Annotated in this window: 47 protein-coding genes, 1 tRNA gene and 2 pseudogenes; 27 read left to right on the forward strand and 23 right to left on the reverse strand. The window is 68.2% G+C overall.

Annotated elements, in window-relative coordinates; all coding sequences use genetic code 11:
• Positions 1-131: 131 nt before the first annotated feature.
• Positions 132-251, reverse strand: a pseudogene (locus BLT64_RS26525) (IS110 family transposase); the annotation flags it as partial.
• A gap of 147 nt (positions 252-398) precedes the next feature.
• On the opposite strand from BLT64_RS26525, the gene BLT64_RS19855 reads away from it, so the two are divergent.
• From BLT64_RS19855 to BLT64_RS19870, 4 genes are read left to right on the forward strand one after another with little or no spacing between them, the layout of a single operon-like run.
• Entirely contained in the window at positions 399-1,040 is a 642-nt protein-coding gene (locus BLT64_RS19855; protein ID WP_011747914.1) for a prephenate dehydratase, read from the forward strand.
• A 39-nt stretch (positions 1,041-1,079) separates the two neighbouring features.
• On the forward strand, positions 1,080-1,496 hold the full coding sequence (locus BLT64_RS19860; RefSeq protein WP_041529866.1) for an acyl-CoA thioesterase: 417 nt from the start codon (positions 1,080-1,082) through the stop codon (positions 1,494-1,496).
• 22 nt (positions 1,497-1,518) lie between these two features.
• Positions 1,519-2,700: an acyl-CoA dehydrogenase family protein gene (locus tag BLT64_RS19865; RefSeq protein WP_011747912.1), complete on the forward strand. Its 1,182-nt coding sequence runs from the start codon at positions 1,519-1,521 to the stop codon at positions 2,698-2,700.
• Entirely contained in the window at positions 2,700-3,236 is a 537-nt protein-coding gene (locus tag BLT64_RS19870) for a gamma-glutamylcyclotransferase (RefSeq protein ID WP_011747911.1), read from the forward strand. Before BLT64_RS19865 ends, BLT64_RS19870 begins: the two co-directional genes overlap by 1 nt.
• Here the strand turns inward: BLT64_RS19870 and BLT64_RS19875 are convergent, their stop codons facing one another.
• Genes BLT64_RS19875 through BLT64_RS27760 form a run of 5 tightly spaced genes read right to left on the reverse strand, consistent with a single transcriptional unit; the run spans position 3,237 to position 9,483 of the window.
• On the reverse strand, positions 3,237-4,619 hold the full coding sequence (locus tag BLT64_RS19875; protein ID WP_011747910.1) for an ABC transporter ATP-binding protein: 1,383 nt from the start codon (positions 4,617-4,619) through the stop codon (positions 3,237-3,239).
• On the reverse strand, positions 4,616-5,389 hold the full coding sequence (locus BLT64_RS19880; RefSeq protein WP_011747909.1) for an ABC transporter permease subunit: 774 nt from the start codon (positions 5,387-5,389) through the stop codon (positions 4,616-4,618). The genes BLT64_RS19875 and BLT64_RS19880 overlap by 4 nt, the downstream gene beginning before the upstream one ends.
• On the reverse strand, positions 5,389-6,387 hold the full coding sequence (locus tag BLT64_RS19885) for an ABC transporter permease (protein WP_175474418.1): 999 nt from the start codon (positions 6,385-6,387) through the stop codon (positions 5,389-5,391). Before BLT64_RS19885 ends, BLT64_RS19880 begins: the two co-directional genes overlap by 1 nt.
• The gene (locus BLT64_RS19890; RefSeq protein WP_011747907.1) at positions 6,384-7,934 is read right to left on the reverse strand and encodes an ABC transporter substrate-binding protein; all 1,551 of its coding nucleotides are present in this window, start codon (positions 7,932-7,934) and stop codon (positions 6,384-6,386) included. The genes BLT64_RS19885 and BLT64_RS19890 overlap by 4 nt, the downstream gene beginning before the upstream one ends.
• Position 7,935: 1 nt before the next feature.
• Positions 7,936-9,483, reverse strand: a complete 1,548-nt coding sequence (locus BLT64_RS27760; protein WP_011747906.1) for a MaoC/PaaZ C-terminal domain-containing protein — start codon at positions 9,481-9,483, stop codon at positions 7,936-7,938.
• Positions 9,484-9,724: 241 nt separating this feature from the next.
• On the opposite strand from BLT64_RS27760, the gene BLT64_RS19900 reads away from it, so the two are divergent.
• The 8 genes from BLT64_RS19900 to BLT64_RS19935 all read left to right on the forward strand — a co-directional run bounded on the left by BLT64_RS19900 (position 9,725) and on the right by BLT64_RS19935 (position 19,739).
• Complete coding sequence (locus tag BLT64_RS19900; protein WP_041529865.1) at positions 9,725-10,501, forward strand: class I SAM-dependent methyltransferase; 777 nt, start codon at positions 9,725-9,727, stop codon at positions 10,499-10,501.
• 12 nt (positions 10,502-10,513) lie between these two features.
• The gene (locus BLT64_RS19905) at positions 10,514-11,107 is read left to right on the forward strand and encodes a flavoprotein (RefSeq protein WP_011747904.1); all 594 of its coding nucleotides are present in this window, start codon (positions 10,514-10,516) and stop codon (positions 11,105-11,107) included.
• Between the two features lie 28 nt (positions 11,108-11,135).
• Entirely contained in the window at positions 11,136-13,217 is a 2,082-nt protein-coding gene (locus BLT64_RS19910) for an alpha-ketoacid dehydrogenase subunit alpha/beta (RefSeq protein ID WP_011747903.1), read from the forward strand.
• A complete protein-coding gene (locus BLT64_RS19915) occupies positions 13,218-14,351 on the forward strand; it encodes a dihydrolipoamide acetyltransferase family protein (RefSeq protein ID WP_011747902.1) in 1,134 nt (377 codons plus the stop codon). It begins immediately after the preceding gene.
• Between the two features lie 161 nt (positions 14,352-14,512).
• Entirely contained in the window at positions 14,513-16,471 is a 1,959-nt protein-coding gene (locus tag BLT64_RS19920; RefSeq protein ID WP_011747901.1) for a TonB-dependent receptor domain-containing protein, read from the forward strand.
• A 77-nt stretch (positions 16,472-16,548) separates the two neighbouring features.
• Positions 16,549-18,015: an MFS transporter gene (locus tag BLT64_RS19925; RefSeq protein ID WP_011747900.1), complete on the forward strand. Its 1,467-nt coding sequence runs from the start codon at positions 16,549-16,551 to the stop codon at positions 18,013-18,015.
• A 111-nt stretch (positions 18,016-18,126) separates the two neighbouring features.
• Positions 18,127-19,059, forward strand: coding sequence for a LysR family transcriptional regulator (locus BLT64_RS19930; protein WP_011747899.1), 933 nt, complete (start codon positions 18,127-18,129; stop codon positions 19,057-19,059).
• Positions 19,059-19,739, forward strand: a complete 681-nt coding sequence (locus tag BLT64_RS19935; protein WP_011747898.1) for a glutathione S-transferase family protein — start codon at positions 19,059-19,061, stop codon at positions 19,737-19,739. Before BLT64_RS19930 ends, BLT64_RS19935 begins: the two co-directional genes overlap by 1 nt.
• A gap of 227 nt (positions 19,740-19,966) precedes the next feature.
• Here BLT64_RS19935 and aztD read toward each other — a convergent pair whose 3' ends face one another.
• From aztD to aztA, 4 genes are all read right to left on the reverse strand, one after another.
• The gene (gene aztD / locus BLT64_RS19940; RefSeq protein ID WP_011747897.1) at positions 19,967-21,193 is read right to left on the reverse strand and encodes a zinc metallochaperone AztD; all 1,227 of its coding nucleotides are present in this window, start codon (positions 21,191-21,193) and stop codon (positions 19,967-19,969) included.
• A gap of 71 nt (positions 21,194-21,264) precedes the next feature.
• On the reverse strand, positions 21,265-22,194 hold the full coding sequence (gene aztC / locus BLT64_RS19945; protein ID WP_011747896.1) for a zinc ABC transporter substrate-binding protein AztC: 930 nt from the start codon (positions 22,192-22,194) through the stop codon (positions 21,265-21,267).
• A 19-nt stretch (positions 22,195-22,213) separates the two neighbouring features.
• Complete coding sequence (gene aztB, locus BLT64_RS19950; protein WP_011747895.1) at positions 22,214-23,080, reverse strand: zinc ABC transporter permease AztB; 867 nt, start codon at positions 23,078-23,080, stop codon at positions 22,214-22,216.
• A complete protein-coding gene (aztA, locus tag BLT64_RS19955; protein WP_011747894.1) occupies positions 23,080-23,871 on the reverse strand; it encodes a zinc ABC transporter ATP-binding protein AztA in 792 nt (263 codons plus the stop codon). The genes aztB and aztA overlap by 1 nt, the downstream gene beginning before the upstream one ends.
• 188 nt (positions 23,872-24,059) lie before the next feature.
• Between aztA and BLT64_RS27665 the strand changes: the two genes are divergently transcribed.
• Positions 24,060-25,301, forward strand: a complete 1,242-nt coding sequence (locus BLT64_RS27665; protein WP_041529864.1) for a DUF1007 family protein — start codon at positions 24,060-24,062, stop codon at positions 25,299-25,301.
• A 68-nt stretch (positions 25,302-25,369) separates the two neighbouring features.
• Positions 25,370-26,911, forward strand: a complete 1,542-nt coding sequence (locus tag BLT64_RS19965; RefSeq protein ID WP_011747626.1) for a Ppx/GppA family phosphatase — start codon at positions 25,370-25,372, stop codon at positions 26,909-26,911.
• A 210-nt stretch (positions 26,912-27,121) separates the two neighbouring features.
• Here BLT64_RS19965 and BLT64_RS19970 read toward each other — a convergent pair whose 3' ends face one another.
• Positions 27,122-28,171: a dipeptidase gene (locus BLT64_RS19970; RefSeq protein ID WP_011747627.1), complete on the reverse strand. Its 1,050-nt coding sequence runs from the start codon at positions 28,169-28,171 to the stop codon at positions 27,122-27,124.
• Between the two features lie 184 nt (positions 28,172-28,355).
• Here BLT64_RS19970 and BLT64_RS19975 point away from each other — a divergent pair, with 184 nt between their 5' ends.
• The 3 genes from BLT64_RS19975 (at position 28,356) to BLT64_RS19985 (ending at position 29,804) form a co-directional block, all read left to right on the forward strand.
• Positions 28,356-28,679 (forward strand): antibiotic biosynthesis monooxygenase family protein, encoded by a 324-nt coding sequence (locus tag BLT64_RS19975; RefSeq protein WP_011747628.1) that lies wholly within the window; start codon positions 28,356-28,358, stop codon positions 28,677-28,679.
• Between the two features lie 102 nt (positions 28,680-28,781).
• On the forward strand, positions 28,782-29,417 hold the full coding sequence (gene parA / locus BLT64_RS19980) for a ParA family partition ATPase (protein ID WP_011747629.1): 636 nt from the start codon (positions 28,782-28,784) through the stop codon (positions 29,415-29,417).
• Positions 29,418-29,516: 99 nt separating this feature from the next.
• Positions 29,517-29,804 carry a hypothetical protein gene (locus tag BLT64_RS19985; protein WP_011747630.1) on the forward strand — a complete coding sequence of 96 codons (288 nt, stop codon included), beginning with the start codon at positions 29,517-29,519 and terminating at the stop codon, positions 29,802-29,804.
• A 42-nt stretch (positions 29,805-29,846) separates the two neighbouring features.
• Here BLT64_RS19985 and uvrB read toward each other — a convergent pair whose 3' ends face one another.
• A complete protein-coding gene (gene uvrB / locus BLT64_RS19990) occupies positions 29,847-32,033 on the reverse strand; it encodes an excinuclease ABC subunit UvrB (RefSeq protein ID WP_041529836.1) in 2,187 nt (728 codons plus the stop codon).
• Between the two features lie 187 nt (positions 32,034-32,220).
• Between uvrB and BLT64_RS19995 the strand changes: the two genes are divergently transcribed.
• The gene (locus tag BLT64_RS19995) at positions 32,221-32,532 is read left to right on the forward strand and encodes an ETC complex I subunit (RefSeq protein WP_011747632.1); all 312 of its coding nucleotides are present in this window, start codon (positions 32,221-32,223) and stop codon (positions 32,530-32,532) included.
• Positions 32,533-32,690: 158 nt separating this feature from the next.
• Here BLT64_RS19995 and BLT64_RS20000 read toward each other — a convergent pair.
• From BLT64_RS20000 to BLT64_RS20015, 4 genes are all read right to left on the reverse strand, one after another.
• A tRNA-Ser gene (locus tag BLT64_RS20000) sits at positions 32,691-32,780 on the reverse strand.
• A gap of 45 nt (positions 32,781-32,825) precedes the next feature.
• Positions 32,826-34,166 carry a sensor histidine kinase gene (locus BLT64_RS20005; protein WP_011747633.1) on the reverse strand — a complete coding sequence of 447 codons (1,341 nt, stop codon included), beginning with the start codon at positions 34,164-34,166 and terminating at the stop codon, positions 32,826-32,828.
• Positions 34,163-34,825, reverse strand: coding sequence for a response regulator transcription factor (locus tag BLT64_RS20010; protein ID WP_011747634.1), 663 nt, complete (start codon positions 34,823-34,825; stop codon positions 34,163-34,165). The genes BLT64_RS20005 and BLT64_RS20010 overlap by 4 nt, the downstream gene beginning before the upstream one ends.
• Positions 34,822-35,220 carry a hypothetical protein gene (locus BLT64_RS20015; RefSeq protein ID WP_011747635.1) on the reverse strand — a complete coding sequence of 133 codons (399 nt, stop codon included), beginning with the start codon at positions 35,218-35,220 and terminating at the stop codon, positions 34,822-34,824. The genes BLT64_RS20010 and BLT64_RS20015 overlap by 4 nt, the downstream gene beginning before the upstream one ends.
• Before the next feature lie 129 nt (positions 35,221-35,349).
• On the opposite strand from BLT64_RS20015, the gene BLT64_RS20020 reads away from it, so the two are divergent.
• The 7 genes from BLT64_RS20020 (at position 35,350) to BLT64_RS20050 (ending at position 45,112) form a co-directional block, all read left to right on the forward strand.
• Positions 35,350-36,228, forward strand: a complete 879-nt coding sequence (locus BLT64_RS20020) for a hypothetical protein (RefSeq protein ID WP_011747636.1) — start codon at positions 35,350-35,352, stop codon at positions 36,226-36,228.
• A 186-nt stretch (positions 36,229-36,414) separates the two neighbouring features.
• Positions 36,415-38,013, forward strand: a complete 1,599-nt coding sequence (locus BLT64_RS20025; protein ID WP_011747637.1) for an OpgD/OpgG family glucan biosynthesis protein — start codon at positions 36,415-36,417, stop codon at positions 38,011-38,013.
• Complete coding sequence (gene mdoH / locus BLT64_RS20030) at positions 38,010-40,184, forward strand: glucans biosynthesis glucosyltransferase MdoH (RefSeq protein WP_011747638.1); 2,175 nt, start codon at positions 38,010-38,012, stop codon at positions 40,182-40,184. The genes BLT64_RS20025 and mdoH overlap by 4 nt, the downstream gene beginning before the upstream one ends.
• Complete coding sequence (locus BLT64_RS20035; protein WP_011747639.1) at positions 40,181-41,314, forward strand: OpgC domain-containing protein; 1,134 nt, start codon at positions 40,181-40,183, stop codon at positions 41,312-41,314. The genes mdoH and BLT64_RS20035 overlap by 4 nt, the downstream gene beginning before the upstream one ends.
• 70 nt (positions 41,315-41,384) lie before the next feature.
• Positions 41,385-43,052, forward strand: a complete 1,668-nt coding sequence (locus tag BLT64_RS20040; protein ID WP_011747640.1) for a formate--tetrahydrofolate ligase — start codon at positions 41,385-41,387, stop codon at positions 43,050-43,052.
• Positions 43,053-43,055: 3 nt separating this feature from the next.
• Positions 43,056-43,658 (forward strand): nicotinate-nucleotide adenylyltransferase, encoded by a 603-nt coding sequence (locus tag BLT64_RS20045; protein WP_011747641.1) that lies wholly within the window; start codon positions 43,056-43,058, stop codon positions 43,656-43,658.
• Positions 43,658-45,112: a D-alanyl-D-alanine carboxypeptidase gene (locus tag BLT64_RS20050; protein ID WP_011747642.1), complete on the forward strand. Its 1,455-nt coding sequence runs from the start codon at positions 43,658-43,660 to the stop codon at positions 45,110-45,112. Before BLT64_RS20045 ends, BLT64_RS20050 begins: the two co-directional genes overlap by 1 nt.
• Positions 45,113-45,122: 10 nt before the next feature.
• Here the strand turns inward: BLT64_RS20050 and BLT64_RS20055 are convergent, their stop codons facing one another.
• The gene (locus BLT64_RS20055) at positions 45,123-45,545 is read right to left on the reverse strand and encodes a tellurite resistance TerB family protein (RefSeq protein WP_011747643.1); all 423 of its coding nucleotides are present in this window, start codon (positions 45,543-45,545) and stop codon (positions 45,123-45,125) included.
• Between the two features lie 91 nt (positions 45,546-45,636).
• Here BLT64_RS20055 and BLT64_RS20060 point away from each other — a divergent pair, with 91 nt between their 5' ends.
• Both BLT64_RS20060 and BLT64_RS20065 read left to right on the forward strand, forming a co-directional pair.
• Complete coding sequence (locus BLT64_RS20060) at positions 45,637-47,229, forward strand: lysine--tRNA ligase (protein ID WP_011747644.1); 1,593 nt, start codon at positions 45,637-45,639, stop codon at positions 47,227-47,229.
• A gap of 140 nt (positions 47,230-47,369) precedes the next feature.
• On the forward strand, positions 47,370-49,664 hold the full coding sequence (locus BLT64_RS20065) for a hypothetical protein (RefSeq protein ID WP_074810555.1): 2,295 nt from the start codon (positions 47,370-47,372) through the stop codon (positions 49,662-49,664).
• Positions 49,665-49,700: 36 nt separating this feature from the next.
• Here the strand turns inward: BLT64_RS20065 and BLT64_RS20070 are convergent, their stop codons facing one another.
• The 6 genes and pseudogenes from BLT64_RS20070 to BLT64_RS20095 form a co-directional block, all read right to left on the reverse strand.
• Entirely contained in the window at positions 49,701-50,186 is a 486-nt protein-coding gene (locus tag BLT64_RS20070) for a pyridoxamine 5'-phosphate oxidase family protein (protein ID WP_011747646.1), read from the reverse strand.
• Between the two features lie 57 nt (positions 50,187-50,243).
• Positions 50,244-51,257 (reverse strand): oligopeptide/dipeptide ABC transporter ATP-binding protein, encoded by a 1,014-nt coding sequence (locus BLT64_RS20075; protein ID WP_011747647.1) that lies wholly within the window; start codon positions 51,255-51,257, stop codon positions 50,244-50,246.
• Positions 51,254-52,309 carry an oligopeptide/dipeptide ABC transporter ATP-binding protein gene (locus tag BLT64_RS20080; RefSeq protein WP_011747648.1) on the reverse strand — a complete coding sequence of 352 codons (1,056 nt, stop codon included), beginning with the start codon at positions 52,307-52,309 and terminating at the stop codon, positions 51,254-51,256. Before BLT64_RS20080 ends, BLT64_RS20075 begins: the two co-directional genes overlap by 4 nt.
• A 1-nt stretch (position 52,310) precedes the next feature.
• On the reverse strand, positions 52,311-53,234 hold the full coding sequence (locus tag BLT64_RS20085; RefSeq protein ID WP_011747649.1) for an ABC transporter permease subunit: 924 nt from the start codon (positions 53,232-53,234) through the stop codon (positions 52,311-52,313).
• Positions 53,235-53,237: 3 nt separating this feature from the next.
• A complete protein-coding gene (oppB, locus tag BLT64_RS20090; protein ID WP_011747650.1) occupies positions 53,238-54,155 on the reverse strand; it encodes an oligopeptide ABC transporter permease OppB in 918 nt (305 codons plus the stop codon).
• A gap of 66 nt (positions 54,156-54,221) precedes the next feature.
• Positions 54,222-54,453: pseudogene (locus tag BLT64_RS20095) on the reverse strand (oligopeptide ABC transporter substrate-binding protein OppA); the annotation flags it as partial.

The following is a 54,453-nucleotide window of genomic DNA, read 5'->3' on the forward strand; positions in this document are numbered from 1 at the left end:
GGAAGCTGGCATCGAACCCTCGGTGGGCAGCGTCGGCGACAGCTATGACAACGCCTTGGCCAAGACGATCAATGGCCTCTTCAAGGCTGAGGTTAGGTGTTGCCGCGCTTCGTGATGCCGAAGGTGTTGCCCTTCACATAGGGGCGAACATACCGAGGTGGCATGAGCCGGACATCATGACCCATCTCCGTAAGGCAACGACCCCAGTGATGCGCGCCCGACCCTGCTTCCATCCCCACCACACAGCGAGGATGCGCAGCCATCTCCATGAGAAAAGCGGAAACCTGCCGGGGCAGCCCTCGGATATAGCCGGGGTTGCCCATCAGGATTTCCGATTTGTGCCGGACACGCCCGGCGTGTTCCATGCGGGCATGTTTCGAGCTGGAAGAGGCGACTTCATGGACGAACGACCGCCTGCGTTGACGCTGAACCGCATCCGGCTTTCCACGCAGGCCCCCGTTCCGCCTGCGGGGGAAAGGCTTGTCCGCTCCTTTGCCTGGGTCCGCCGGGTCCACACGCTGGGTCCCCAAGGCACGAATTGCCAGCGCGCCGCGCAATCCTGGATCGCCGGTCGCTGCGACCGCGCCGAGATCGTCCTGCATCGCAGCATGGAACAGGCCGCGGGCGAGGCCGCCGGCCGCGAGCGCGAGGTCATGCTGGGCGTCGTCGCCTATCCCGAGCTGCATTCCATCATCTACCGCCATCTGCAGGTCATGCGGCTGATCGACATGTTCATCATGGACACGGACGAGATGGTGCTGGCCGTCCGCCCGGACCAGCAGGCCGAGCCGCGGCTATGCGCAACGCATCCCGCACCGCAATCCCTGCTGCCGCCCCGCATCGAGCGACGCTTCGTTTCCAGCACCGCCATCGCCGCCGAGCAATGCGCGCAGGGCGAGGCCGAGGGCTGCATCACCACGCTTGCCGCCGCCGGGCTCAACGGGCTGCGCATCCTGCGCCGCTATGGCCCGGTGCCGATGGGCTTTACCATTCACGGCCCCTCCAGCCCCGTCGCCAGATGTTGCCGCGCCCATGTCTGACCATGCATGTCGGACACCCCCAACAGACCGGAGGACGCAATGGACGAAAAACCGTTCGAAACCCAGATCGAGGTGCGCTATCGCGACACCGATTCCATGGGCCATGTCAGCAGCCCGATCTATTACGATTACCTGCAATCGGCCTATCTGGAATACATGCACGGGCTGCTGGACCTGCCCAAGAACCGCAAGCTTCCGCATATCATGGTGCGCACTTCCTGCGAATATGTGTCGCAGGCGGTCTATGGCGACCGCATCGCCATCCTCAGCCGCGTGACCAGGTTCGGCAACAAGAGCTTCGAGATGGAGCATGTCATGCAACTGGCCGATGACAGCCGGCGCGAGGTGGCGCGGGCCAATTCGACCCATGTCATGTTCGATTACGAGTCGCAGCAGACCTATCCCGTGCCCGAGGAATTCAAGGCCGCGGTCGCCCGCTATCAGGGCCGCGCCTGACCCGCATATCGGAGGCAAGACCATGCAGATGCATTGGAACGAGGCGCGGGCCGCGATCCGCGCGGAATATGCCCGCATCGGGCAGTCCGAGGCAGGCGAGCCGCCGCCCGGCGCATTCGACCGCCGCCGATGGGACCGACTGGTGCAGGCGGGGCTGTGGCGCATGGTCGTGCCCCCCGACCATGGCGGCGCGGGCGTGGACTGGTGGAACTTCACCGCTGCGCTCGAGGGGCTCGCCTCGACCATCCGCCATCCGGGGCTGGTGCTTTCGGTGATCGGCCAGGCGGGCATGGTCCGCGCGCTGGAGCTTTACGGGACCGAGGCGCAGCGCCGGCGCTACCTGCGCCGTATCCTGGCCGGAGAGCTCAGCGCCACGGCCATCGCCGATCCCGATACCGGCACCGATGTGCGCGCCACCTCGTCGACCCTGGCGCCGGGGCCGAACGAAACCTTTGTTCTGAACGGCGCCAAGCACAACATCGCCCATGCCGGTATCGCCACCATGGTGCTGATCGTCTGCAAGCTGGCCGGCGAGCGGCGCGAGGGCATCTCGCTGGTGCTGGTCGATACCGACCGGCCGGGGTTGCGGGCCGGGCCGCCCGACCACAAGCTGGGCAATGCCGACCTGCCGACGGGGCGGCTGGAATTCGACGCCATGGCGCTGGATTACGGCGACCTTCTGGGCGAGCCGGGCAGGGGGCTCGGCAACCTCGTCAACATCGTTTCGCTGGGGCGGCTCTATTACGGGCTGGTCGGCGGCTGGCTGCTGGAGCCGGCGCTGGCCGAGGCGCTGGACTATGCGCAACGCCGCCAGACCTTCGGCGTGCCGATCCTCGACCACCAATACGTGCAGAAGAAGCTGACCGACATCCGCATCGGCATCGAGACTTCGCGCTGGACGGCCTATGGGGCGCTGCACCAGCTGCTGGGCGGTGCGCCCGAGGCGGCGATGAGCTGCTCGATCGCCAAGATCGCCGGGGCCGACACGGTGATCGCGGCGGCGGTCGATCTGCTGCGACTGCATGGCAGCGACGGCTATCACGAGGGGCGGGTCTCGGGCTTCCTGCGCGACGCCATGGCCTTCGCCTCGGTCGGCGGCACCGATGAGATGCACCGCCGCAACATCATGGGCCAGATGCTGCGCCTGCACCGCCGCGCGCAGGTGGCGCCCGTCGCGGCCCAGCCGATGCGGGTGGCCGGCTGATGGCCGGCTTGTGGATCTTCGGCTACGGCTCGCTGATCTGGGACCCCGGCTTCGCCCCGACCCGGCAGGAGCCGGCGCGGCTGATGGGCTGGCAGCGCCGCTTTTGCATCCTGTCGCAGCATTATCGCGGCACGGCCGAGCAGCCGGGGCTGGTCCTGGCGCTGGACGAGGCACCGGGCGGGTATTGCGACGGGCTGGCGCTGGCCGCGCCCGCGGGGCAGGAAGAGGCGGTGCTGGCCGGCCTGCGGGCGCGCGAACTCGCCCGGCCGGCCTATCGCGAGTTGCGGGTTCCGCTGCTTCTGCGGGGTGGCCGCCGGGTCGATGCGGTGACCTATGTCGTCAACGATGCGCATGATTCCTATCGCCTGATGCCTGCCGAGGAACAGGCCCGCACCATCGCGCGGGCGGCAGGCGAGAAGGGCCCGAATTGCGACTATCTGTGGAACACCGCAGCGCGGCTGCGCGAACTCTGCATCGCCGACCCCGAGATCGAGGCGCTGGAGCGCGCGGTGCGCCATCTGCGCGAACCGGCCTGATCAATCGAAGGCCAGCCGCCCGTCATGCAGGCGGGCGGTCCGCTCGGCCAGGGTGCGCGCGACTTCGGCGTCATGGGTGACCAGCAGCAGCGCGACGCCCCGCTCGCGCTTGAGCCGGTTCAGCAGGCCCAGCACCTGCTCGCGGCTGACCGGGTCCAACGCGCTGGTCGGCTCGTCCGCGACCAGGCAATCCGGGCGCACCGCGATGGCGCGTGCGATCACCAGCCGCTGCGCCTCGCCGCCCGAAAGCGTCTCCGTGCGCCGGGCACGGAAACCCGGCGCGTCGGACAGGCCGATCTCGCGCAGCAGGGCCGCGATGCGGGCGGGTGCCAGGGGCTCGCCCGCCAGCCGCAGAGCCTCGGCCAGCACCTGCTCGACGGTGAAATGCCGGGCCAGCGCCCGGTGCGGATGCTGCGAGACCAGTGCGATGCGCGGCGCCCGCGCGCCCGGCTGCCACAGGATCCGGCCGCCCTGCAGCGGCAGATAACCCGCCAGCAGCCGCGCCAGCGTGGACTTGCCGCAACCGCTGGCTCCGATCACGGCAAGGCAGTGCCCGGCCGGGATACGGGCCGAGACCTCGCGCAGCAGCACCCTGTCGCCGATCCGGTGCCGCAGCCCCTCGACCAGCAGGCCGCTCTCGCGTGGTTCCGGGGACGGCAGGCGCAGCTCCGGCTTGCGATCGAAACCCAGTAGCCGGCGCGTGCAGGCATGGCCGGGGGTTGCCAACACCTGCGCGGCCGCGCCGATCTCGATCAATTCGCCGTCGCGCATGACGGCGATGCGGTCGGCCAGTGCGCGCGCCAGCTCCAGGTCGTGGGTGATCAGCAATTGCGCCCGATCCTGCGCGCCGGCCGCGAAGCGCGTCCTGGCCCAGGCGCGATTGGCCGGATCCAGCGCCGCCGTGGGCTCGTCGAGGATCAGACAGCGCGGCGATTTCGCCATGGCGAGCGCGGTCAGCACGCGCTGGATCTCGCCGCCGCTCAGGTCGCGCGGCAGGCGCGGCAGCAGCATGGGCGGGATGTTGAAACCGGTGCAGAGCGCTTGCGGATCGCCCGCCTCGCGCAGGTGCTGCGCAACGCTCAGATGCGGGTTCAACGCGTCCGAAAGCGCCTGCACGATCATTCCGGTTTCCGCTGCGCGAAAGCGGCGCAGGTGGCGGGCAGGTGCGCGCAGCATGTCAAGCCCGTCCAGCGTGACCTCGCCCCGCCATCGTATCGCCCGGCCCTGCGGCGGCAATCCCAGGATCATCCGTGCCAAGCTGGTCTTGCCGCTGCCCGACGGGCCGATCAGCGCCAGCGTCTCGCCTCGCGCGACCTCCAGCGAGACATGGCGCAGGATCGGCTGCGTGCCATGGTCCAGCGACAGGTCGCGGACGCGGATCATGCGGCGGCGTCCTTGTCCGGGGCGGCCTCGGCCAGCGCCAGCAGGACCAGCAGGAACAGCGTCAGCGCCAGGGCGGGGGGCAGCAGCAGCCAGCTCCAGGCGGGCGTATAGAGATGGTCCATCGCCTCCTGCATCATGCTGCCCCAGCTTGGCAGGCGCGGATCGGTCAGGCCCAGGAAGGCCAGCCCCGCACCGCGCAGCGTGACCTGCCGAATGTTCTGGACATAGAGCGCGGCCAGCGCCGGGCGGATCGCGGGCAGGACGTGACGGCGCAGGCAATGGGACCAACTGGCGCCCATGCTGCGGGCGAAATGGACGTTCTCGCGCCCCGCTTCGCGCCGGATCAGTGCCAGGGCCAGCCGCACGTCTTCGTGCCAACTGGTCAGGCCCAGCAGCGGGATCAGGCCCGCAAGGCCGGGCTGGGCGAAGGCCGCGACGAACAGCAGGACCAGCATCGCCGGCAGCACCTGAAGCGCATCGACCAGCCGCAGGATCGCCGCGCGCAGGGTGGGCGGTGCGGTCGCGGCCAGCCCCGCCGCGGCCAGCGCGACCCCGGTCGCCAGCGCCGCTGCCGCCAGCCCCACCAAAAGCGTGTTGGGCGTCGCGTGCAGCAGGCCCAGGGCGATGTCCTGCCCGATGGCGTTGGTGCCCAGCGGGTGGGCTGTGCCGGGTGGGGCCAGCACCTCGCGGCTGCTGCGCCAGGCCGGCAGCAGCGGTCGCGCCGCCAGCGAAACGGCGAGCAGGCCGAGGAGGGGTGGTCCGACGCGCATCAGCCGCGCTCCGCCAGCACGGCCAGCACCGCGTCGATCAGCCAGTTCAGCGCCAGAACCCCCGCCGCGACGATGATGGTGGCGCCTTGCAGCAGCGGATAGTCCCGGTCGAGGATCGCGCCATAGATCAGCCCGCCGATGCCGGGATAGGAAAAGACGATCTCGACGATCAGCGCCGCGCCGAACAGGCCCGAGATCGAATCGCTCATCCGTGCGACGAAGGCGGGCAGGATGTTGCGGCCGTAATAATCGGCCAGCATGCGCAAGGGGGCCAGGCCGCGCGCCTCGGCGTTCAGCACGAAGGGACGGCGCGACAGGCCTATCGCCTCGGCCCGTGCGAGGTAATAGAAGCGGGCGAATTCGTGCAGCGCCAGCGCCGCGACCGGCAAGGCGGCGTGGCGCGCGACCTGTCCCGCCCGGACCAGCGGCTGGTCCGAGGGGAACAGCGGCAGCGCGCCACCGGCGGGCAGCACGGGCCAGAGGATCGCGAAGCCCAGCATCAGCAGGATCGCCAGCACGAAGGGCGGGATGCTGGCCAGTACGGTGACGAGGCCGGTCAGCCCCCGGTCCAGCGCCCCGCCCTGCGCCCGGCCGGCGCGGATGCCGGCCAGCGCGCCCAGCAGCAGATAGACCGGCATCGCGCCAAGGATCAGCAGCAGTGTCCAGGGCAGACTTTCCGCGACCAGCGCCGCGACCGGGCGGGCGTGGCGGATCGAGTGGCCCAGATCCCCGCGCAGCAGATCGCCCAGCCAGTCGCCCAATTGCCGGCCCCAGCCTGCCGTAAGCCCCAGCCGCTCGCGCAGCGCCGCGAGCTCGGCGAGGCTCAGGCTTTGCGCGTGGTCCGAGGCCAGCATGGCCTGCAACGGATCGCCGGGCAGCAGCCGGGGCAGGGCGAAGGTCGTCAGCGCGACCAGCCCCAACACCGCCAGCCGGGCCAGCAGGTTCATGGCCAGTGCCGGGGCGCGGCCCCGCCGGATGCCCGCTGGTGCCTCGGTCATTCCGGCAGGAAGGCCGACTTGTCTATGGCGGTAGGAATGCCGATCCGCGCCCCGTCGGGCATGAACTCCAGCGCGATCCGCCCGCCATGGGCCGAGGCCATCACCGGGTCGATCAGCATCAGCGAGGGCAGTTCCTCGGCATAGAGCCGCTGGAAGGCGCGCAGATGTGCCAGCCGCTTCTCGGGCGTGGCGGCTTGCCGGGCGGCCTCGAGCGCGGCGGCGATGCGGCCGTCCCCGGCATAGCGGTCGGCGCTCCACGCGTCGCCCGTGACGCGGCTGGCGATGTCCCCCGGGTCGCCGGTGGTGCTGACCGAGGCGATGAGCAGGTCGTAATCGCCGCCGGGCGGGACCGCTTGCAGGGCGGTGCGCTCCATCAGCCGCAGCTCCACGCCGAAGCCGAAGCCTTCGAGCTGGTCGGCGACGACCTGCGCCACCCGCGCCTGGCTTTCGTCCGAGATCAACCGCAGCGTGACCGGGGCGCCGTCCCGCTGCCATCGGCCCGTGCCGTTACGCGCGAAGCCCTGCGCCTCGAACAGCGTCGCCGCGATGGCGGGATCGTGCGGCCAGACCGGATCGGTGCGGTCCTCGCGCCAGGGCGAGCCCTGTTGGAAATAGCCTGTCTCGGCCAGCGCGCCGGCGCCGTTCGGTGCGGTGATGTCAAGGATCGCCAGCCGGTCCAGTGCCTGGGCCAGCGCCTGGCGCAGCGTGCGGGCGCCGAACATGCCCTGGTGGTTGAAGGCGATCTTGGTCACATGCCCGCTGCGCGCCCGGACGACATGCAGCCCCTGCGCCTCGACCCCCGCGGCGCGCTCGACCGGCAGGTCCGAGATCACGTCCACCTCGCCGCCGCGCAGGGCGCGGATCGCGGCATCGGGCGCCATCGTGACGATCATCAGCCGGGTGAATTTCGGCGCGCCGGCGTAATGGTCCGGCACCGCCTCGAGCATGTAGCGGCCCTGCGCCTTGTCATAGCTGGCCAGCCGATAGGGGCCGCTGCCGGTCGCGGCCTCGGGCGCGGTAAAGCGTTCGGGCGCGTCCTCGGCGGCATAGACATGCTCGGGCAGGATCGGCAGCGCCGTGAGCAGGCCCGAAACCAGCCCCGCATCCCGGCTTTTCAGCGTGATGCGCAGGTGCCGGTCCGACAGCGCCTCGGCCCCGGCGACATTCTTCAGCGTGACGAAGGGATAGGGGTGGCGCGCCATATAGGCGAAGGTGAAGGCGGCGTCCCGAGCCGTCACCGGCCTGCCGTCGTGCCAACTTGCGCGGCCGTCCATCTGCAGATCGGCGGTCAGCCCGTCCGCCGAGATCGTCCAGCTGGCGGCCAGTCCCGGCGCCGGCCGGCCTTGCCGGTCCTGCGACACGAGGCTGTCGAAGACATAGGTCATGTAGAGATAGGCGATGCCGTTGCGCGTGTGCAGATAGGGCGCGAGCATGCCGCGGTCGGCCCTGCTGTCGGTGATGATCAGCGGCCTGTCCTCTTGGGCCAGGACCGGGGCGGAAAGCAGGGCGGCCAGCGTAAGCAGCGCAATGCGGAAAAGGCCGGACATCTCAGACCCCCACGGTTGCCGGTTCCGGCCATTGCTTGCGCACCAGCGTCAGCAGGTCGTATTGCGCGGCAAGCCGGCCCTTGTCGTCCAGCACCCGGCAGATCCAGCGGACCTCGCCAAAATCGGCGCCGGGGCGGGGGATGATCTGCTTGCAGGTCATCTCGACATGCAGCGCGGTGCCGAAATAGACCGGCGCATAAAAGCGCAGGGCGTCGCTGCCCAGGTTGGCCAGCACCGGGCCCGGCGCGGGATCGACCAGCAACCCGTTGGCGAAGGACACGACCAACTGGCCATGTGCCACCCGATCCTCGAAGAAGGGATGGGCACGCGCCGCCTCGGCGTCCATATGGGCATAGAACAGGTCGCCGGTCAGATGGGCGAAATGCTCGACATCCGCCTGGGTGATCCGGCGCGAGGCGGTGACCAGCCGGTCGCCGGGGCACAGCGCGCCGAGCACCTTGCGGAAGGGATGGCCGTCCTGTCGCACCGGCGCGCCCGGATGCCAGATGCCGGTCAACTCGGTCATCCGTGCGGGCGCGGCGGTGATCTCGACCCGCACCATGAAGCGCAGTGCCCGGTCGGAACAGGGCGAGACCCGCGTCGTCTGGTCCAGCACCGCCTTGCCGACATGGCCGCCGAGCGCGCGCAGCGTGCCGCAAAGAAAGCCCTCATCCTGCGAGATCAGGTGCAGGTCGCCCGGACAGGCCCGGCGGGCCAGCGCCGCCGCCTGTTCGGGGGCGTCATAGGGTGCCAGCAGCACGTCGAGACCTGCCAGCGCCCGCGACAACTCGCGCGGCAGAATGACCATCGGCGCCGGCAGGCCGGGGGTGGTGTTCGAAAGGGCTTGGTCAATGAAATCCCGAAGCGCTGGCGAATCCGGGCCGAGATCCGGCCCCAGGATCGCCAGCATCTGTCCCTGCGCCGAGCGCTCCAGCATGACCTCGCCCGCCGCGATCAGCGGGTGATGCTGCAGGGCAAAGGCCCCCGGGGTCAGGCGGGACAGGCAGATCACATCCTCGGGCGACAGATGCGGCGCCAGTTCGGCAGGGCTGGCGGCGATGGCTTGCAGCGCGCCCTTGGGCAGCAGGCCGCGGGCGGCGATGGTTTCCGCAAGCCCGGCCAGCGGCCCATGCTCTGGCGCGCAGAACAGACAGGGCAGGCCCGACAGGATCGCCGCGCCCATCGCCTCGATCATCTGCGGCGCGTCGCTGCCGCACAGGAAGGCGACGCCCGCCCGCGGCATCATCACCCGCTGCGTCAGCGCATCGCCCGCCTCGCGCGGCTGGCCGCAGGGAATCAGCTTGCCGGACGGATAATCGCGCAGGCAGGCCGCCGCCATGCTGGCCGCCATGGCCAGCGGACCTTCCAGCCCAACTCCCTCGGGCACCTTGAGCAGATCCTTGCCCAGCCGGCGCAGCAGTTGCGCGCGCTCATGCAGGTCCAGCGCGGCCAGCGCGTCGCGGCCTGCCTCGCGCGACCGGGCCACGGCCCGCGCTATGGCGGCGCAACCGGCATGGCTTTCGAATTCTCCAAGATGTCGCGTCTTCATGGCGAGCGCCTTTCCGTCATCCCGCTGCCAGTGACCACGCCTGCCGCGCCCGCACCAATCGATTCTTTCGAGTGCAGCCCTCAGGATTTCCGATGGTTTCACTAGGATATAAGGGATCGGGAGGGCTGCCCTCAGCACATCCGATTTGACCGCTGCCCGGCTTCGGACAAGGCTGCCGGCAATGCAACCTGCACAGGTAGCCGCACCCCCTGACACTATCCCTTTCTCAAGGAGGAAACGGGTGGACAATATTGCCTTGTCGGAAAAGGAAGACCTCCACAACCAGTTCGGAGAAACCGAGGAAATCGGCGGCAACCATTATCGCGCCTATGTCGGGCCGCCGAACTACTACGACCTGATCGGGGCGACGCAGTTCTATCTGCTGACGCTTTTCGGCATGCGCGAGACATCGAGCCTGCTGGACATCGGCTGCGGCTCGTTGCGCGGCGGGCGTTTCGCCATCATGTATCTGCGGCCCGGCCGCTATTACGGCATCGACCCCGAGGAATGGGCCATCAGGGACGGGCTGAAAAGCCATTTCAACGAAGAACTCGTCCAGCGCCGCAAGCCGAATTTCGTCATCGACGGCGATTTCGCCTTCACGAAATTCGGCCGCAAGTTCGACCTGATGATGGCCCATTCGATCTTTACCCATGCGCCGCAATGGCAGATCGCCAAATGCATGGCCGAGGCGAAAAAGGTCATGGTGCCCCAGACGGTGTTCCTGGCCACTTTCTTCGAGACGCTGGACGGCAGCGATTACCAGGGCGACGCCTGGCTGTATCCCGATATCGTGCGCTATCGCAGGGAAACCATCGCGCAGATCGTCCATGAGGCGGGGCTGGAATGCCACCATGTCGAATGGCCGCATCCCTTCAACCAGAAATGGATCGCCGTGACCCTGCCCGGCGCCGGGCTGGATGTCGCCCGCGCGCTGTCCGGCCAGATCTATTCCTACGAGGCGACGCTGGAGCGTCGTCGGACCGACACGACCTGGCCCGGCTCGGCCACGAACTGAAAGGAGGGCTCGATGTCCGATTCCGAAAACCGCAAGCCGCGCATCCTGATCGGGGTCACCGGCTCGGTCGATGCGATGCTGGTGCCGGGCTATGTCCGGGCGATCCGCGAGGGGCTGGACTGCTCGATCTCGGTGATCCTGACGCCGGATGCGAGGAATTTCGTCAATACCGACAGCCTGTCGCTGATCGTCGAGCGGGTGATCTGCGGCGAAAGCCCCAGGGACTGGGCGACCGACCGGCCGGGGCTGATCGCGGCGGCGCATGACCTGATGATCGTGCTGCCGGCGACCGCGAACACGTTGGCGGCGGCGGCGGCCGGAACCTCGATGAACCGGCTGACGATGATGTTCCTGGTCGGCAATTTCCCCATCGTCTTCTTCCCGGTCATGGGCCCGGCCATGTGGGACCGCCCGGTCGTGCGTCGCAACGTGGCCGCGATCCGCGAGGACGGGCACGAGGTCATCGAGCCCGCCTGGCGCGAGCAATACGAGCCGCATTACGGCCGCATGTATGGCCATTACACCCTGCCCGAGCCGGCGGATGTGCTGGCGGTGATCCGGCGCAAGCTCGGCATCGAGGCCGGGCGGGCGTTCGCTGCCCAATAGGCGGGGCCAATAGACGGAGGACAGTCAGATGGAAGACGTCGCCGGCGGCTTTTGCCCCGCGCAAGGCGCGCGCCCTGCCGCCGTGGACTGGCCCCGCGCCGTCCGCCTGCTGCATCTGTCCCGCGCGCTGGACGAGTTGGAGGAGACCCGGCTGGTGCCGCAGCGCAAGGTGCTCTACCAGTTCTCGGCGCGCGGGCACGACCTGGCGCAGATCCTGCTGGGCCTGCAACTCGACGATCCGCATGATGCGGTCTGCGGCTATTACCGTTCGCGCCCGATGCTGCTGGCGCTGGGGCTGGAGCCGACCGAGGCGCTGGTCTCGGCCATGGCGCGGTCGGGGGGCTATTCGGACGGGCGCGACATCGGCGTCGTCTTCAACCTGCCCAATCCCGGCGGTCCCTCGGCGCTGCCGATGTCGGGCGGTGTCGGCACGCAATACACGCCGACCGCCGGCTGGGCGCAGGCGATCCGCTATCATGCCGAGGTGCTGGGCCAGCCCGGCTACGACCGCGCCATCGCGGTGGCGCTGGGGGGCGACGGCTCGGTCGCCTCGAACGGATTCTGGTCGGCGCTGGGGGCGGCGACGGTGGGCCGGCTGCCGATGCTGTTCTGCATCGAGGACAACGGCTACGGCATCTCGGTGCCCTCGGGCGTGCAGGTGCCGGGCGGCAATATCGCCGCCAACCTGTCGGGCTGGCAGGGGCTGGCGATCCTTGACGGCGATGGCGCCGACCCGGCCGAGGCTGCGGTGCTGACGGCCGAAGCGGTGGATCATGTGCGCGACAGCCGCGCGCCGGTGCTGCTGCGGCTGTCTGTGCCGCGGCTTCAGGGCCACAGCTATCAGGATACCCAAGGCTACAAGCCGCAGGAACTGGTGGCCCGCGAATGGTCGCGCGATCCCCTGCCGCGCCTGCACGCGCATCTGGTCCCGGCGCTGATGTCGCAGGCGGAGTGGGAGGGCCATGCCCGCGCCGTGCAAGAGCAGGTGGCCGCGGCGCTGGCCCGCGCGGAATCCGTGCCGCCCGCCGCGCCCCAGACGGTGACCCGCCATGTCCGATACCAGGGCGAGATGCAGCGCATGGGCGGCCAGCACCCACTGGGCTACAGGCCGCCGGCTTTCACCGACAGCCCCTGCGCCGAGGGCCAGCGCATCAACATGGTGACCGCCATCCGCCGCGTGCTGGAGCAGGAGATGGCGCTGAACCCGCGCGTCGCCGTCTTTGGCGAGGATGTCGGCCCCAAGGGCGGCGTCCATGCCGCGACGCTGGGATTGCAGGAAAAGTTCGGCGCATTGCGGGTCTTCGACACCTCGCTGTCCGAAGAGGGCATCATCGGCCGCGCCGTGGGCATGGCGCTGGCCGGGCTGGTGCCGGTGCCCGAGATCCAGTTCCGCAAATATGCCGACCCGGCGGCCGAGCAGCTCAACGATTGCGCCACCCTGCGTTGGCGCACCGCCAACCGTTTCACCGCGCCCATCGTGGTGCGGATGCCCATCGGCTATTTTCGATGCGGCGATCCCTGGCACAGCCAGACGAACGAGGTCGCCTTTGTCCACCAACCCGGCTGGGTCGTTGCCGCGCCCTCGAACGCGGCCGATGCGGCGGGCCTCTTGCGCGCGGCGCTGCGCGGCAACGATCCGGTGGTCTTCCTGGAGCATCGCGAGATGCTGGACCACCCTTCGGCGCGCCGGCCATGGCCTGGCGACGGCTATGTCCTGCCCTTTGGCCGCGCCGCCATCACCCGGCGGGGCGAGGATGCGACGGTGGTCACATGGGGCGCCATGGTCAACCGCTGCGAGGCGGCGTCCGAGGGGCTTTCGGTCGAGATCATCGACCTGCGCACGCTGATGCCCTGGGATGCCGAGGCGGTGCTGGCTTCGGTCCGCCGCACCGGGCGCTGCCTGATCGTGCACGAGGACCTGCGCACCGCCGGCTTCGGCGCCGAGATCGCCGCCACCGTCGCCGACGAGGCCTTCGACGCACTGGATGCGCCGGTCGCACGGCTGGCCATGCCCGACATTCCCAGTCCGCACCATCCGGCGCTGCTGGAGCATGTCGTTCCCTCGGTCGCGGCCATCCGCGCGCGGCTGGACGAATTGCTGGAGTTCTGAATGGGCTTGATCGAGGTCATCGTGCCCGCCGAGCAGGAGGGCAGCCGTGCTGTCGTGCGCCACTGGCTGAAGCGGCCGGGCGAGCGGGTCGCGCAGGACGATCCGCTGGTCGAGCTGGAGACCGACAAGGTCACGCAGGAGATCGCCGCACCGGCCGCCGGGATCCTGCACGAGATCGTCATGCAATCCGACGAAATCGTCACCCCCGGCGCGGTGCTGGCCCGGATCGACCCCACGAGCGATCCCGTGGCACCCCCGGCCGGGGCGCCAGCCGCCGCGCGCCAGCACTCTCCGGCCGTGCGGCGGCTGGCGGCGGAATACGGCATCGACCCCGGCGATATCGCCGGCAGCGGCAAGGGCGGCCGCGTCACCCGCGAGGACATGCAGGCCGCGCATCGCGCCCGCGGCGGCACGCCCGCGCCGCAGTCCTGTTCGCGCCGGGTGCCGCATTCGCCGATGCGGCTGGCCATTGCCCGCAACATGGCGGAATCGGTCGCCCGCGCCCCGCATGTCACGGCGCTGGCCGAGGTCGATTTCACCGCCGTCACCCGCCACCGCGCGCATCTCAAGCCGCTGCTGGCGGCGCAGGGGATCAATTTGTCCCTGACCCCCTATCTGGTCGTGGCCGCCGCCGCCGCCCTGCGCGCCGTGCCCGAGGTCAACAGCCATTGGCACGAGGATGCGCTGGAGATCCATGCCGACGCGAATATCGGCATCGGTACCGCCCTGGGCGATGCCGGGCTGGTGGTGCCGGTGATCCGCAAGGCGCAGGACCTGACGCTGGAAGAGGTGGCGGGGCAATTGCAGGAATTGACGGCCCGCGCCCGCGCCGGCCGGCTTTCGGCGGCCGAGATGGCGGGCGGCAGCTTCACCATCTCGAATCACGGCACCTCGGGGACGTTGCTGGCCGCGCCGGTCATCCTGCATGACGGGCAATCGGCGATCCTGGGCGTCGGGAGGCTGGAAAGGCGGGCAGTGGTGCGCGACGCGGGCGGCGCCGAGGCGCTGGCGATCCGCACCATGGCGCATGTCACGCTGACCATCGACCACCGGGCGCTGGACGGCCACCAGACCGGCCGCTGGCTGTCCGCATTCGCCGCGCGGATCGAGGGATGGGAGGCTCCGCCCGGATGATCCCTCCTCGGCCAAGCTGAGATCTGCCTTCAGTTTTTGCGATTTGTGCCCGGCAGAGCGGTTTTTCTATTCTGCGCCCGGCCCTTGTCTCCCAGCCAGCGCATTCAGGCGTCCAGCCCCGGCCCCGGCAGCGGCAGTATCTGTTATGGAGAAACAACCCGATGGCGTTCCAAACCCATCCCGGCAGCGTCGCGGCCCTGGCCGCCCTGCTGGCAAGCCCAGTGCTGGCACAGGACAGCAGCGTGACCCTGTCGCCGGTCACGATCGTGAGTTCGGCCGATGACGAGACCATCTCGGAGACGATCACCGCCGAAGAGATCGAGACCCGCCAGCCCGCGACGCTGAACGAGCTTTTCGCGCAAAGCCCCGAGGTCGTGGTCAGCGGCGCCAATCGCATGGCGGCGCAAAAGATCTATGTCCGCGGTATCGAGGAGACCATGCTGAACGTCACCGTGGACGGGGCGAAGCTGGGCGGCAACATGTATGCCCATTCCGGGAATTTCGGCATCGACCCGGACCTCCTGAAGCGCGTCGAGGTCGAGGCCGGCGCCGGCTCCGCACTGGCTGGCCCGGGGGCGTTGGGCGGGGCCATCCGCTACGAGACCAAGGACCCCGAGGACCTGCTGCTGCCCGGCCGCGATCAGGGATACATGCTGAAGCTTTCGGCCCAGACCAATGGCCGGCGCGTGACGCCGGGGCTGGCTTTCTACGGCACCCCGGACGAGCGGTTCGGCTATCTGGTCTACCTGACGAAATCCTGGGCCGACGACTACAAGGATGGCGAGGGCAACAAGGTCGCCGATACCGGCAACGACCCGCTGGACGCGCTGGTCAAGCTGCGCTTCCGCCCGGCCGATGGGCATGAGCTGAGCTTCAGCACCACGTATCGCCGCGATAACGGCCGGCGGGCCTATCGCTCGAATTTCGGCATTCCGCCCGGCCTGCCCGATGCCATCCCCGAGGATCAGAAGCTGGGCTGGCGCTCGACCTCGGTCAGCTATCGCTACAATCCTGCGGGGGATCCGCTGGTCGACATGACGGTCTCGGCCTATGACACCCACAGCCGCCTGTTGCGCGACATCGAGGTCCGGCAGGTTTCGGAATGGGACACGCGCGGGCTGGACATCCGCAACCGCTCGGATTTCGGCCAGGTCGCGCTGACCTATGGCTACGACTACGGCTGGACGCGGTCGCGTGGGGAAAGCGGAGCCGGGCTTGGCGGCTCCGAACGCGGCGAAAACCACGGGCTCTATGTCCAGGCCGATTACACCCCGACCGAGCAATGGCTGCTTTCGGCCGGGCTGCGCTATGACCGCGCCACGCTCAGGGACCTGAACGGCAACGACTACAAGGGCGTGCATTTCAGCCCGAACCTGCGGCTGCGCTATGAGCCGACCGAGGGGCTGGCGCTGTTCGCCTCGTGGGGCGAGGCCTTTCGCGGCGTGCAGCCTGTCGAGGGGCTGACATTGATCTGGCCGCTGGGGCTGGGACCGCAGACCGACACCTCGCTGACCGGAGAGTTGGCGCGCACGGCGGAACTGGGCGCCGAATGGGACCGCGACGGCTGGCGCGCCGGGATCAGCGGCTTCACCTCGAAGATCGAGGACAAGATCCGCTCGTGGCAGGGCCGCGGCAGCCCGTGGTTCCGCGAAAACGACGGCGAGATCGAATCGCGCGGCATCACCGCCCATCTCGGCCGCAGCTGGCAGAACTGGTCGGCCGACCTGCGCTTCAGCCACATCGACGTGAAATACAATGACGAGCCGGTCAGCCCCGGCGACTGGCTGGACGGCGTGACGCCCGGCGGCGACAAGATCGTCCTGGCGCTCGGCTACCAGATGCCCGCGCAGAACCTAGAGATCGGCTGGACCAGCACCGTCGTGCTGAAGCAGACCGACCTGCCGGCCGATTTCCAGCTTGACGAACTGCCCGGCTATGACGTGCACGACCTGACCGTCACCTGGCGCCCGGCCCGGAACCAAAGCTATAGCCTGGCGCTGACCAATATCTTCGACGAGCAATATCTGGACCATTCGACCGCCTATTACGGCGTCGATGGCTGGTCGAACCTCTATGAAACGGGCCGCAGCCTGCGTCTGTCGGGCACGATCCGCTTCTGATGCTGGCGGGCGCCCACAGCGATGCCCGGCCGCGCCCCGGCCGGGCATCGACCATCCAGGACCAAGGAGGATGCGTGATGCAACCGAAACCACAGTCGCCGGACGAACAGGCGCCGGACGAACAAGCGCCGGTGACGCATTGGGCGCTGGTCGCGCTGGCCATGGCGATGCTGCTGTCCTCGCTGGGGATCAGCATTCCCAACGTGGCGCTGCCGACGCTGGCCGATGCCTTTCGGACGGGGTTGCCGCAGGTGCAATGGGTGGTGCTGGCCTATCTGCTGGCGATCACCGTGCTGATCGTCAGCGCCGGCCGGCTGGGCGACATCGCCGGCCACCGCCGCGTGCTGTGCTGGGGTCTGGCCGGTTTCGCGCTCGCCTCGACGCTTTGTGCCATGGCGCCGACGCTGCCGGCGCTGGTCGCGGCGCGGGCGCTGCAGGGTGCGGCGGGGTCGATCCTGATGGGCCTGACCGTGGCGCTGGTGCGCACCAGCGTTTCCAAGGAGCGCACCGGCAGCGCCATGGGGCTGCTGGGCACCATGTCGGCCATCGGCACGGCGGCGGGGCCGACGCTGGGCGGGCTGTTGATCTCGGGCCTCGGCTGGCGGGCGATCTTTGCGGTGATGGCGCCGCTGGCGCTGGCCGGGCTTGTCCTGGCGCAACGCTGCCTGCCTGCGGATGCGCAGCGGGGCCGGGTCGATCACCGCGCTTTCGACAAGCCGGGCACGCTGGTCCTTGCCCTGACCCTTGCCGCCTATGCGCTGGCCGTCACCGCCGGGAACGGCGCGTTTCACCGCCGGAACCTGATCCTGCTGGCGCTGGTGGCGCTGGGTCTTGCGCTTTTCGTGCTGATCGAGCGGCGCAGCCCCGCGCCGCTGGTGCGGCTGTCCGCCTTTCGCGACCCGGCGCTGAACGCCGCGCTGGCGATGAGCGCGCTGGTCTCGACCGTCATGATGACGACGCTGGTGGTCGGACCCTTCTACCTGTCGCGGGTGCTGGGCCATCCGGCGGCGGTGGTCGGGCTGGTCATGTCGGTCGGCCCCGCCATCTCGGCGCTGAGCGGGGTGCCGGCGGGGCGGCTGGTGGACCGTTTCGGCGCGAATGCGGTGGTGATCTGGGGGCTGGCGCAGATGGCCGTGGGGGCTTTCGCGCTGGCCGGCCTGCCCAACATGCTGGGCACGGCCGGCTATGTCCTGGCGTTGGCGGTTCTGACCCCCGGCTACCAGCTGTTCCAGGCGGCGAACAATACCGCGGTGATGATGGAGGTGCCGCAGGACCGGCGCGGCGTGATCTCGGGCGTGCTGAGCCTGGCGCGCAATCTGGGGCTGATCACCGGCGCCTCGGCAATGGGTGCGGTCTTTACCCTTGCCTCGGGCAGCGCCAATCCGGCGACGGCCGGGACGGCTTCGGTGGCCCATGGCATGGCCGTGACCTTTGCGCTGGCCGGCGGGCTGGCGCTGCTGGGCCTTGTCATCGCCCTGTCAGGCGGAGCCTTCAATCTGGAGCGGAGCGGCAATACCCCGCCGCGACGGGGGGGTAATTCTTGACCGAAAGACTCGGATCGTTATGATATCCACATTCTCCACCCCCAGCGGTCATCGCAAGGCAACATCGACTGCGGCCATTTTTCGAAGATCTCCGTTATCCGAGGGCCTGGGATGGACATCAACCACCTGAGAACATTCGTTACCGTTGTGCGCGAGGGCAGCATCACCCGCGCCTCCGAAATCCTTTATCGCAGCCAGCCCGCCATCAGCGCGCATATCAAGTCGATGGAGGACAGCCTGGGAATCAAGCTGTTCGAGCGCAATCCCCGCGGCATGACCGTCACCCAGGGCGGCTCGCGCCTGCTCGCGGTGGCGGACAAGCTGCTCGAGCAGCACCAGCGCTTCCTGGAAGAGGCTTGCCGTCTGCGCGGTTGCCTGACCGGCGAGTTGCGTATCGGCGCGGCGCGCTGTTCCAACCGCCAGACCGTGCGCACCCTGCTGACCGAGCTTTATTCGCGTTTCCCCGAGCTTGAGGTCAGGCTGGACCGCGGCCCGTCCTCCTGCGTGCTCAGCGGCATCCGCAACGGCTATCTGGACGCCGGCTTCTATGTCGAGCCGAACGAGGACCAGTCCGATCTGACCACGGTCGAGCTGTCACGCTTCAACGTCTATCTGGCCGGTGCCCCGGAATATGCCGGGCATGTGCGCGACGGCGACTTGACCGGCCTGCAGGACGTGCCCTGCATCTGTCCGCCCGACCGTTCCTGCTATGGCCGCATGGCCGAGACCTTTTTCGAGGAAAGGAACTTCCACCCCCGCCGCATCATCAATGTCGACGACGAGGTGGTGGCGCGCACGCTGATCGCGGACGGGGTCGGCATCGGGGTGATCCATGCGCCCTTGCCGCCCGACGAGCGGATCGTGGTGCTGTCCGAAGTGCGCAACTCGGTCCGCATCGTCTTTGGCTATCTTGCCGAGCGGGCCGAGGATCCGGTGATCGGGGTGATCCGACAGATCCTCGGTTGCGTCGAGCAGAAGCCCGAGCCACAGCGCGCCGCCGGCAAATGCGGCACGCTGCCCCGGCTGGTGCGGAAAACGGCCTGATGGGCGGGATCGCACTTTACAGCCTCTGCGCCGCGGACGGGGTCCGGCACTATTCGCCCCATGTCTGGAAGGCGATCCTGGCACTCAGGCACAAGGGGCTGGAATTCGATCTGCGCCCTGTCTCCTTCGCCGACATTCCCCGCATTGCCGGGGGCGGCTTCGACAGCGTGCCGGTGCTGGACGATCGCGGCCATCGCCTGGGGGACAGCTTCGGCATCGCCCTGCATCTCGAGGCCGCCCATTCCGGGCCCAGCCTGTTTCCCGGCGCCGGCCAGCAGGCGTTGGCGCGGCTGGTCGAGCATCATTGCGACACGGTGCTGAATCCGCCGCTGTCGGTGATCGTGGTGCGTCGGATGCACGACATGATGGACCCGCCCGATCAGGCGCATTTCCGGGCCGCTCGCCAGCGACGGTTCGGCGCCAGCGTCGAGGAACTGGCCGCCCGCTCGGCCGGCGAGGCGGCGCATTTTCCCGAGAAGCTGGCCTTGATGCGCCGGATCCTGACGGGGCAGGACTGGGTGGCGGGCGAAGCGCCGGGCTTTGCCGATCACATCCTGTTCGGCACGCTGCAATGGCATCGCATCTGCATGGGCGCCCCGTTGCTGACGGCCAAGGACCCGGTCGAGCAATGGTTTCGGCGCTGCGCTGCTCACTACGCGATTCCGCTGGCGTCCGGCTAGGCCAGCGCAACCACCTTTTTCGTGGCCGTGCAGCATCCGGGCGACGGCGGCGAGGATTGCGAGGGCCGCGGCCGTTCTATCACGAGGACCTGTCCATCCGCCCGCCGGATTTCTGCGACGATATGCCGGTGCTCCGGCGGTGGTGGCGATCACCAGACAGGGCGGCTGACGGATCGGCCGGAAAGCAAAGAGGGCGGTTTGCCGCCCCCTTTCGTGTCGTGCCTGCGTCAGTGCGTCACGCCGCTGCCGCCGGTCACGGCGATGTTGTAGGGCTTGCCCTCGACCGGCACGGTGCCGCGTTCCGACAGATCCTCGGTCGCGATGCGACGCACCAGACCCGCGTTGGGGTCGGTGACGACGATTTCGTCCCCGGCCATGGCGATGCGCGGGCGCGGGTCGTTCCAATGCCCGTCCATGGAATAGGGCTCGGTCACCTTGGCGCTGGCGACGATCTCGGCCTTCAGCAGGTCGATGCGGTGCAGGCTGCCGTCCTCGGTCAGCACGTAGCCGGTCGAGGGCTTGGCCGGGTCGAGCGCGAAATCCACCCGGCGGAAGGGCAGCTTGATGTAGCGGTAATGCGGCTCGTCCACCGGGTCGATGACCACCAGCCCGTCGGGGCCGTAATTGCCCAGAAACACCTGGATGCCGGTCGAGCCCAGTAGGGTGCCGGTGGTCACGCCCTGCGGCAGGTCGGCGGGATAGGGCAGCAGCTTGTATTCCGAGCCGTTCGCGCCGGCCTTGACGGTCAGTACGCCCTCCTTGCAGCCGGCGGCCAGATAGGCGCCCGAGAAGGCCTCGCCGTGGATGCCGGTGCAGGTGGCCAGATTGCCGGCCGGATTGCCCTCGGCATCAAAGGCTTGCAGGCCCAGACGCGGCACCGAGGCGTCGCCCTCGACCTTCTCGTCCGAGGCGACGGTGGACAGCCAGTTGCCCCCCAGGGGCGCGACGAAGCCGTGATGGGCGCGGGCCTGCGGGAACCTGCCCGGCTCGGCCTTGCCTTCCGCCAGCGCGTGGCCATCGAGGATCTCGGCATAGCCGCCCTGGTCGTAGTTCAGCACCACCTTGCCGTCATGCTCGACCAGGTGGAAGGGCCGCGGCCCGGTCAGGCTGGCGTCGATGGCCGCGGGATCGCCGACCTCGATGTCGCGGTGATCGCCGTGGTCGTGGAACGAGATGCCGCTGCGGATGAACTGCACCGTATCGGCATCGGACTGCACCGCGGCCACCACCGCGCCACCTGCAACGGAATAGAGTTTGACCTGGCCGGTGGTCGGGAAGGTCCAGCGATGATCGGGTTCGGCCAGGTCGAACGCCGTGACCTGGCCCTTTTCATGATCGCCGACGAAGACGCGGTAAAGCGTCACGTCCTCATGATCGTGGTCATGGTCCTGCGCGAAACCCGCGCCGGCCAAGGTCAGGGCAAGGGCGCTGGCGCCCGCGAGATGTCTGAGCATGGAAAGTCTCCTTGATGGGGTTCGGGGGAGGGCGCCGGGACGGGCGCAGGCTGGTCCCGGCGGAAATCTGGTCAGCGGGCGGCCAGCGCCGCGGCGATGGCGCCGGCGTTGTGGCGCATCATCGCGATGTAGTTGGACGCCGGGCCGTCCGGCCCGGACAGCGCGTCTGAATAGAGCGTGCCTGCCAGCGGCAGTCCGGCCTCGCGCGCGATCTGCTCCAGCAGCCTGGTGTCGCTGATGTTCTCGGCGAAGATGGCGGAGGCATTGCGGGCGCGGATCTCGCGGATCAGTCCCGCCACATCGGCCGCAGCGGCCTCGGATTCGGTCGAGACGCCCTGCGGCGACAGGAAATGCACGCCATAGGCGGCCTCGAAATAGCGGAATGCGTTATGGGCCACGACCACGGTGCGGCGGTCTTGGGGCAGGGCGGCGATGGCGGCGCGGATCTCGGTATCGAGGGCGTCCAGTTCGCCGATGTAGCGGGCCGCATTCGCCTGATAGGCGGCGCAGCCTTCGGCATCGGCCGCGCAGAAGGCGGCGGCGATGTTCTGTACATAGACCTTGGCATTCGGCACCGCTTGCCAGGCATGGGGATCATGCGCGCCGGCATGGAAGACCGCCTTGCCGTCGATATAGTGGTAATGGCCGCCGCCCGGCTCCTCCATCGTCTCGACCCCGTCGGTCAGGGTGGCGACGGCGGCATCGGTTCCGCTGGCGGCGATCAGGCGGGTCAGGAAGCCCTCGAATTCCAGCCCGTTGGTCAGCACCACATCGGCGCCGGCCAGCGCGATCGCGTCGGCCGGGCGGGGCTCATAGACATGCGTGTCGGAATCCGGGCCGACCAGCACGTTCAGCCTGATCCGGTCGCCGCCCACCTTTGCCGCGAAATCGCCGATGATCGAGAAGGTGGCGACCACGTCCAGCGGTTCCGCCTGTGCAGCCGCTAGGGATGAAAACGTCATGATCGAACATGTGGCGATGCGGAAGAGCCAGTCTTTCATGGGATATCCTTTCATGGCGTCAGGCCGTCCGATGATGGCGGCGGGGCAGGGCGGGCCGCAGCACGCCGCGCGGCCCCGCCAGAAGCGAGACGAGATAGACCACCCCGGCCGAGAGGATGATCGCCGGTCCCGAGGGGAGGCTGGCGTGATAGGACAGCAAGAGCCCGCCCAGCGAGGAGACGATGCCGATCCCGACCGAGACGACACACATCGCCAGGACATCGTTCACCCAGAACCGCGCCGCAGCACCGGGCAGGATCATCAGCCCCACCGACAGCAGCGTGCCGAGCGCCTGAAACCCCGCGACGAGGTTCAGCACCACCAGCCCCAGAAAGGCGAAATGCACCGCCCCGCCGAGGCGCGAGACCGAGCGCAGGAACAGCGGGTCGAGGCACTCCGCCACCAGCGCGCGCCACAGCAGCACCGTGGTCGCCAGCGTGACCGAGGCGACAAGCCCGATCAGCCACAGCGCATCGTCGTTCAGCGCCAGCACCGTGCCGAACAGAACATGCATCAGATCGACGCTGGAGCCGCGCAGGCTGACCATGACGACCCCGATGGCCAGCGAAACCAGGTAGAAAGCCGCCATCGAGGCGTCCTCCTTCTGCACCGTCAGCCGTGCCACGGCGCCGGCGCCAAGCGCCACGATGGCGCCCGCGATCAGCCCGCCGATGGTCATCGGCACAATCTCCAGCCCGTAAAGCATGAAGCCCGCCGCCGCGCCCGGCAGGATGGCATGGGACATGGCGTCCCCGGTCAGGCTCATCCGGCGCAGCATCAGGAAGACCCCGACCGGGCAGGCCGAGAGCGACAGCAGCAGCGCCCCCGCCAGCGCCCGCTGCATGAAGGCGAATTCCATGAAGGGCGCCACGACCCCGTCGACCATCACGCCACCCCTCTGACCGGGGCGGGCGACGGCTCGCACCAGGGCGCCTTTTCGTCCCAGGCTTCCTGAAACTGCCGGGCGCGTCGCATGTTGTCGGGTGTGACGACCTCGGCGGTGGATCCCCAGGCGATGGGGCGGCGGGCAAGCAGCAGCGCCTGCGGGAAATGCGCCCGCACCAGATCGAGATCGTGGACGACCACGACCACCGTGCGCCCTTCGCCATGCCAATGCAGGATCAGGCCGATCAGGTCGCGGATGGTCTTTTCGTCGATGGCGTTGAAGGGCTCGTCGAGCAGGATCAGATCGGCATCCTGCACCAGAACCCTGGCGAACAGGGCGCGCTGCAACTGTCCGCCCGACAGGCTGTCGATGGGGCGGGTCTCGAAGCCTTCCAGCCCCACGGCGCGCAAGGCATCCGCCACGGCACGGCGATCCTCGGCCCGGTGCCGGCCCAGCAGGCCGCGCTCGCGCCACAGGCCAAGCGCCACCAGGTCCACCACCCGCGCCGGAAAGCTGCGGTCCAGTTCGGATTGCTGCGGCAGGTAGGCAAGGCTGGCATCTGTGGCGACCCGGCAAGTGCCGCTCATCGGTGCCAGCAGGCCGGTGATGCATTTGACCAGCGTCGACTTGCCCGACCCGTTCGGCCCGACCACGGCCGTCAAGGTGCCGCGCTCCAGCTTGCCGCTCAGGTGATGGATGGCGGCATGGCTGCCGTAGCCCGCCGTCAGATCCTCGAAGGCGATACAGGCATCCGCCGGGCAGGGGGGCTTTTTCGGATCGGTTCTGGGCATCACTGGATAGCGGACTCGATATTTTGGTGATGTTATTACATTACTAAACCGGAACGGCAAGCCATGCCGCGCCGGTCGTCCGAAAAGCCGCAGGACCCGCGGCGAGAGGGCAAAGCATCAGCGGGGAAATGCCGAGGCGCCGGTTTTGTGATTTGTCCAGATCGGCATCGCGGCATAAGGCATGCCCCATGCGCTGTCTCCGGCCTGTCCTGCTGTCCCTGCTGTCGGTCCTTGCCCTTGCAAGGGCCGAGGCGCATCCGCATGTCTTCATCGACACCGGGCTGACGTTCCGCTTCGACGGCGAGGGCAGGCTGGGTGCCGTCAGCGTGGTCTGGGCCTTCGACGACTTCTCGTCGATGCTGATGGTCGAGGATATGGAGATGGACAAGGACGGCGACGGCGTGCTGACGGATGACGAGATCGCCCGCCTCACTGCCATGTTCAGCGACTGGCCCGAGGATTTCGCCGGCGATCTCTACCTGACCCGCGACGGCAAGCCGGTCGCGCTGTCGGGACCGCTGGACGTTGCCGTCCGCTATCAGCAGGGCAGGATCGTCGTGACCCATATCCGCGCGCTTCTGGACCGGATCCGACCCGAGGATGAGCGGATCGAGGTGCAGGTCTATGACCCGACCTATTACACCTTCTACGATCTCGTCGGGACGCTTGAAATCAGGGGCCGGGACGACTGCCGCGTCCAGATCGAAAAGGCCGACATCGCCGCAGCGCAGCGCAAATATGGCGACGAATTGGCCAAGGTGTTCAATTTCCTGTCGGGCTATGTGCAGCCCGACGGGCTGGAGAACATGGCGATCTCGCCCATCGACCTCAAGGAGACCCTGCTGGAGCTGATCGCCCGCGAGGCCGAATTCGCCCGCCGCGGCCGGCAGGCCGAGATCTGGGCCAAGATGAACAGCCTGATCGACAAGGACGTGATCGAGGCGCTTTATGCCGCGAGCCAGGCGGACGTCAGGATCAACCTGGTGATCCGCGGCATCTGCGGGCTGCGCCCCGGCATCGCCGGCCTGTCCGAGAACATCCGGGTGAAATCCATCGTCGGGCGCTTTCTGGAGCATTCACGGATCGTCTGCTTCGGCAACGGCTTCGGCCTGCCATCCAAGCGCGCCCGGGTCTTCATCAGCTCGGCCGACTGGATGGGCCGCAACCTGAATCGCCGGGTCGAGACGCTGATCGAATGCTTCAACGAGACGGTGAAGGCCCAGATCACCAGCCAGGTCATGGCCGCGAACATGGCCGACGAGGCGCAAAGCTGGCTCTTGCAGCCCGACGGGCGCTATCTGCGTTATCTGCCGGCGGGACGGGACGACCTGTTTTCCTGTCACAAGTTCTTCATGGAAAACCCGTCACTGTCGGGACGCGGCAGTGCGGGTGCCCGCGACGTTCCGGCGCTCATGCACTCGACGGATTGACGCAAGGGGGGCATTTGCCCCATCCAAGGCGCGCGCCCAGGCGTGGTAACGGAATCGAGAGGAACCCGATGAACGGCATCGTGACCGCAAGCGGAGAAACCATCGAACCCTTCGGGCGCTCGCTGTTCGAGCGCGCCTCGGAACGGGCATTGAGCCGGGTCGGCGTGGTCGACGTGGGCTCGAACTCGATCCGCATGGTGGTCTTTGACGGGGCGGCGCGTTCGCCGGCCTATTTCTACAACGAAAAGGTCATGGCCGGGCTGGGCTCGGGCCTTGCCACCACCGGCCGGCTGAACCCCGAGGGGGTGCGCCGCGGCATGGCGGCGCTGCGCCGTTTTGCGGTCCTGGCCGACAGCATGGGGATCAAGCCGCTGACCTGCGTCGCCACCGCCGCCGTGCGCGAGGCCGAGGACGGCCCGGCCTTTCGCAAGGCGGTCGAGAAGGAGACCGGGCTGAAGCTTCTGGTCATCGACGGTGAGGAGGAGGCGCGGCTTTCCGCGCAGGGCGTCCTGCTGGGCTGGCCGGAGGCCAAGGGGCTGGTCTGCGACATCGGCGGCAACTCGATGGAACTGGCCGAGGTGGCGAACGGCAAGGTCGGCCGCCGCATCTCGACGCCGCTGGGTCCGTTCCGGCTGCAACAGGTCAAGGGTGGCGCCTCGGGCCTGCGCGACCATATCCGCGATACCATCGAGGCCGCAGCAGAGCGGCTGGGGCGCGGGCACGAGCAGATCTATCTGGTCGGCGGCTCGTGGCGGGCCATCTCGCGGCTGGACATGGAACGGGCGAAATACCCCATGACCGTGCTGCACGAATACCGCATGTCGCCCCAGGCCGTCGCCGATACGGTGAAATGGATCGGCGACAAGACCGTCACGGAAATGCGGACGATGACCGGCATTTCGCAAGGCCGGATGGAGCTGGTGCCGCTGGCCAGCCAGGTGCTGCGCCAACTGGTGCAAAGCCTCAAGCCGAAATCGCTGGCCGTGTCCTCCTATGGCATCCGCGAGGGGCTGCTTTACGAACAGATGCCGACCGGCTTGCGCTCTCGCGATCCGCTGATCGAGGCGGCGCGCTTTGCCGAGCGGCAGATGGCGCGGATGCCGGGCTTCGGCAAGAAGCTCTATCACTTCCTGGAGCCGCTGTTCGGCGACCTGCCGCCCGAGCGCGACCGGCTGGTCAAGGCGGCCTGCCTGCTTCACGACACGACCTGGCGGACCCATCCCGATTATCGCGCCGATGCCTGCTTCGACAACGTGACGCGGGCCAACATGGCGGCGCTGTCGCATCCCGAGCGGGTGTTCCTGGGCCTGTCGCTGCTGCATCGCTACAAGAACAGCCGCGCCAATTCGCCCATGGCGCCGCTTTTCGCCCTGCTTTCCGAGAAGGAGATCCGCGAGGCGGAGGTGCTGGGCAAGGCCCTGCGTTTCGGCGCCATGTTCTCGGTCAAGGATCCGGCCGAGGCGGGGACGCTGAAGCTTCAGCGCAAGAAGAAGCAGCTGGAACTGAAGCTGACGAGGACCGGGCGGGCGCTGCTGGGCGAGGTGGCCGAGGCGCGGTTCCGCGCGCTTGCCGAAGCCATGGGCGTCGCGCCGGTGGTGACCGAGGGCTAAGCGGCGGGCCGAGCGGCGGGCCGAGCGATTTGCCCTTGGACGGTATTCTCCTTATGGGGGAGTAGCTGTCCAAATGAACAACTTTTCCGTGTGAAAGAATCGTGGCATTCCGCTGCTCACGGAGGGCGGCGGTCCTTGTGTGGTTTTATCCGGTGTCCGGTTCCGGATCGCCGCCCTCCGTCTTGTCCGGCCGGATGAAAGGGGCGGGGCTCAGGCGCCCCAGGTCCGCTCCAGCAGGTTCAGCCAGTTCTTGCAGGCGATCTTTTCGACCAACTCGCGGCCATAGCCATGGTCCAGCATGGCCTGCAAAAGATTCTGCAGGGCCGAGGCATCGGCCAGATCCGCGGGCATCTCGGCACCGTCGAAATCCGAGCCGAGCGCGACGCCATCCTCGCCCAGGAACGCAAGCAGGTGGTCAAGGTGGCGCAGCATGATCTCGAACCCGTGCATCGGGTCGCGCCGGCCCTCGGGATGCAGGAAGCCCACGGCGAAATTCAGCCCGACGAGGCCCCGCGATTCGGCGATCACCCGCAACTGCCGGTCGGTCAGGTTGCGCGAGCTGGGTGCAACGGCATGGGCGCAGCTGTGGCTGGCGACCAGCGGTGCGTCCGAGAGCCGCGCCACATCGTCGAAGCCCTTTTCGTTCAGGTGCGACAGGTCCAGCATGATGCGCAGCCGGTTGCATTCGCGCACCAGATCCTCGCCCTCGGCCGTCAGCCCCGGCCCTGTATCGGGCGACGAAGGGAAAGCGAAGGGCACGCCATGGGCATAGCGCGTCGGTCGCGACCAGACCGGCCCCAGCGAGCGCAGGCCCATGGCGTGCCAGGCATGCAGCGCATCCAGGTCGGGGATCGGCTCGGCGCCCTCGATATGCAGGATGGCGGCGATTTGGCCATCGGCGATGGCCGCGCGCAGATCGGCGGCGGTCCTGCAGATCGCCAGCGTGCCGGTCCGCTCCATCGCCATCAGATGGCCGGCCTGGGCCAGCGCATGGGGCAGGGCCTGGGCAGGCGCCACCTCGGGCGGCAGCGGCAGGGCGAAGGGCGGGTTCTTCTTGAGCATCGCTGCCATCGCATCGTCGGGGCCGGGGGGCGAGGGCGTCCAGATGGCGAAGAAACCGCCGGCAAAGCCGCCCGCCTTCATCCGCGGCAGGTCCAGATGCCCGCTGCCGTCGCCTTCCAGCCAAAGCCGGTCGCGGCCGGGCCCCGCAGCCACCATGCGCTGCAAGAAATCGTTGTGACCGTCAAAAACCGGAATCATGCTCATGTCCTTTCGCATTGCGCGGCGCAACATGCGCCGCTTATGCGCGTGCCGCAAGCGGCGGGGGTGCAAGCCGGCCTCATCCGGGGGCGGGTTGCCTGCGCCGCTTCAGAAGCGAAAACCCTCTTTCCCCGCGCCGTCGCTGCGCTAAGCTGGGAAAACAGCGAGGGAAGGAGACCCAGCCATGACCCGGATCGCCAAGGATTTCGACGGCCAGACCGTCATCTGCACCTTCGATGTCACCCCCGGCAGCGCGCATGACGTGCTGGACGCGCTGACCACCGCCTATGACGAGGTGATCAGCCGGCAGCCCGGCTATGTCTCGGGTGCGGTCCACCTGAACGATGCCCAGACCCGGATCTGCACCTATTCGCAATGGCGCGACCGGCGCGACTACCAGGCCATGCTGCGCAGTCCCGAGATGCGCGAACGCAACCGCGCCATCAACGCCATGTGCCGCCATTTCGAGCCGGTGATGTACGAAGTGGTCGATTGCTGGCCGGGCTGAGCGCGAAACCCATGCTGCGACTGCGAAAAGCCCGTGCATTGCGCAAGCTTAGCCCCTAGTCTGGCGAAAAGCAGTCGGGCGATTGCCGGAACGGAGGGGCGCATGGCAGGACGCATCATCACGATTGCCCAGCAAAAGGGCGGCTCGGGCAAGACAACGATCGCGGTCAATCTGGCGGTGGCCCTGCGCGGGCGCGGCCATTCGGTCGCGCTTCTGGACACCGATCCGCAGGGCAGCATGGGACGCTGGTTCCTGGAACGGCTGGAGCGGCGGGGCGAGGACGAGGCGCTGGAATTCACCACCTCGTCGGCCTGGGGCGCCAGCTACGAATCCGACAAGCTGAAGAAACGCTTCGATTTCGTCATCATCGACACGCCGCCCAAGATCGACAGCGACCTGCGTCCGGCGCTGCGCGTGGCCGACCTGGTGCTGGTGCCGGTGGCAACCAGCCATGTCGACCTGTGGGCGACCGAGGGCGTGCTGGATCTGGCCCGGCGCGAGAGATGCGACACGCTGATCGTGCTGAACCGCACCCGCTCGCACGCCCGGCTGACCGGCGAGGTGGCCGAGGCCGCCGCCGCGCTGGGGGCCGAGGTGGCGGCCGCGCAGCTTGCCAACCGCGTCGCCTATGCCGAGGCGCTGGGGCAGGGGCTGGGCGCCGGCGAGGCGGCGCGCAATGCTACCGCCCGGGCCGAGGTCGAGGCGCTGGCCGAGGAAGTGCTTGACACGTTGGGCTAGGCCGCGATTCGCGGAAATCCGCCGATCGGCCGGAGCCGGGGAAACCAACCGTCGGTTGATGGGTTGCGTGGACAGCAAGTCCAGACTCATGAGGTCGAGATGAAACTGCCGCTTTCCCTTGCCGTTCTGGCAACCCCCTTCGCCTTGGCCGCCTGCACGCCCGAGGCTCCGCCGCCCCCTGAACCCGAAACCGTCTCCGTCGATCCCTGCGGCGCGGCGCGCTACAGCCATCTGATCGGCCAGACCTCGCCCACCATCTCGGTGCCCGAGGGGCAGATGTATCGCATCGCCCGCGAGGATCGGCCGATGACGATGGAGATGATCCAGGACCGGCTGACCTTCATCGTCGACAGCCGGGGCAAGCTGCTTTCGGTCAGCTGTAGCTGACCGGGACGCAGGAGCGCTGCCTTCCGCGCTATCCGCCCGCGATCAGCCGCGGCGGCGCGACCGTTTGTTGCCGCCGCGCTGTCCGGCCCGCCCCGCGGTCGAGCGTCCCGATGACTTGACCGCCGCCTCGGCCGCCTCCTCGATGGCGGATTGCCGGGCCAGCGGGTCGTCGGCGATCGCCAGTTCGACCGCCTCCAGCCGCTTCACCTCGTCGCGCAGCCGCGCGGCCTCCTCGAATTCCAGGTTCTCGGCCGCCTTGCGCATCTGCGCCCGCAGCGCGTCCAAATGCGCCGCCAGGTTGGCGCCGACCATCGGTTTCTCGACCCGGGTGGTGATGCGCGCCTGATCGGTATCGCCTTGCCACAGCCCGGCCAGCACGTCCTCGACATTCTTGCGCACGGTCTGCGGCGTGATGCCGTGCGCTTCGTTATAGGCGACCTGCTTCTGGCGCCGGCGCTCGGTCTCGGCCATGGCGCGCTCCATGCTGCCGGTGATGCGGTCGGCATACATGATGACGCGGCCGTCGGCGTTCCGCGCCGCCCGGCCGATGGTCTGGATCAGTGATGTTTCCGAGCGCAGGAAGCCCTCCTTGTCGGCATCGAGGATCGCCACCAGCCCGCATTCGGGGATGTCCAGCCCCTCGCGCAGCAGGTTGATGCCCACCAGAACGTCGAAGGCCCCCAGCCGCAGGTCGCGCAGGATCTCGATGCGCTCGATGGTGTCGATGTCGCTGTGCATGTAGCGCACGCGGATGCCCTGTTCGTGCAGGTATTCGGTCAGGTCCTCGGCCATGCGCTTGGTCAGGGTGGTGACCAGCGTGCGCATGCCGGCGGCGGCGACCTTGCGCACCTCGTCCAAGAGGTCGTCCACCTGCATCTCGACCGGGCGGATCTCGACCTGCGGGTCCAGCAGGCCCGTGGGGCGGATGACCTGTTCGGTGAAGACGCCGCCGGTCTGGTCCAGCTCCCATTGCGCAGGCGTGGCGCTGACAAAGACCGATTGCGGGCGCATCGCGTCCCATTCCTCGAATTTCAGCGGCCGGTTGTCCATGCAGCTGGGCAGGCGGAAGCCATGCTCGGCCAGCGTGAACTTGCGCCGGAAGTCGCCGCGATACATGCCGCCGATCTGCGGCACGCTGACATGGGATTCGTCGGCAAAGACGATGGCATTGTCGGGGATGAACTCGAACAGCGTCGGCGGCGGCTCGCCGGGCGCCCGGCCGGTCAGATAGCGGGAATAGTTCTCGATCCCGTTGCAAACTCCAGTAGCTTCAAGCATTTCCAGGTCGAAGTTCGTGCGCTGTTCAAGCCGCTGCGCCTCCAGCAGCTTGCCCTCGTCGGCAAGTTGCTTCAGCCGTGTCTGAAGTTCTGTCCGTATCCCCTTGATTGCCTGCTGCAAAGTCGGCCGCGGAGTGACGTAGTGGCTGTTGGCATAGATGCGGATCTGCTTGAAGCTGTCGGTCTTGGCGCCGGTCAGCGGATCGAATTCGGTAATCGATTCAAGTTCGTTTCCGAAGAAGTCAAAGCGCCAGGCCCGGTCTTCCAAGTGGGCCGGCCAGACCTCGACCAGATCGCCTCGCACGCGGAAGCCACCGCGCTGGAAGGCGGCGTCGAGGCGGCGATATTGCTGCGCCACCAGTTCTGCCAGGAATTCGCGCTGGTCGTAGAGCTGGCCGACCACCATGTCCTGCGTCATCGCCGAATAGGTCTCGACCGAGCCGATGCCGTAGATGCAGGAGACCGAGGCGACGATGATCACGTCGTCGCGTTCCAGCAGCGCCCGCGTGGCCGAGTGGCGCATCCGGTCGATGGCCTCGTTGATCTGCGATTCCTTCTCGATATAGGTGTCGGAACGCGCGACATAGGCTTCGGGCTGGTAGTAGTCGTAATAGCTGACGAAATATTCCACGGCATTTTCGGGGAAGAAGCCCTTGAACTCGCCGTATAATTGCGCGGCCAGCGTCTTGTTGGGCGCCAGGATGATCGCCGGGCGCTGGGTTTGCTCGATTACCTTGGCCATGGTGAAGGTCTTGCCGGTGCCGGTGGCGCCCAGCAGCACCTGGTCGCGTTCGCCCGCCCGCACGCCCTGCGACAGTTCGGCGATGGCGGTGGGCTGGTCGCCCGCCGGCTGGAACTCGGAACGCATGACGAAGCGCTTGCCGCCCTCGAGCTTGGGCCGGCTCACCTCGGGAAAGCGCGCGACGGGGGCGTTGGTGTTGTTGTGGCCCATGGTTTCACCTTTGTTCCTGCCTGGGTCAATCTGGCGCATTCGCGCCCCAATGCAAGCCCGGCGCGGGAAAATGGGCCATGCGGGGGCGGCAATCCGGCCGGAATGGCGGGAAATCGCGCGACGTGCATCTTGATCGCCCGGCCGGCATCGGGGATAAGGCGACAAGCAAGAACAGAGGGTTCCCGCCATGCGTGTCCGCATCTACAAGCCCGCCCGCAACGCCATGCAATCCGGCACGGCCCGCACCAGGAACTGGGTGCTGGACTTTCCGCCGGCCGATCCGCGCGCCATCGACCCGCTGATGGGCTGGACCAGCAGCGACGACACCCAGAGCCAGGTCCGCCTGCGCTTCGAGACCCGCAAGCAGGCCGAGGATTACGCCCGCGAGCATGGGCTGGACTACGAGGTGATCGAGCCGCATACCCGCGCTGCGAACATCCGTCCCCGCGGCTATGGCGAGAATTTCGCCAGCGACCGGCGCGCGCCCTGGACGCATTGAGCCAGCGCACCGCCGCACCCGGCACGGCATTTCTCGATCCTTCCAAGGGCCGGCGATTGCCGGCCTTGTCTTGTCGCGCAAGGCGGCGTTACAGGTCGGGCGGCCCGGCATCGAGGAAAGCGCATTTCCCCGCAAATCTTTGCAAATATTTGGTGAAATGGCGGAAGCGGTGGGATTCGAACCCACGGTGGGGTCTCCCCCACGCTGGTTTTCAAGACCAGAGCCTTAAACCACTCGGCCACGCTTCCAGCCGGGTCGGGATAGGCCGGCGTGCAGGGCGAGGCAAGGGGAAACTAGCCGCGCCGTGCAACCGGCGGGGCGGCGGCCGGCAGCCGCAGCCCGGCACAAAGCCCGCCCAGGTCCGAGCCCTCCAGCACCAGTGCCCCACCATGCAGCGCGGCCAGATCGGCGACGATGGCAAGGCCGAGGCCGGTGCCCGGAGGGCCGGTCTCGTCAAGCCGTGCGCCGCGGGTCAGGGCGCGCGCGTGATCCTCGTCCGACATGCCCGGGCCGTCGTCCTCGATCAGGATGCGTAACTGGTCGCCCTGGAGCAGGACGGTGATGCGGACCCGGTCCTTGGCCCATTTCACCGCGTTCTCGACCAGGTTGCCGATCATTTCCTCAAGATCCTGCCGCTCACCGGCAAAGGCGGGGTCGGCATCGGCCCGGATCTCGGCCCGCAGGCCCGAATCGCGGATCGGACCGCCCAGCACCAGAAGGATGTCCTGGATCACCGGCGCGACCGGCGTGCGCTGGCCCAGCAGCCGCGGCGCGGCCGAACTGCGGGCGCGCCGCAGGTGCCAGCCGATCTGGCGGTCCATGCGCGCGATCAGCCCATGGCCCGGATGCTCGGACGGCAGCGCATTGTCCAGCGCCGCCAGCGGCGTCTTGAGCGAATGCGCCAGATTGCCGACATGTTCGCGTGCGCGCGCCAGCACGGCGCGGTTCTGTTCCAGGAGCGCGTTGATCTCGGTGGCGACGGGGCGCAGCTCGGCCACGGCGGGCAGGGGCAGCGCCTCGGCCTGGCCCGAGCGGATGCGGCGCAGGTCGCGGCCCAGCCGGTCGAGGCTTTGCAGCCCCGCCACGACCTGCAGCACGCTTGCCGCCGCCAGGGCCAGCCCCAGCACGGCAAGCGAGACCGCCAGCGGCCGGCGCAGCCGCGCCATGGCGGCGTCGATCTCGGCCCGGGGGGCGGTCACGGTCACGGCCAGCGCCGAGGCGGAATCGGGCAGGGTGAAGGCGTGGCGCGCAACCCGCAGCGGCTCTCCCGCCGGGCCAAGGCCGGGGCCACCCTGGAAATCCGCCTCGGGCGGGTTCAGCACGTTGTCGAAAAGCGAGGGCGATTTCGCCATCACCTGGCCGTCCTGCGTCAACTGCCAGAACCAGCCCGAAAGCGGCATCTGGAAACGCGGATCGGCCGGGCCGGGACCGGCGGCCAGCCTGCCCTCGGCGTCGATGGTGGCCCCGGCGATCAGCGCATCGGCCACCGCCTCGGTCTCGGCGTCGAAGCGGCCGGTGATGAAATCCTCGAGGATCGCGGCGATGGCCAGGTAGCCGCCGACCAGCGCCACGCCGGTCAGCAGCGCCGCCAGCGCGATCAGCCGCGCGCGGATCGAATCGCGCGGCAGGATCAAGCCGCGGTCCTCAGCACATAGCCCTCGCCGCGCCGGGTCTCGATCAGGCCGTCGCCGATCTTCTTGCGCAGCCGGCCGATCACCACCTCGATGGACTTGAAATCGCGGTCGGCGGCGGAATCGTAAAGGTGGTCCGACAGTTCGCTGCGGCTGACCACGCGGTTCTGGTGATGGATCAGATAGGCGAGGATGCGGGTCTCGAACGCCGTCAGCTTCAGCGCCAGCCCGTTGCGGGTGATGACGCCCAGCTGAGTGTCGAGCCGCAGCGGCCCGGCCTTGATCACCGCCTGGGCATGGCCGGCGGCGCGGCGGAGCAGCGTCTGCGCGCGGATCACCACCTCTTCCAGGCGGAAGGGCTTGACGGCGTAGTCGTCGGCGCCGGCGCGAAAGCCCGCCACCTTGTCGGTCCAGTCGCCCCGCGCGGTCAGGATCAGCACCGGCATGGTCACGCCGCCCTCGCGCCAACGCGTCAGCACCTCGATCCCCGGCAGGCCGGGCAGGCCCAGGTCCAGGATCGCCAGGTCGTATGCCTCGGTCGAGCCGAGGAATTCGCCCTGCGTGCCGTCGGCGGCAATGTCGCAGGCAAAGCCGCCGTCGCGCATGGCGGCGGCAAGCTGGGTGGACAGCATCGGATCATCCTCGACGATCAGGCATTTCATGGCTTGGGCCCCTTTCGGCGGGCATCGGTCAGCCCCGCGCCCGCCACTTCCAGAAAATCGCCGCTATGCGCGTCCAGCCGGATCAGCAGCACGTCGCGCCTTGGCGTCAGCAGGCGCAACTCATGCACCAGCACCACGCCGCGCGTGCGTTCCTCGGGGGTGGGCGGCACGATGCGCGCCGCGATCAGCCGGCCGCGAAACCGTTCGCCGACGATCTCGGCGGCGCGATTGAGCGGCAGGATGCGGAAATCGCGGCGCTGGAGGCTTTCGAACTCGGGTGCCCAGTCCTCGGGCCTGGGCGGGGCGTGATCGTGGCCGCGGTCGTCGCCCGATGCGGGCAGCGCCAGCGCAAGCGCGGCAAGAAGCGGCAGGGATATGATGCGCAGGCGGTTCATCGGCCCTATGTAATGGGGGAAATCCAAACGAAAGCCAAACGGGTCGTTGGTCTTTGGTTGGCCAGAGGGGGGCTATCACCCGATTCGTCCGGGGCCGCAGAAGACGCCCCGATAAGGAAGGAACCAGAGATGAGCAGAAAACTCTCGACCTCGATCGCGCTTTCGGCACTGCTGGCGGTGCTGGGGGCCCCGGTGCTTGCGCAAGACACGCCCGCCGCCCCGCCGCCCGCGGCCGAGGCCCCGGCGCCGGTCGTGCTGCCCCAGGCATTGCAGGATGCGGGGCTGAGCGATGTGACCAGCAAGCGCGGTCCGCGCGGCGCGACCCGGATCGAGGGCAAGCTGCCCGACGGCACGCAGATCGACGCCATGCTGGACGCCAAGGGCCAGTTGCGCGGCCTGCGTGCCCGGGGCGATGCGGCGCTGCCGCAGGCGCTTATCGACCAGTTGGTGCCGCAGGCCGTGCGCGACAGCGCGGTCTTTGGCGAGCTGGGCACGCTGAAGGCGGTGTTCACGGGCGAGCGCGGGGTGATGCTGGCCGGGCAGGATGCCGACGGAAACAAGCTGCGCGCCGCCTTTGCCCAGGACGGCACCCTGCTGCGCTTTGGCCGGGGCGATGCGGGGCGCGACGGTGAACGGCATGGCAAGCGCCAGGACGACCGCCGGGACAAGGGCTACCATCACCGCGGCCACGACAAGCGCGACGGCCATCGCGGCTGGCACCACGGCCCGCGCGGGGACCGCAGTGGCGAGAAGGGCGCGCCGCCGCCCGCTGGCGCCGCGCCCGAGGCTCCCGCCGCGGATGCGCCGCAGCGCCAGGGTGCGCTGTCTCCGACGCGACTCGACCGGGGCGAGGTGCGCATGGCGCTGACCTCGGCCGGCTACAGCCGTATCGGCGAGATCCTGCAGGACGGCCCGCGCGTCGTGGCGCAGGCGGTGAACCCCGAGGGCGAGCCCGTCGCGGTCGAACTGAACCCGAAGGGGCAGGTCATGCGGGAAATCAACCGCTAAGGCAGGTTGCAGGCGGATCGGGCCGCGCGGGCTTTCCAGCCGGCGCGGCCCGTTTCGGCGGAGCTTTTCGATCAACTCTCGGCAAGAGCCTGCCTTCCGGCGCGAAAAGGCTTGCCTGATCCGCGCGGCAATGCGAAATCCCCTCGGAATTTCCGGGTTTTCTTGCCCGAAACATGGGATCGATCGATGCGTCGTCGCGAATTTGTCATCTCTGCCGGTGCGGCCATGTCGGCCGTCACCGCGCTGTCATCCTCGCTGGGGGCGGCCCTTGCGCAGGAGGGCCCCGAGGCCGAACCGGAACCGGCGGCCGAGCCGGAAGCGGCGGCCGAGCCGGCCGAGCAGCCCGCGCCCAAGCCCTTCGGCTTCGAGGATGTGGCGGAGATGGCCAGGGAATTGGCCGCCAATGCCTATGAATATCGCGATGCCGAGCTGGTCGGCAGCTTCGCCAACCTGAGCTATGACCAGTATCGGGGAATCCGCTTCCGCCGCGACCGCGACCCATGGGCCGGCAGCCGCGATTTCGCGCTGGACCTGCTGCCGCCGGGCGCCATCTTCCACGAGCCGGTGGATATCAGCCTGGTCGATGACGGCGTGGTCATTCCGGTCAGGTTCGACCCGCATATGTTCGATTTCAACCCGGCGCAGTTTCCCGACGGCGTCGATTACGAGACGCTGGGCAACATGGGCTGGTCGGGGTTCCGCCTGCGCGCGCCGCTGAACCGGCCCGACGTCATGGACGAGATCGCGGTCTTTCAGGGCGCGAGCTATTTCCGCGCCGTGGCCCGCGGCACGCTCTACGGGCTGTCGGCGCGCGGCCTGGCCATCGGCACCGGCAGCGCCGAGGGCGAGGAGTTCCCGCTGTTCCGCGGCTTCTGGATCCACAAGCCCGGGCCGCAGGATCGCTCGGTGCTGGTCCATGCGCTGCTGGACAGCCGCTCGGTCTCGGGCGCCTTCGAGTTCCGCATCACGCCGGGGGCCGAGACGGTGTTCGACACCCGCGTCGCGCTGTTCCCGCGCCAGGACATGCGCAATGCCGGCATCGCGCCGCTGACCTCGATGTATTGGTTCGGCCCCACCGATCGGTCGCGCGTGGACGATTACCGTCCCGCCGTGCATGACAGCGACGGGCTGCAGATGCTGACCGGGGGAGAGCAGCGGCTCTGGCGGGTGCTGTCGGGGCACAGCACCCTACAGGTCTCGGCTTTCATGGACAACGATCCGCTGGGATTCGGTCTGGCGCAGCGGGCCCGCGACTTCGAATCCTACAAGGATGCCGAAGCGCGGTATGAAAAGCGCCCCTCGGCCTGGATCGCGCCGCAGGACAACTGGGGCAAGGGTACGGTGACGCTGGTCGAGATCCCGGTCGAGAACGAGTTCAACGACAATATCGTCTCGTTCTGGCAGCCGGCCGACACGCTGCTCAAGGGCAATCGCTACGATTTCAACTACATTCTGACCTTTGCGGCGGAAGTGCCTGACAGCGCACCGATTTCCCGTGTGATCGAGACCATGTCGGGCAGGGCGGTCAACAATGTCAACGCCCGCACCTATATCGTCGATTTCGACCTGGGCCTGTTCGGCTCGGACGATCCGGTGCCGCAGCTGCGTGCCTCGGCCGGTCGGATCGGGCACAGCTATCTGCTGCGCCTGCCGGAACAGGGCCGGATGCGGCTGGCTTTCGAATACCTGCCCGAAGGCGCCAAGCTGGCCGATCTGTCGGCGGTGCTCAACGGTCCGAATGGCCCGCTCAGCGAAACCTGGATCGCCCGCTGGACCCGAGAATGAGCGACATGATCGCGACAAGCAGCCAGCCGGGTCCGCGTCCCGCCAGCCAGGGCCGCCCCCTGCTGCTTTCCGCGGAGGAGGGCTGGGAGGCGCTGGACCTGTCGCTGCCCGAAGGCCCGGCCACGCCGCCCGAGGCGCCGCTGGACATGCCCGAGCAGGATTTCCGCGGCCGCCCGCCGCTGGGGCCGGACAGCCGCTGGCCCTCGCTTGGCACCATCGCCGCGCGGCTGGTCGCCTTTGGCGGCGCGGCGGCGATCGCCTGGGTGGGCTGGCGGCAGATGATCCTGACCTTCGGCTCGAACGTGACCTGGCTGCAATCGGTGCTGCTGGTGCTGTTCGCGCTGACCTTCACCTGGGTCGGGTTTTCCTTTACCTCGATGGTTTCGGGGCTTTTCGCGCGCCGGTTGCGCACGCCGGACGGCCCGAACGAGGCCAAGATCGCCGTGGTCATGCCGGTCTATCACGAGGATGCGGCGGCGACGACCGGGCTGCTGGCCGCCCTGGCGCGCGACCTCTATCGCGTGGGCCTGGCCGACCGGGCCGAGATCTTCGTGCTTTCCGACAGTCGCGAGCCGCGGGCCGTCTTCGAGGAGATGGCGGCGATCAGCCGGTTGCGCGACATCTCTCCGGTGCCGGTCTGGTATCGGCGCCGCAGCAGCAACAAGGGCCGCAAGGCCGGCAATGTCGGCGAATTCGTTCGCCGCTGGGGCGGGCGCTACGATCAGATGGTGGTGCTGGATGCCGACAGCGTGGTCGGCGCCGCCACCATCAGGACGCTGTCGGCGCGGATGAATGCCGACCCGGCGATCGGCCTGATCCAGACCATGCCGATGCTGGTCGGCGGCCAGACCATATTCGCCCGGCTGACGCAATTCGCCGGCCGCATCTATGGCCCGGCCGTCGCCCGCGGCGTCGCCGCATGGTCGGGCGACAGCGGCAATTTCTGGGGCCATAACGCGATCATCCGTGTCGAGGCCTTTGCACAATGCTGCGGGCTGCCGGAACTGCCGGGCAAGCCGCCCTTCGGCGGCACCATCCTGAGCCACGACTTCGTCGAGGCCGCGCTGCTGCGCCGCGCCGGCTGGAAGGTGCGGCTGGACCACGACCTGCGCCAGAGCTTCGAGGGGTGCCCGCCCACGCTGCTGGACATGGCCGTGCGCGAGCGCCGCTGGGCGCAGGGCAACCTGCAACATGCGCGGCTGATCTTTTCGCGCGGTTTCGCCTGGATCAGCCGGGCGCATTTCGTCATCGGCATGCTGGGCTTTCTGATGTCGCCGATCTGGCTGATGATGATCCTGGTGGGCCTTGCGCTGTCGGCCAATGTGCTGTTGTCGCGGCCAGACTACTTTCCGCAGACCTATCAGCTGTTCCCGACCTGGCCGATCTTCGACCCGGTGCGGATGCTGTGGCTGTTCGTCGCCGCCATGTCCTTTCTGCTGGTGCCCAAGTTCATCGCCATCTTCCGCGCCTGGCTGCGGCCCCTGGCCAAGGATTCGGGCGGCAATGTGCGGCTTCTGGCCTCGGCCATGTTCGAGATCGTGCTTTCCGCGCTGATCGCGCCGGTGCAGATGCTGATCCAGACCCGCCAGATCATCGAGATCCTGCGCGGCCGCGATTCCGGCTGGGAGGCGCAGGTCCGTGCCGGCCAGGTGCCGCCCTGGCATGTGGTGCTGCGCCGCCACGCGCTGCATGTCGCCCTGGGGGGTGCCACGCTGCTGGTGCTGGCCTTCCTGGCGCCCTGGCAACTGGTCTGGCTGTCGCCGATCCTGGCCGGGCTGATCCTGTCGCCCCTGACCTCGCGCTGGTCCGCAAGCCCGGTCTTCGGCCGCTGGGCGCGGCGGCAGGGCCTGCTGGTCACCCCCGAGGAGCGCGAGGCGCCCGAACTGCTGACCGCCGCCAATGCGCTGGATTTCCGCATCGCCGGCATGCTGCCGCGCGCCGGGCTGGACGTCCTGGGCCGCGATCCGGCCCTGCGTGCGCGCATCGCAGCGCTTCTGCCTGAAAACCCGCGCGCGCCCATCGAAGAGCGGCTGGATGCGATCTCGGCCGAGGCCAAGATCCGCCATGCCGGCTCGCAGGAACAGGCGCTGCGCTTCCTCAGCCCCGCCGAGCAGCTTGCGGTGATCGAGAACCGCGCGCTGATCGAAGCCTTCTCGAAGCTGCCGCAATGAAACGCATCGTCGCTCTGGATATGCTGCGCGGTTATGCGCTGGTCTGCATCATGCTGGACCACATGCCGATCGGCGTGCTGCGCAAGCTGACGCTGACCAATTTCGCCGTCTTCGACGCGGCCGAGCTGTTCGTTCTGCTGTCGGGCTTTCTGGTCGGCATGGTCTGGATCAAGGTCGAGGCGCGCGAGGGCCGGCCTGCCGCGCAGATCCGTTTCCTGCGCCGCGCCGCTCAGGTCTGGCTGGCGCTGATCGCGGGGGCGATCCTGCTGGCGCTGTTCTCGGCGCTGCTGTTCAAGCTGCAGATGAACCATACCGCGGTCTGGTTCCAGTACGCGCGCTGGATCGTCGAACATCCCATCGGCTATGTCGCCACGGTGGCGCTGATGTGGATGCAGCCGAACCTGCTGGACGTGCTGGCGCTTTACGTGCTGCTGATCGCGACCGTGCCGGTGACGGTGCCCTTCATGCTGCGCTGGCCCTGGCTTGCCATGGCGGTCTCGGTGCTGGTGTGGATCCTTGCCCAGCCGCTGAACGCGCTGATCCCCAACCAGCGCCCGGGGCCGGGGCTGCTGTTCAATCCCTTCGGCTGGCAGATGCTGTTCTTTGCCGGCGTCGCCATGGGGGCCTTTCGCGACCGGATCATGCCGGTGCTGCGGCGCCATGCGGCACTGCTGACCTGGATTTCGGTGGGCGTGCTGCTGTTCAGCCTGACCATCGTGATCGCCTTGAAGATCGGTGCTCCGGCCAAGCCGGTCAGCCAGTTCCTGCGCCAGATCACCGGCGGCATCGACAAATGGTCGCTGGATTTCATGCGCTTCATCGCCATCCTGGCGGCAAGCTGGATCGTGGCGGTGCCCCTGGCGCGGCCTTTCGCCTGGATGGCCGCGACCGCTCCGGGCGAGGCGCTGGCCGAGATCGGGCGCGGCGGGCTGTTTTCCTTTATCGTCTGCGTGATGCTGTCGATCTGGGGCGATGCGCTGGACATGACCGTGCCGCCGGGGCCGGCGAACCTGTGGCTGCGGCTGGCCATCGACATCTGGCTGGTCACCGCCTTCTGGGTGATCGCCGCGCTGTGGATGCGGCGCGAAACCTGGCTGCCACCGTTGCGGACGCGCCTCGGGTTGGGCTAGGGGGCGGGGCGGGGCTTGCCTCGTGCGGCCCCAACCGCTCAACTGTCCGCTGCAAAGCCGAGGAGGGATCATGAAATCGGATATCCAGATCGCCCGCGAGGCGCAGAAGCTGCCCATCGCGCAGATCGCCGGACGGCTGGGCCTGGCCGAGGCCGATTTCCTGCCCTATGGCCACGACAAGGCCAAGATCGCGCATGAGGCCATCGCCGCGCTGGCCGGGCGGCCGCAGGGCCGGCTGATCCTGGTCACGGCGATCAACCCGACCCCTGCGGGCGAGGGCAAGACCACGACCACCGTCGGCCTGGGCGACGCGCTGAACCGGATCGGCAAGCGGGCCACGGTCTGCATCCGCGAGGCCTCGCTGGGGCCGAATTTCGGCATGAAGGGCGGGGCCGCGGGCGGCGGTCATGCGCAGATCGTGCCGATGGAAGACATGAACCTGCATTTCACCGGCGATTTCCATGCCGTCACCAGCGCGCACAACCTGCTGGCGGCGATGATCGACAACCATATCCATTGGGGCAACGCGCTGCGCATCGACCCGCGGCGGGTGACCTGGCGGCGGGTCATGGACATGAACGACCGGGTGCTGCGTCAGGTGGTTGTGGCGCTTGGCGGGCCGGCCAACGGCGTGCCGCGCGAATGCGGCTTTGACATCACCGTCGCCTCCGAGGTGATGGCGATCCTGTGCCTTGCCTCGGATCTCGCCGATCTGCAGGCGCGGCTGGGTCGCATCGTCATCGGCCAGACCTTCGACCGCAGGCCGGTGACCGCGCATGACCTGGGCGCCGAGGGCGCGATGACCGTGCTGCTACGCGACGCCTTGCAGCCGAATCTGGTGCAGACGCTGGAAAACAACCCGGCGCTGGTCCATGGCGGGCCCTTTGCCAATATCGCGCATGGCTGCAATTCGGTCATGGCGACGCGCACCGCCCTGGCGTTGTCGGATTACGTGGTGACCGAGGCCGGCTTCGGCGCCGATCTGGGGGCCGAGAAGTTCCTCAACATCAAGTGCCGGCTCGCTGGCCTGCAACCCGCCGCCGCCGTGCTGGTGGCCACGGTGCGGGCGCTCAAGATGAACGGCGGCGTCGCCCGCACCGACCTGGGGGCCGAGAATGTCGCGGCGCTGCGGGCGGGCTGCGCCAATCTGGGCCGCCATATCCAGAACCTGCGCCGCTTCGGCCTGCCGGTGGTGGTGGCGATCAACCATTTCTCGGGCGATACCGAGGCCGAGATCGCCGCGCTTGCCGATTATTGCCGCGAGCGGGGCGTGCAGGCGGTGCTGTGCCGGCATTGGGCCGAGGGCGGCAAGGGCGCCGAGGATCTGGCCCGCGCCGTGGTCGCGCTGGCCGAGGGTGGCGCGGATTTCACGCCTCTCTATCCCGACGAGATGCCGCTGGCCGAAAAGATCGAGACCATCTGCCACCGCATCTATGGCGCCGGCCAGGTCGAGTTCCTGCCCCATATCGTCGAGCGGCTGGAGGAATGGCAGGCGGCCGGGCATGGCCACCTGCCGGTCTGCATGGCCAAGACGCAATATTCCTTTTCCGCCAACCCGGCGGCGCTTGGCGCGCCCGAGGGCTTTACCATCCCGGTGCGCGAGGTGCGGCTGGCCGCCGGGGCGGGATTCGTGGTGGCGATCTGCGGCGACATCATGACCATGCCCGGCCTGCCGCGCGAGCCTTCGGCGCTGCGCATCGGGGTTGATGCGGACGGCCATGTGCAGGGCCTGTTCTAGCCGATGCGCGCAGGCTTTCCCTTTGCGCCGCCCGGCATGACCGTCGGGCTGCTGGGCGGTTCCTTCGATCCCGCGCATGAAGGCCATGTGCATATCACCGACGAGGCGCTGCGCCGTTTCGGCCTGGACCGGATCTGGTGGCTGGTCAGTCCCGGCAATCCGCTGAAGCCGCATGGCCCGGCGCCGCTGGACGAACGCATCGCGCGCGCGCGGCGCATCATGCGCGACCCAAGGGTCGAGATCACCGGCATCGAGGCGCGGCTGGGCACGCGCATGACCCGCGACACCATCGCCGCACTGCAACGGCTTTATCCCGGCGTGCGCTTCGTCTGGCTGATGGGGGCCGACAACCTGGTGCAGTTCGACCGCTGGGATCGCTGGCAAGACATCGCGGCGCGGGTGCCGATCGGCGTGATCGCCCGGCCCGGCTGGCGGATGCCGGCGCGGTTCTCGCGCGCGGCGCGGCTGCTGTGGCGCGCGCGCCTGCCCGAGTCGCGAGCCCGTGAACTCGCCCGCGCTAGGCCGCCGGCCTGGGTGATGATAAACCTGCCGCTGAACAAGCTGAGCTCCACCGCGATCCGCGTGCTGGGGCCGAAAGGACGCTGATGAACGGATGGACGCGGCGCGGCTTCATGGCGGGGCTGGGGCTTCTGGCCCTGGCGCCGCGCATGGCGCCGGCGCAGCAAAGGCCGGCGGTGCGGCCCACGGGCTTCGACCCCGAGGCGCTGATCGCTGCCGCGGGCCTTGGCGGAGCGGTGGCCTATGCGGTGATCGACCCGGCCTCGGGGCAGGTGCTGGCCGAGCGCCAGCCCGAGCCTTCCATGGCGCCGGCAAGCACGCTGAAGGCCGTGACGGCGCTTTACGCGCTGGACCGGCTGGGCGAGAGGCACCGTTTTGCCACCCGCGTCATCCGGGCCGGCAATACGCTGATCCTGGCGGGTGGGGGCGATCCGGTGCTGGACACCGATGCGCTGGACGAACTCGCCGCCGCGGCCGTCGCGGATGAACAGGCCGCCGGCCGCCCGGCACCGACCGCATTCGCCGTCTGGGGCGGGGCGCTGCCGCGTATCGGCCGGCTGGACCCGGCGCAGGACGAGCATCTGCCCTACAACCCCTCGATCTCGGGGATGATCCTGAACTTCAACCGCGTGCATCTGGACTGGCGGCGCGGCGACAAGGGCTATCAGCTTTCGTTGCAGGCGCGGGGCCGCAAGCTTTCGCCCCGGGCCTATACGACCGCCATCGCGGCGGTGGACCGCGGGCTGCCGCTGTTCACCTATGAGGCGGGCAAGTTGGAAAGCTGGACCATCGCGCGCAGCAGCCTGGGCAAGTCCGGCAGCCGCTGGCTGCCCGTCCGCCGCCCCGAGCTTTACGCCGGCGACGTGTTCCAGACGCTTTGCCGCGCGCGCGGTCTGGCGCTGCCCAATCCCGAGGTGATCGAGATCCTGCCCGAAGGGGCCGAGATCGCGCGCCACGAAAGCCCGGACCTGCGCCGGATCGTGCGGGACATGATGGAATATTCGACCAACCTGACCGCCGAGGTGATCGGCCTTGCCGCCAGCCGCGCGGGCGACGTGGGGGCCTCGGCCGCGGCCATGGCGGATTGGCTGCGCGGGCAGGGGATCGGCGGCGACTTCGCCTTTCACGACCATTCCGGCCTGTCGCCCCTGAACCGCGTCAACGCGGGCATGCTGGCCGCGCTGGTGGCCGGGCCGGGCCGGACGCGCGATCTGCGCGGGCTGATGAAGCTGATCCCGCTGCGGGACGCGCGCGGCAAGCGCAAGGACAGCGACATCCGCATCGAGGCCAAGACCGGGACGCTGAACTTCGTCTCGAACCTGGCGGGTTATGCACAGGCCCCCGACGGCCGGGAACTGGGCTTTGCCATCCTGACCGCCGACGAGGATCGCCGTGCCGCAAGCGAGGGCCAGGAGCTGCCCGAGGGCGTCGCCGGCTGGACCAAGCGTTCCAAGGCGTTGCAGCAGGCGCTGATCGAGGGCTGGCTGGGCGAATTCGCCGGGCAGGCCCCCGTCGCCTCGGTGCAGGGGGCGACGCTTTAAGGCAGGCGGTCTAGAGCACGCGGTGGCGGGCGCGGGCGGCAAGCTCGATGGCGGCGGCGTGCAGGCGCGCGATCTCGAGCTGGTCGCGGATCTCGGCCAGCATCTCGGCCTCGATCTCGCCCAGCCGGCCGTCGGATGCCGCGACGTCGCAGGCCAGCACATAGGCGGTGTCGAACAGCTTTTGGGGCAGCGCATCGCGGACCAGGCCGAACAACGCGTCCAGCCCGTCCTCTTCCTCGAACAGCGTGACTACGGTCTGCGACACGGCGCGGATGCGGTCGATGTCGTAATCGGCAAAGACCGGGGTATGGTTCACCGCGCGCTCGATGGCGAGCAGTTCGGCGGTGCGCGGGTTCTGGTCCGAGGCCGAGACCGCCACCATCACCGCGACCAGCGCGTCGCAGGGCGAGAACGAGGGCAGGCTGTCGGGCATGGTATTTCTCTCCATCGGTTCGAGGGCGTAATTATTGACCAAACCGCCGCGTTTCAATACGGGGAAAGTTCCGAGAAATGGAGAACTCCCGATGACCGCCCTGCGTGATGCCGCGATGAAATCCAAGGCCTGGCCTTTCGAGGAGGCCCGCCGCGTGCTGAAACGCTATGAGAAGAAGGACCCAGAAAAGGGCTATGTGCTGTTCGAGACCGGCTACGGCCCCTCGGGCCTGCCGCATATCGGCACCTTCGGCGAGGTGGCGCGCACGACGATGATCCGCCGCGCCTTCCAGATCATCTCGGACATCCCGACGCGGCTGTTCTGCTTTTCCGACGACATGGACGGCATGCGCAAGGTGCCCGACAACGTGCCGCAGCAAGAGATGCTGCGCCAACACCTGCAAGAGCCGCTGACCACGGTGCCCGATCCGTTCGGCGAATATGGCAGCTTCGGCGCGCATAACAACGCCATGCTGCGCCGGTTCCTGGACACCTTCGGGTTCGAATACGAATTCATCAGCGCGACCGAGTTCTACAAGTCCGGCCAATTCGACGAGACGCTGCTGAAGGCGGCCGAGAAATACGACGCCATCATGGAGGTGATGCTGGCCTCGCTGCGCGAGGAGCGCCAGCAGACCTATTCCTGCTTCCTGCCGATCAGCCCCAAGACCGGCAAGGTGCTTTACGTGCCGATCAAGCATGTCGATGCCAAGGCCGGCACCATCACCTTCGACGACGAGGACGGCGAGGAACTGACGCTGCCGGTCACCGGCGGCCAGGTCAAGCTGCAATGGAAGCCGGATTTCGGTGCCCGTTGGGCGGCGCTGGACGTGGATTTCGAGATGTATGGCAAGGATCACTCCACCAACACCCCGATCTATGACGGCATTTGCAGGATCCTGGGCGGGCGGGCGCCCGAGCATTTCACCTATGAGCTGTTCCTGGACCAGCACGGCCAGAAGATCAGCAAGTCCAAGGGCAACGGGCTTTCGATCGACGAATGGCTGACCTATGCCGCGACCGAGAGCCTGTCCTATTTCATGTTCCAGAAGCCCAAGACGGCGAAGCGGATGTATTTCGACGTCATCCCCAAGGCGGTGGACGAATATCACCAGCAGCTGCGCGCCTATCCCGACCAGACGGTCGAGCAGCAGTTGGCCAACCCGGTCTGGCACATCCATGGCGGCGAGGTTCCGGCCTCGGACATGGTGGTGCCGTTCCAGATGCTCCTGAACCTCGCCTCGGTCGCGGGGGCCAAGGACAAGACCGGGCTTTGGGGCTTCATCCGCCGCTATGCGCCCGAGGCCAGCCCCGAGACGAACCCGACGCTGGACCAGGCCGCCGAATTCGCCGTGCGCTATTTCAACGATTTCGTGGCCCCGACGCGCAGCTTCCGCGCGCCCACGGAAATCGAGCGCCGGGCGCTGGAGGACCTGGCCGGGCGGCTGGCGGCATGGGCCCAGCCCGCCGATGCCGAGGCGCTGCAGACCATGGTCTTTGCCATCGGCCGCGAACACGGGTTCGAGCCGATGAAGGACTGGTTCCAGGCGCTTTACCAGGTGCTGCTGGGTGCCGATCAGGGGCCGCGCTTTGGCGGTTTCATCGCGCTTTACGGCGTGGACGAGACCCGCGCGCTGATCGAACGCGCGCTGGCCGGCGAACTGGCGGCCGAGACGACCGCCTGATCCGGCACCGGAAATGCCATGTTGCGCGCGGCCGCGTTGTCGCGCGCGCATGGTTAACGGCCGGTTAACGCGACATTGCCAGTTTCCTACCGGACCGCGCGGGCATCAGCCCCGCAAGTTCTGGATGAGGGAGAATTGGCATGACCATTGCGATTATCGGCAACCAGTCGTTGATGCCGCGCGCCTTTCGACTGGGCCTGAATCAATGGTCCCGGACCGATGGCCGGGCAGGGTCTCCGACCTGGGCGGGGGCGGCGAACGCGGCGATCGTGCCGGCGGACGAGGATTTCGGAAGCTGCCTCGAGATCCTCAAGCAGGAGGCGGTGACGCAGGTCCGCTACATGCAGCGCACGCCGATCAATCCGGGCAGCTATCTGCGCATCTCGGCCAGGGTCAAGGCCATCGCGGGCAACCTGCCGCAGGTGCGCATCGCCGCCTTCGCCGGCAATGCCGCCGGCAACAACGTGGCGGGCGTGCCGCAGACCGGGCCTTCGGTCACGCTGCCAGGCTACGGCCAGGTGGTCGAGGTGGCGGCCATCGTCGGCACCGGCCGGCGCGAGGGCGTGGATATGCCCTGGGGGCGCAATGCGACCTTCGGCCATTTCGGCCTGGACCTGACCGGCGACAACAACGGCTCGATCCGCATCGAGAGCATCGTGATCGAGGACGTGACCGCCGCCTTCGTCCCGGGGATGCTGGATTGGGTCGACGTGCGCGATTTCGGCGCCATCGGGGACGGGACGGCCAATGACCGCGGCGCCTTCGTCGCCGCCGACCAGGCCGCTGCCGGTCGTCAGGTGCTGGTGCCCGAGGGCAGCTATTTCATCGGTTCGGACCTGAGCATGTCCTCGCCCATGCGCTTCGTCGGCACGCTGAGCATGCCGCGCACGGCGCGGCTGGCGCTGACGCGCAGCTTCGACTTTCCGACCTATGCCGCCGCCTTCGGCGACGAGACCGAGGGGATGAAGCGCGCGTTGCAGGCGCTTCTGGGCTTTACCGACCATTCGGTGCTGGATCTGTGCGGCCGCAACGTGCATCTGTCCGAGCCGATCACCATCGCCGACGCGGTGCCGGGCATGACCAGCTTTGCCAACCGCCGGGTGATCGCCAACGGCCAGATCAGCATCGTGCCCGGCGCGGCCTGGGACAGCCGGGTGGTGACCTCGACCGCGACCTATAACCCGGCGCAGTCGCAGGTGCTTTCCGCCGTCGGCAACATCGCCAATATCGAGGTCGGCGCGCGCGTGACCGGCAACGGCGTCGGGCGCGAAGTCTATGTCATGGCCAAGAACGTGGCGGCCGGCACGCTGACGCTGTCGCTGCCGCTTTACGGGGGCGCGGGGACGCGCAGCTACAGCTTTACCCGTTATCGCTATGCCGTCGACTTCTCCGGCATGGAGCATCTGAGCCGCTTCAATTTCGACGATGTCGAGTTCCTGCTGGAGGGCAATGCCAGCGGCGTCATGCTGGCCAAGACCGGCAACATGAACTGTTTCCGCGACTGCTATTTCACCCGGCCCAGGGATCGCGGCATCACCTCGATCGGCACGGCCTGCCAGGGCATGCTGGTGGACCGCTGCGAGTTCCTGTCGAACGAGATGGGCGATCTGGCGCAGAACCGCACGACCGTCGCGCTGAACGTCAACAACAACGACAGCAAGATCCGCCACAGCCGCTTTATCCGCTTCGCGCATTTCGCGGTGATGAACGGCGGCGGCCACATGATCGAGGGCAACCACTGGTTCCAGGGCGACAATGCCCAGAACGGCGTGCGCTTCGGCGGGCTGGTGCTGACCCAGACCAATGTGCAGGCGACCGTCACCGGGAACTATGTCGACAATTGCTCGATCGAATGGACCAACGAGCACGATCCCCATCCGAATTTCGACGGCGAGGAATATTCCTTCGGTGGGCTGACGATCACCGGCAACACCTTCCTGGCCTCGAATACGACGCCGGGCTTCAACTGGCTGGTGGTCAAGCCCTATGGCAACGGGCATTTCCTGCACGGCCTGGCGGTGATGGGCAATGTGTTCAAGTCGCTGTTCAACAAGATCACCCGCATCGACCGGGTGGACACCACTTTCGCCGACCTGAACTATCAGCGCATGCGCAACATCCAGTTCCAGGGCAACATGTTCAACGGTGTGAACATCTTTGTCGCCAATCCGATCGATATCACCCACAGCCAGGCCACGGCCTCGAACCGCTGGCTGATCACGGTGGACAAGGCGCTGCCTTTCAACGGCTGGGTGCGCAATGTCGAATCCGTGGTCGCCACCAGCGCCATCACCAATGCCGCCAATGCCCGCATCTCCGAGATGCCCTGGGTGCAGACGCAGCTGGTGGCGAACCAGCGCCAGATCGCGGTGAACTGGAATACGGCGGCGCGCGGCTCGGTCAGCATCCGGGCGCGGATGGACAACCCGGACTGAGGCAGGATTGCCGGCTTTCCTGCGGCCCTCGGCGGATCACTCCGCCGGGGGTTTCAGCATGTCCGACGCCGTCAGCTTGAACGCCTGGCCGAATCCGGCATTGAGCAGGCCCGAGACCGGCTCGATCCGCCAGAAGCGGAAATCCGGCAGGTCCAGATAGACCTTGGCCTTGGGATCGCGTTCCAGCCAGCGGGCGCGGCGGTTCTCGTCCGGCTCGGCCGGGACGGCACGGCCCAGGATCGACAGGCGGGCATGGGTCATGGCGTCGCCCTTGGCGGCCTCGGCGGCGATCAGCAGCCCGGCGCGGGGGTCGACGGCCAGCGCGCGCGCATGGGCGGCAAGCCCCGCCAGCAGGGCAAGCGGCACGCCGTCCGCATCGGTTTGCAGTGCGATGCGGGTTACCAGGGGCACGCCCGTCTCGGGGTCGAGCGTGCCGAGGCTGGCATGGCGCGCTGCCTCCAGCAATTGCCGGGCGAGGGCGCGGGCCTCGTCGGTGGTTTCGCGAATCGGGTCGATCTTCATGGCGCCATGCTGCGCCGGCCATGTCGCGGCCGGCAAGCGGGTTTTCAACGAAATCTGTCAGGCTTTGATCGCCAGTTCCTCGGGGCGCAGCGCGCCGGGGAAATGGCAGGCGGTCAGATGCGCGCCGCTCCCTAGCGCCGGCCTTTCGCTGGCACAAAGGGCCTCGGCGCGCGGACAGCGGGTGCGGAAGACGCAACCCGAGGGCGGGCTCATCGGCGAGGGCAGCTCGCCCCGCAGCGGGATCATCCGCTTGTCGCGCTCAAGCTGGGGGTCGGGGATCGGCACGGCCGAAAGCAGCGCCTGCGTATAGGGATGGCGCGGCTCGGCGTAAAGCGCCTGCGATTCGGCCAGTTCCATCACCCGGCCAAGATACATCACCAGCACCCGGTCGCTGATATGCTTTACCACCGACAGGTCATGGGCGATGAAGATCAGCGCCAGGCCAAGATCGCGCTGCAACTCGTCCAGCAGGTTGATGACCTGCGCTTGGATCGAGACGTCCAGCGCCGAGACCGGCTCGTCGCAGATCACCAGCTTGGGCTGGACGATCAGCGCCCGGGCGATACCGATGCGCTGGCACTGGCCGCCGCTGAACTCGTGCGGATAGCGGTTGATCTGGTTCGGCAGCAGGCCGACGCGGTCCATCATGTCCTTGACCCGGACCTTGACCTCGTCGCGGCCCAGGCCCTTGTGATGGGTGGTCAGCGGCTCGGCGATGATCTGGCCGACGGTCATGCGCGGGTTCAGGCTGGCCAGCGGGTCCTGGAACACCATCTGGATCTGGCTGCGATATTTCAGCATCCTGCGCGCGGAAAGGCCGATCAGGTCGGTGCCGTCCTGCCAGATCGCCTGTCCCGTCGCCGGGACAAGGCCGATCAGCGCCCGGGCAAGGGTCGATTTGCCCGAGCCGGATTCGCCGACGATGCCCAGCGTCTCGCCCGGCATCAGGGTGAAATCCACCCCGCCCACGGCATGCAGCAGCCGCGGCCTGGCCCAAGGGAGCGCGCCTTGCGCGGGAAGCTGGAAGCTGACGCGCAGGTCGCGCGCCTGGATCAGCGGCTTGGCGGTCATGGCCGGGCCTCCTGGAGGACGCTTGCCGGCATCTCGTCCAGATCGGCGGCGGCGGGTTCGGGCAGGTCGGGCTGCGGCGCATGGCCGGCGCGCACCGTGGCAAGGCCGGCATGACAGGCGCGCTCGCGCCCCGGCGCAAAGGGGTCGAACGGCGGCATGGTTTCGCAAACCGGCATGACATAGGCGCAGCGCGGCGCAAAGGGGCAGCCGGGGGGCGGGTTGGTCATGTTGGGCGGGCTGCCGGGAATCGCGGCCAACTGCTCGCCCTGCTGGTCCAGTCGCGGGATCGCCGCCAGCAGACCCTGGGTATAGGGATGCGCGGGATCGGCAAAGACCGGCCCGACCGGCGCGCGCTCCATCACCCTGCCGCCATACATGACCATCACCCGTTCGCAAGCGCCCGCGACCACGCCCAGGTCATGGGTGATCAGGATCATCGCCATGCCGAATTCGCGGCGCAGATCGGCCAGCAGCTCCATGATCTGCGCCTGCACGGTCACGTCCAGCGCCGTGGTCGGCTCGTCCGCGATCAGCAGTTCGGGGCGGCAGAGCAGCGCCATGGCGATCATCACCCGCTGGCGCATCCCGCCGGAAAACTCGTGCGGGTAAAGCCGGATGCGGCCCCGCGCATCGGGGATCTTCACGGCGTCGAGCATGCGCGCGGCCTCGGCCACCGCTTCGCGCTTGCCCATGCCCTTGTGCAGCATCAAGACCTCGGCCATCTGGTCCGAGACGCGCATATAGGAGTTCAGGCTGGTCATCGGGTCCTGGAACACCATGGCGATGCGGCGGGCGCGGATCCTGTTCAGCACCTTCGGGGTCGCGTTCAGGATCTCGGCCCCGTCGAAGCGGACCGAGCCCGCGGCGCGGCCGTTCCTGGCCAGCAGGCCCATGACGGCAAAGGCAAGCTGCGACTTGCCCGAGCCCGACTCGCCGACGATGCCCAGCGTCTGGCCGCGTTCCACGTCCAGGTCGATGCCGTTCACGGCCGAGACCTCGCCGTCGGTGGTGGCGAAGCGCACGTTCAGGTCGCGGATTTCCAGCAGGGCCATGTCAGCGATCCTTGGGGTCCAGCGCATCGCGCAGGCCGTCGCCGACGAAGAAGAAGGCAAACAGCGTGATGCAGAAGAAGAACAGCGGAAAGGCCAGTTGCCACAAGGTGCCGTAGTTCATCGTCCCCGCGCCCTCGGAGATCAGCGCGCCCCATGAGGTCAGCGGTTCCTGCAAGCCGAGGCCGAGAAAGCTGATGAAGCTTTCCGACAGGATCATCAGCGGCACCAGCAGCGTCGCATAGACCGCGACCACCCCCATCAGGTTCGGCACGATATGGCGCAGGATGATCCGCCATGCCGGCACGCCGGTGGCGCGGGCGGCCTCGATGAATTCGCGGTTCTTCAGGCTCAGGGTCTGGCCGCGCACGATGCGGGACATGTCGAGCCAGGAAATCAGGCCGATGCCCAGGAACAGCATCGACATCGAGCGGCCGAAGATGACCAGCAGCAGGATCAGCACGAACATGTAGGGGATCGACATCAGCACGTCGACCATGCGCATCATCACCGCATCGGTGCGTCCGCCGACATAGCCGGCCGTCGCGCCGTAAAGCGTGCCGACCACGACCGCGATGCCGGCGCCGATCAGCCCGACCATTAGGCTGACCTGCGTGCCCTGCACGGTGCGCGAGAACAGGTCGCGGCCCAGGTCGTCGGTGCCGAAGTAATGCCCGTTCTCCCAGCTTGGGGCGCCCAGCAGCGCGGCCTGGCCCATGATCGAGAAATCCATTTCTTCGTTCGACCATGCGGCAAGCTGGCTGCCCAGCAGCGCGAACAGCCCGACCAGGATCAGCACCACCAGGCTGACCATGGCGGCCTTGTTGCGGCGAAAGCGGCGGCGGGCGTCGGCCCAGGGGCTGCGGCCCTTGACCTCGGGCTGGGCCAGGCGCGCGGCCAGCGATTGCATCTGACGGGCGTCGATCATGGCTCAATACCGGATCTTCGGGTCGATCCAGGCGTAGAGCACATCGACCACGAGGCTGAAAAGGATGGTCAGCGCACCGACGAGGATGGTGATCCCCATCATCACCGCATAGTCGCGGTTCAGCGCCGAATCGACGAAGCTGCGGCCGATGCCGCCGGTCGAGAAATACATGTCGATCACCACCGAGCCGGTGATCATGGTGACGAAGGCCGGGCCGAGATAGCTGATGACCGGCAGCATGGCGGGCTTGAGCGCATGGCGCAGGATCACCGCGCGCTCGGGCAGGCCCTTGGCGCGGGCGGTGCGGATATGGTTCGAGCCCAGCACCTCCAGCATCGAGGACCGTGTGATGCGCGCGATCGAGGCCATGAAGCTGGTGGACAGCGCCACCACCGGCATGATCCAGTAGATCGGCCCGCCCCAGCCGCCGCCCGGCAGCCAGCCGAGCCACAGCGTGAAGACCAGCACCAGGATCGGCGCCATGACGAAGTTCGGCAGCACCTGCGCGCCGATCGAGATGCCGACGGCGAGGTAGTCCATCCAGCTGTTCTGCCGGATCGCCGCCGCCACGCCCAGGGCCACGCCGACCGCCACCGCGACGACGAAGGCGACGCCGCCATAGGTCAGCGTCACCGGAAAGCCGGCGGCGATGATCTGGTTCACCGAACGGTCGGGATAGACGAAGCTGGGGCCGAAATCGAAATGCGCCACGATCCCCCAGACATAGCCCGCGATCTGCCGCCACAGCGGCTCGTCCAGCCCGTATTTCGCGTTCAGGTTGGCCAGCACCTGCGGCGGCAGGGCGCGTTCCTGCGTGAAGGGGCCGCCGGGCGCGGCATGCATCAGCAGGAACGAGACGACGATCAGCAAAAGCAGCGTCGGAATGGCGACCGCAAGCCGCCGCAGCATGAAGCCGAACATGCGCAGGTTCCCAGGGGCAGGTGCCGGACAGGATCGGAAGGGCGGCGCACGGGCCGCCCCCGAGGCTTATTTCTGGATGCGGTAGATGTCCTTGGCATACCAGTCGTTCATCACGTTCTCGGTCGGCAGGCCCTTGATGTCGTCGCGGATCATGTCGACCTTGGAATATTGATAGACCGGGACCAGCGGCATGTCCTCGGCCAGGATCTTCTCGGCCGCGGTATATTGCGCGTTCGGGTCTTCCGAGGTCTTGGACTGATCCATCAGCCTGTCGAATTCCGGGTTGGAATACTTGCCG

Origin of the sequence: Paracoccus denitrificans (genome assembly GCF_900100045.1) — a bacterium.
In the GTDB taxonomy this organism is placed as follows: domain Bacteria; phylum Pseudomonadota; class Alphaproteobacteria; order Rhodobacterales; family Rhodobacteraceae; genus Paracoccus; species Paracoccus denitrificans.

Bases quoted from the DNA above. Each gene is read 5' to 3' on its own strand.
- BLT64_RS19855 (WP_011747914.1), top strand. From the start codon at position 399: ATGGACGAACGACCGCCTGCGTTGACGCTGAACCGCATCCGGCTTTCC.
- BLT64_RS19860 (WP_041529866.1), top strand. From the start codon at position 1,080: ATGGACGAAAAACCGTTCGAAACCCAGATCGAGGTGCGCTATCGCGAC.
- BLT64_RS19865 (WP_011747912.1), top strand. From the start codon at position 1,519: ATGCAGATGCATTGGAACGAGGCGCGGGCCGCGATCCGCGCGGAATAT.
- BLT64_RS19870 (WP_011747911.1), top strand. From the start codon at position 2,700: ATGGCCGGCTTGTGGATCTTCGGCTACGGCTCGCTGATCTGGGACCCC.
- BLT64_RS19875 (WP_011747910.1), bottom strand. From the start codon at position 4,619: ATGATCCGCGTCCGCGACCTGTCGCTGGACCATGGCACGCAGCCGATC.
- BLT64_RS19880 (WP_011747909.1), bottom strand. From the start codon at position 5,389: ATGCGCGTCGGACCACCCCTCCTCGGCCTGCTCGCCGTTTCGCTGGCG.
- BLT64_RS19885 (WP_175474418.1), bottom strand. From the start codon at position 6,387: ATGACCGAGGCACCAGCGGGCATCCGGCGGGGCCGCGCCCCGGCACTG.
- BLT64_RS19890 (WP_011747907.1), bottom strand. From the start codon at position 7,934: ATGTCCGGCCTTTTCCGCATTGCGCTGCTTACGCTGGCCGCCCTGCTT.
- BLT64_RS27760 (WP_011747906.1), bottom strand. From the start codon at position 9,483: ATGAAGACGCGACATCTTGGAGAATTCGAAAGCCATGCCGGTTGCGCC.
- BLT64_RS19905 (WP_011747904.1), top strand. From the start codon at position 10,514: ATGTCCGATTCCGAAAACCGCAAGCCGCGCATCCTGATCGGGGTCACC.
- BLT64_RS19910 (WP_011747903.1), top strand. From the start codon at position 11,136: ATGGAAGACGTCGCCGGCGGCTTTTGCCCCGCGCAAGGCGCGCGCCCT.
- BLT64_RS19915 (WP_011747902.1), top strand. From the start codon at position 13,218: ATGGGCTTGATCGAGGTCATCGTGCCCGCCGAGCAGGAGGGCAGCCGT.
- BLT64_RS19920 (WP_011747901.1), top strand. From the start codon at position 14,513: ATGGCGTTCCAAACCCATCCCGGCAGCGTCGCGGCCCTGGCCGCCCTG.
- BLT64_RS19925 (WP_011747900.1), top strand. From the start codon at position 16,549: ATGCAACCGAAACCACAGTCGCCGGACGAACAGGCGCCGGACGAACAA.
- BLT64_RS19930 (WP_011747899.1), top strand. From the start codon at position 18,127: ATGGACATCAACCACCTGAGAACATTCGTTACCGTTGTGCGCGAGGGC.
- BLT64_RS19935 (WP_011747898.1), top strand. From the start codon at position 19,059: ATGGGCGGGATCGCACTTTACAGCCTCTGCGCCGCGGACGGGGTCCGG.
- aztD (WP_011747897.1), bottom strand. From the start codon at position 21,193: ATGCTCAGACATCTCGCGGGCGCCAGCGCCCTTGCCCTGACCTTGGCC.
- aztC (WP_011747896.1), bottom strand. From the start codon at position 22,194: ATGAAAGACTGGCTCTTCCGCATCGCCACATGTTCGATCATGACGTTT.
- aztB (WP_011747895.1), bottom strand. From the start codon at position 23,080: ATGGTCGACGGGGTCGTGGCGCCCTTCATGGAATTCGCCTTCATGCAG.
- aztA (WP_011747894.1), bottom strand. From the start codon at position 23,871: ATGCCCAGAACCGATCCGAAAAAGCCCCCCTGCCCGGCGGATGCCTGT.
- BLT64_RS27665 (WP_041529864.1), top strand. From the start codon at position 24,060: ATGCGCTGTCTCCGGCCTGTCCTGCTGTCCCTGCTGTCGGTCCTTGCC.
- BLT64_RS19965 (WP_011747626.1), top strand. From the start codon at position 25,370: ATGAACGGCATCGTGACCGCAAGCGGAGAAACCATCGAACCCTTCGGG.
- BLT64_RS19970 (WP_011747627.1), bottom strand. From the start codon at position 28,171: ATGATTCCGGTTTTTGACGGTCACAACGATTTCTTGCAGCGCATGGTG.
- BLT64_RS19975 (WP_011747628.1), top strand. From the start codon at position 28,356: ATGACCCGGATCGCCAAGGATTTCGACGGCCAGACCGTCATCTGCACC.
- parA (WP_011747629.1), top strand. From the start codon at position 28,782: ATGGCAGGACGCATCATCACGATTGCCCAGCAAAAGGGCGGCTCGGGC.
- BLT64_RS19985 (WP_011747630.1), top strand. From the start codon at position 29,517: ATGAAACTGCCGCTTTCCCTTGCCGTTCTGGCAACCCCCTTCGCCTTG.
- uvrB (WP_041529836.1), bottom strand. From the start codon at position 32,033: ATGGGCCACAACAACACCAACGCCCCCGTCGCGCGCTTTCCCGAGGTG.
- BLT64_RS19995 (WP_011747632.1), top strand. From the start codon at position 32,221: ATGCGTGTCCGCATCTACAAGCCCGCCCGCAACGCCATGCAATCCGGC.
- BLT64_RS20010 (WP_011747634.1), bottom strand. From the start codon at position 34,825: ATGAAATGCCTGATCGTCGAGGATGATCCGATGCTGTCCACCCAGCTT.
- BLT64_RS20015 (WP_011747635.1), bottom strand. From the start codon at position 35,220: ATGAACCGCCTGCGCATCATATCCCTGCCGCTTCTTGCCGCGCTTGCG.
- BLT64_RS20020 (WP_011747636.1), top strand. From the start codon at position 35,350: ATGAGCAGAAAACTCTCGACCTCGATCGCGCTTTCGGCACTGCTGGCG.
- BLT64_RS20025 (WP_011747637.1), top strand. From the start codon at position 36,415: ATGCGTCGTCGCGAATTTGTCATCTCTGCCGGTGCGGCCATGTCGGCC.
- mdoH (WP_011747638.1), top strand. From the start codon at position 38,010: ATGAGCGACATGATCGCGACAAGCAGCCAGCCGGGTCCGCGTCCCGCC.
- BLT64_RS20035 (WP_011747639.1), top strand. From the start codon at position 40,181: ATGAAACGCATCGTCGCTCTGGATATGCTGCGCGGTTATGCGCTGGTC.
- BLT64_RS20040 (WP_011747640.1), top strand. From the start codon at position 41,385: ATGAAATCGGATATCCAGATCGCCCGCGAGGCGCAGAAGCTGCCCATC.
- BLT64_RS20045 (WP_011747641.1), top strand. From the start codon at position 43,056: ATGCGCGCAGGCTTTCCCTTTGCGCCGCCCGGCATGACCGTCGGGCTG.
- BLT64_RS20050 (WP_011747642.1), top strand. From the start codon at position 43,658: ATGAACGGATGGACGCGGCGCGGCTTCATGGCGGGGCTGGGGCTTCTG.
- BLT64_RS20055 (WP_011747643.1), bottom strand. From the start codon at position 45,545: ATGCCCGACAGCCTGCCCTCGTTCTCGCCCTGCGACGCGCTGGTCGCG.
- BLT64_RS20060 (WP_011747644.1), top strand. From the start codon at position 45,637: ATGACCGCCCTGCGTGATGCCGCGATGAAATCCAAGGCCTGGCCTTTC.
- BLT64_RS20065 (WP_074810555.1), top strand. From the start codon at position 47,370: ATGACCATTGCGATTATCGGCAACCAGTCGTTGATGCCGCGCGCCTTT.
- BLT64_RS20070 (WP_011747646.1), bottom strand. From the start codon at position 50,186: ATGAAGATCGACCCGATTCGCGAAACCACCGACGAGGCCCGCGCCCTC.
- BLT64_RS20075 (WP_011747647.1), bottom strand. From the start codon at position 51,257: ATGACCGCCAAGCCGCTGATCCAGGCGCGCGACCTGCGCGTCAGCTTC.
- BLT64_RS20080 (WP_011747648.1), bottom strand. From the start codon at position 52,309: ATGGCCCTGCTGGAAATCCGCGACCTGAACGTGCGCTTCGCCACCACC.
- BLT64_RS20085 (WP_011747649.1), bottom strand. From the start codon at position 53,234: ATGATCGACGCCCGTCAGATGCAATCGCTGGCCGCGCGCCTGGCCCAG.
- oppB (WP_011747650.1), bottom strand. From the start codon at position 54,155: ATGTTCGGCTTCATGCTGCGGCGGCTTGCGGTCGCCATTCCGACGCTG.